This window comes from Vibrio sp. MED222 (genome assembly GCF_000153005.1).
Lineage (GTDB): Bacteria > Pseudomonadota > Gammaproteobacteria > Enterobacterales > Vibrionaceae > Vibrio > Vibrio tasmaniensis_A.
Genome location: NZ_CH902607.1, coordinates 125,771 through 183,441, shown reverse-complemented (window position 1 = coordinate 183,441; position 57,671 = coordinate 125,771). Strand labels below are relative to the sequence as shown.

Below are 57,671 nucleotides of genomic sequence, written 5' to 3'. Positions count from 1 at the left end.
ACCTTCCCATAATTCTCGGCTCGTTGGCATTCAACTTTGCTTTAGGAAGTCATCTAATCAAGAAAGATAAAGGCATTAAAAAGTCGTCTCTTTTGGCTTTTGGAGTGATAACAAACATAGCTTTACTTGGCTACTTTAAGTACACCAACTTTATTATTGGGAATGTGAATTTATTATTATCCCAGCCATTGGAAAATACTAACATCGCTCTTCCACTCGCTATTAGTTTTTTCACATTTCAGCAAATAGCGTACTTAGTTGACAGCTACAGAAAAGAAACTAAAGAATATGACCTCTTGAACTACTCGCTATTTGTGACTTTTTTCCCACAATTAATTGCGGGTCCGATAGTTCATCATAAAGAAATGATGCCGCAATTTAATTCAAAATGGAATCTTGCTCCTAGAAGAAAAAACATCTCGCTTGGTTTATTTATATTTTCTATCGGCTTATTTAAGAAAATTGCCATAGCTGATACATTTTCTATATGGGCTGATGCAGGGTTCTATAACTCCGCGACATTATCATTCTACGAAGCTTGGCTAACGAGCTTGAGCTACTCTTTTCAGTTGTACTTTGACTTCAGTGGTTACTGCGATATGGCGATGGGTGCTGCGTTGCTATTTAATATAAAGCTACCAATCAACTTTAACTCGCCTTATAAATCATTAGATATCCAAGACTTTTGGCGTAGATGGCACATAACATTAGGAAGGTTCCTTAAGGATTACATTTACATCCCTCTTGGTGGGAGTAAGAAAAAAGAACTAACGACTTACAGCAACCTTTTCATTACATTTCTAATTGGTGGGTTATGGCATGGTGCTAGCTGGATGTTTGTTATCTGGGGAGCGTTACATGGCATGGCTCTCGTATTGCACAGAATATGGAAATCTGTTGGCGGAAACATGCCAACATGGTTAGCTTGGCTGACAACGTTTATATTCATCAATATGACATGGGTCTTTTTTAGGGCGGAAAACCTTACAACCGCCGTAAACCTATTATCTAGTATGATCGGGCTCAATCTAATCGACAAACCAATAGAGGGAATACCTTCTAACAAATTGTCATGGATTGGCACTAATTTTGACCTTCTATTTGGTATTCTTCCTAATATGGTAGCCGTAAATGCAATCCCATTCTCTACCATCTCTTTTTCTTTTTATCTATTGTCTAAAACTAATTCATATGAATTGATACAAAGAGGTGTTGGGATCGGAAAAATGATTTCAGCGGCCTTTTTGTTTGCAGCATCCATTTACATTATCAGAAGCTCATCTTCAAGTGTGTTTCTATATTTCAACTTTTAATAAGGAAAATCTCATTGAACAATAGAGTCAACATTAAAATATTTTTCTTATTAATCAGTGTTATTTTATCAATACTGCCGATTGTAAATATTTTTTCAGGTGGATTTACAAAGGAAAATCTAACTAATACAAAGTTCCTTTATTCACTTGATGTTATTGAAGGGAAAATAAACCCATATTTAGTTCCTCTAGGGGTAAGCATCAAACCTAACTCCGTTGTTGTTGGGAAAGATGGGTGGTTCTTTTTAGGCGATGACCACCAAAAAACAATTTCAGCTTACCGTACAGGCTTTCAAACTGTAGAAGTTCAGGAACGCTCATCAGTAATCATAGAATCACAGACACTCTGGAAAAAGTACTTTCAAAAGAACGGTGTTACAGACTATAAAATATTAGTCGGGCCAAATAAGAGTACAATTTACAACGAATATCTACCTCTATGGGCAAAAACCAGTAGCGAATCGATATCGCATACGCTGTATGACAATGATATCTACATCGACATCAGGCATACAATATCTGACGTTATAAATACTCAAGATTTATACTACAAGACTGATACGCATTGGAATTATTACGGTGCGGGAGTTGCTTTCAATGAGTTTATGTTACGAATCAATAATGAAGGCCTAGTTTTACCTCCTCTTAATTGGAGTAATGTCATACGGAATGATTCATATATCCATGGTGACCTTACAAGATTTCTCCGAGTTGGCAGTCTATATTCTGATCCTAATCCAATAACAGAAGCAAACAATTTACAGTTAAGTCATATCATAAGTGATTACAACAAAGATTCGGTGGTATACAAAGGCACAGCACCATTATATGGGCATAGGGATGACCTGTACTTAATCACAACACCAAAGGCACTCAATAACAAAAAAGTATTATGGTTAAGTGATTCATACGGGAACGCTTTAGCTCCTTATATGACAGCTACCTTTAGCCATATCTTGAAGCAAAACTGGAGTAAACTTTTAGGTACACAAGCGCTCGAACAGTTAATTCAAGAATGGAAACCGGATTACGTTTTTGTCACAGTTGTTGAACGCTATTCACTTGATGATTTATTCCAAGCACCTCCACCAATACAACCGTAACCAATATTGACTGGTACTTTCACAAGCCCCACTTGTGGAAGTACCAGTCAAATCAACTTGAAGGTGATGGTTTGAGCACTTCATAAGCCTCAATAAATGCTTTCTGTTTATTTTCATCAAGCTTATGAGGCACGCCTTTCGGCATTTTGTAACTGATACCATTTATTCATCCCGACAACACTATATTGCACGCGATAAGCAGTTAAAACATGAGCAATAATCTTCTACGTATGATGATATGTACCCACGGTTAGGTGTCAAATCAAGCTTTGGGGTTGTTGCTCAGATAAGTAACTTCTTGAACCACCATTTTTAGGCTTGAGCTTCTTCGATAGTGAATTGTCTTTGAGATGCTGTCTAACCGTTGTTTCATGGGTAAGCAGTGCATCGGCAATTCCTTCAGGACTCTAACCGTTACTAGCATTGAATACAGCTTTGATACCATCGCGAGTTGTATCGTGTTGGTTAATCAACATAATTTTTTATTCATTGGATAGAGTTATTTTCATGTCACCGAGCATGATCTTGATTTTGGCTAAAATCAAGCAACTTCAGTGGTCACGGCTATATCTGTAGTGGCCCACTAATATTGACTACGATCTTAGAATTTAACCAGAACAATCTTCTGACTCATTGGGTGTCAAACCACCGTTGTATTGGTGCGAGCAGAGCTGACAATAATAAACTATAACGATTAATTACACTTCAGCCCTTGTTTAACCTTTTATTGCCTCCATATTTTCCATACAATCCTAAGCGATTATAAATAAAAACAATTTCAATTTCGGAGTCCTCATGAGCGACGTAAAGCACTGTAATTTATTGATTCTTGGTTCTGGCCCTGCTGGCTATACAGCTGCAGTTTACGCTGCTCGTGCAAACCTAAACCCAGTACTGGTTACCGGTATGCAGCAAGGTGGTCAGCTTACAACCACAACAGAAGTGGAAAACTGGCCGGGTGATGCTGAAGGTTTAACGGGTCCAGCACTGATGGATCGCATGAAAGAGCACGCAGAGCGCTTTGAAACAGAGATCCTGTTCGACCACATTAACGAAGTCGATCTATCAAACCGCCCTTTCCGCCTTAAAGGCGATTCTGGCGAGTACACGTGTGATGCATTGATCATCTCAACGGGTGCATCGGCTAAGTACCTAGGTTTAGATTCTGAAGAAGCATTCAAAGGCCGTGGCGTTTCTGCTTGTGCAACGTGTGATGGTTTCTTCTACCGCAACCAGAAAGTTGCAGTTGTGGGTGGTGGTAACACCGCTGTTGAAGAAGCACTTTACCTGTCTAACATCGCGTCTGAAGTTCACTTAGTTCACCGTCGTGACACGTTCCGCGCTGAAAAGATCCTAGTGAAACGTTTAATGGACAAAGTAGAGAACGGCAACATTGTTCTTCACACTGATCGCACGCTAGACGAAGTTCTAGGCGACGATATGGGCGTAACTGGCGTTCGCATTAAAGATACTCAGTCTGACAAAACGGAAGATATCGAAGTAATGGGCGCATTCATTGCTATCGGTCACCAACCAAACACTGAAATTTTCAAAGGCCAAGTCGACATGAAAGATGATTACATCATCGTACAGTCTGGTCTTGAAGGTAACGCAACACAAACCAGCATCCCAGGCGTGTTCGCTGCAGGTGATGTAATGGACCACAACTACCGCCAAGCAATCACTTCTGCTGGTACAGGTTGTATGGCTGCACTGGATGCTGAGCGCTTCCTAGATGGCCTTAACGATAAGTAAATCTGAGATTGCAGATTTGATTATCGGTGCTCTCGCCTCAGTAGATGCAGGGCGTCATCACATTTTGTTGTAAATCCCTAGAGCCCAGTGGTATATCCACTGGGCTTTCTTTTGTATACTAGCCGCCCTCAACAAATAATAATTATCATTAAGCCTTCATAATGGATAAGAAAAAACAACGCAGCTTGAACAAGTGGCTTAAGCAACAGAGTAAGTTAGCGAAACGCTGGCTTATGATTGCGATTAGCCTTGGCGTACTTTCAAGCGTGTTTTTAATTGCTCAAGCAGCTCTTCTCGCCTCTATTCTTCACCAGCTGATCATCGAGAATGTCGATAAATCTGAACTGGTTGGTCATTTCGCAGGCTTGGCATTATCGGTCGTTGGCCGTGCTGGCTGTACATGGGGACGTGAAATCGCAGGTTATCGCTGTGGTGAACAAATCCGCGTCTACATCAGGCAACTCATCCTAGATAAATTACGTGAGTTAGGCCCTGCTTACATTAAAGGTAAACCTGCCGGTACGTGGGCAACGCTGTTGTTAGAACAAGTAGAAGACATGCAAGACTTCTTCTCTCGTTACCTGCCTCAGATGTCTTTATCGGTAATGATTCCATTCATTATTTTGGTTGTGGTGTTCCCAATAAACTGGGCAGCAGGACTGATCTTCTTGATTACGGCTCCACTGGTGCCGATGTTCATGGCACTTGTTGGTATGAAAGCGGCCGATGCAAACCGTAAAAACTTCAAAGCGCTGCAGCGTCTTTCAGGTCACTTTTACGACCGTTTGCAGTCAATGACAACCATTCGTCTATTTGATCGCACCAACGCTGAAACAGAAGTACTTAAAGGTGCATCTGAAGTGTTCAGAACGCGCACCATGGATGTGTTGAAAATCGCTTTCTTGTCTTCTGCGGTACTTGAGTTCTTCACGTCGATCTCTATCGCGATGACCGCGGTTTACTTTGGTTTCACTTACATCGGTGAACTGAACTTCGGTCACTACGGTGTTGGCATTACTCTATTCGCAGGTTTGTTCATCCTTATCTTGGCGCCAGAGTTTTACCAACCTCTGCGTGACTTAGGTACTTTCTACCACGCGAAGCAACAAGCGGTTGGCGCAGCCGAAAGTATTGTCGAGTTCTTAGAAACCGACATCACTAAGGTTAAATCAGGCGACACTCAGCTCGATCCGGCTCAAGGCATCAATATTGAAGCTAGCGACCTAAAAGTGTTAAGCCCTGAAGGCGTTCAATTGGTTGGTCCTATCTCGTTCGCACTTAACACTCGCCAATCGACTGCGTTAGTTGGCCCAAGTGGTGCGGGTAAAACAAGTTTGATCAATGCCATCCTTGGTTTCATGCCTTATGAAGGAAGCTTGAAAATCAATGGCATTGAACTGCGTGACTTAGACTTAGCCTCTTGGCGTAAAACCATTAGCTGGGTGGGTCAAAACCCATTGTTGTTGCACGGCAGCATTCGTGACAACGTCACCCTGGGTAAGCACGATATTGCTGACCAAGTTGTCGAGAATGCACTTGAGCAATCATTTGCTAGCGATTTCGTTAACGAACACGGCTTGGATTACATGATTTCTGATCGCTCTGGCGGCCTGTCTGTTGGTCAATCTCAGCGTTTGGCACTAGCTCGCGCAATGATTCAAGATGGCCAGTTCTGGTTGTTAGATGAACCCACTGCCAGCCTAGATACTCGTAGCGAACAGTTAGTGATGAAAGGCATCAATAGCAATATTGAAAGCCGCACTGCCCTGCTTGTAACGCACCAACTCGCACCTCTTAAATCAGTCGATAATATTCTGGTGATGCGTGATGGCGGTCTGGTTGAACAAGGTCATTACTCTCAGCTTTCGACTGCGGGTGGTTTGTTTGAAGAGATGCTGAACGCGAACTTAGCTCAACAAGATAATAAGGGTAATTTAGATGCGTGATTTACTGCCTTACCTGAAACTCTATAAAAAGCATTGGTTTGGCCTATCGCTAGGCATGCTATTGGCTTTTGCTACTCTGTCGGCTTCTATCGGCTTGTTAACGCTATCAGGCTGGTTCATTTCAGCTTCTGCGGTTGCAGGCCTTACGATTGCACGTGAAACCTTCAACTACATGCTACCGGGTGGTGGTGTACGTGGTTTGGCAATGAGCCGTACTGCGGGTCGTTGGGGTGAACGTGTTGTCAGCCACAATGCAACATTCAAACTGTTAACTGATTTACGTATCTTTTTCTTCAAGAAGCTGGCTCCGCTGATCCCAGGTCGTATCTCAAACCTTCGTGACGCCGATCTACTGAACCGTTTGGTTGCTGATGTCGACGCGATGGATCACGTGTACTTACGTTTAGTAAGCCCTGTGACGGTGGGTGTGTTTGGGATTTTCTTCCTGACTCTATTCTTAATGTGGTTCGATAGTTCGCTTGGTTTGATCTTAGGTTCTATCCTTCTGATCATGCTGTTGGTTTGGCCAATCTTGTTCTACAAGCTGGGCAAGCGTAACGGCGGTGAGCTGACACAGAACAAAGCTGACCTTCGTGTGACTACGCTAGATTGGGTTGAAGGCTACAGCGAACTGACTCTGTTCGGTGCTGAAGAGCGGTACCGTAATGCGATTCTAGAAACGCAACACAAGCTGATGGCGAATCAGTTTGTGAATGCTAACCTAACTGGTATGGCGTCAGCTGCACTAATGCTGTTCAACGGTTTGACGTTGGTTCTTATGCTTTGGCTTGCGGCTGACGGCGTGGGTGGCAATGCACCAGACCCGTTCATCGCGCTAATGGCGTTCGCTACTATGGCAAGTTTTGAACTGCTGATGCCTATCACAGGCGCGTTCCAGCATTTAGGTCAAACTCTGTCTTCTGCTCGTCGCTTGAACGAAGTGATTCTGTCGGAGCCTGAAGTTCAGTTTGCTGAAGAGAAGCTCGACATCAATAAGCCACTTGATATTACGTTCTCAAACGTGACGTTCAACTACCCTGATTCTGAGCGCAGTGTTCTGAACGCTGTTGAGCTAACAATTCCGGCAACGAACAAGGTTGCGATTGTGGGTCAAACGGGTTCAGGTAAATCGACTCTGATTCAGCTTCTGACTCGCTACTGGGATCCTAAAAAGGGCTACATCTCAATCGCGGGTATTGAACTGACGCAGTGGAATGAATCACAGCTTCGTGAATCAATCAGTGTGGTAAGCCAGCGTGTCGACATCTTGAATGGCAGCCTACGCGACAACTTGTTGATTGCGAAACCAGATGCCAACGATGAGCACCTAGCTAACATCCTTAAAGACGTTGGTCTAGAAAAGCTGCTTGAGAATGATGGTCTTGATAGCTGGTTGGGTGACGGTGGTCGTCAACTGTCTGGTGGTGAGAAGCGCCGTATTGGTATCGCACGTGCCATTCTTCATGATGCCCCTATCCTGCTTCTAGATGAGCCAACAGAAGGCTTAGATAAGCAAACAGAACACAGTATCATGGCACTGTTCGAGAAGCACTTTGAAGGCAAGACGGTTATCTTCATTACGCACCGTTTGATTGGTCTGGAAGCGATGGATTCTATCGTTCTAATTGAACAAGGCGAGATTGTAGAACACGGCTCTCATGAATCGCTGTTAAACGAAGAAGGACGTTACTTCCAACTTCGTCAGGCAATCTAGCTCCTCATAAGTTATAAAGAAAACCATTCAAAGCCCGAGTTTATACTCGGGCTTTTTAGTGTCTTTATGTTTTTGTATCTTCACTCTTGAGCAATCTATTAGGCAAGTTTGGTTTTAAGCCTCTTTACTAAATCACTAACTTATCGAATTGGTTTTAAACAAAGTTCTGTTTGAGCTTCTCTTCTAACGCTTGAACGCACAGTTTGATGGCAATCGGTGTGTTTGAGGCGAATGAGTTCAACGCATAAACCGTGTTAGTGGGTAGTTGAAAACTTGGTAAGAGATCGACCACTTCATTTGATAGTTGATGAAGATAGAAGTCTGGGATCACACCAATGCCAACGCCAAATTTGATCAACGCGAGACAACTATGAAAGGAGTTCGTAGTGCAGCTTGCTTGTTGTTGGTAAATAAAGTCTTGATCTGTTTGAGAAGTAAAGCGATGAGAGACTTGCTTACCTTGCCATGAGTTAGCAATGTAAGGGATAGATTCAAGCTCACGAGAACGCATGCTTTCAACGCCACACAACACGTCTTTAAACTCGCCCAAGCGTTTCTGCTTTAGGTTGCTGTCACGAGAACTGCCCACTCGTACTGCGAGATCAATATCGTGTTCCATGAAATCTAAGTGCTGATCATCGCTGATCAGCTCTGGTTTTAACTTCGGGTATTGCTTCATCAAGTCTGCAATAACAGGCGCGACCAATAAATCCATCAACGCATTCGGTGCAGTAATACGAATCCGACCTTGTGGCTCTTCTAGCTCAGCTTTGGCCATATCCCAAGCCGAGTCAGCAATCACGTTGATGTCTTTGCAGCTTAAATAAAAACGCTCACCCATACTGGTCAGAGATTGCCTCCGTGTTGTGCGTTTGAGAAGTGAAGCACCTAGTTCTTGTTCCAGAATTTTGAGGTGCTGACTGACGACGGACTTGGATAACTCAAGCTTTTCAGCCGCAGCTGATACTGAGCCCTGCTCTACGATGTGAGCGAAAATCGACATCTGCTTTAGCTTACTCATCTTATTGTTCTCTTTTTACACACAGTATTTTCTATTATCTCTGTTTTTCAATTTAATTTCCAAGGCTAAACTGAATCCAACTTATCGAGATAACCAAATCAAAGACACAGTGTTTGAAAGAAGACTGATATGGAGAAAGACAATGTTAAACAACCAAATTTTAGAAGCATGTAAGCAAGGCATTAACGCATGGCAGAAAGCATTCAACAGCCAAGATGCGAAAGGTTGTGCAGATCAATATGCTGAAAGCTGTGTAATGGAAGCGCGTCCATTTGGTACTTTTGAAGGTCGTGAAGCGATTCAAGCATTTTGGCAAAACATCATCGACCAAGGTTTCAAAGACGTTGATTACACAGACGTTACGTGGGAAGAGCACCCAGAAGGCGGCTACATTTTGACGGCTAGTTGGACAATGAACAAAGCGTTTGGTGTTGTGCATCGTGAGCACTGGGCACTAGAAGCCGATGGTTGCGCTCGTTTAATCAGCGATGACTTTGAGGTTCAAGGCGAACGCTAGCCTACTCGCTTTTAAAAGAACAAGCCGCTTTAAAAAATAATGCGATAACAGTAGTTATGTCGCTAAAAAATAGTTATGTCGCTAGAAAAACAAAGGCCGGTAGTCTGAATCAGACTACCGGCCTTCTCTTTTTATTCCAGCCTGTTATCGACTGCTTACGAAAAACAACCGTTATAGTGCCGCTTTCTTCGCTTCTGTAATCCAAGCATCAAACGTATTTCGGTTCGCTTTGATCCAACCGTTTACGTGCGCTTCGATATCAGCCGAGCTGTTCTTACCTTTACTCATCATCATGTTCTGAGCACTTACATCATTGATGTTAAGTTTGATGATTTCAAAAAGCTTCGCCGCAGATGGGTTGTTCTTAGCAAACTCTTTGTTCGCAATAATACGCATCGAGTTCATTTCGAAGCCGTAGTTCTTACCGTTAGACAAAGTAGTATCAACATTCGCACGATCACCCGGAAGTGAAGAGAATGGAACTTCTAACCAAACTACGTCTTCGTTAGGAACCAATACACCACTTACCCAATAAGGTGTCCACGTGTAGTAAAGAACTGACTCGCCCTTTTGGTAACGTGAAATCGTATCTGCGATGATCGCTGCATAGTTACCTTGGTTGTGAGTAACGGTATCGTCCAATTTGAATGCAGAGATTTGGTGTTCGATGACCATCTCACAACCCCAACCAGGGTTACAGCCCGTCAGGTCTGCTTTGCCATCACCATCAGCATCAAACAGCTTAGCGATTTTTGGATCAGTCAATTGACCAATGTTAGTGATGTTGTACTTTTCAGCGGTTTTCTTATCAATAAGGTAACCTTGAGCGGCACCACTTACATACTGGCCTTCACGGTAGAATTTGTCATCGCCACCCGCCATTTTGTATTTGTCAGCGTGTAGTGGGAACCAACCTACTGTTAGGAACGTTGCGTCACCTTTTGCGATAGAAGTGTAAGCTACGTTATAGTCCACTTCTTGCGTTGATTTCACATCGTAACCAAGCTCTTCTAAAGCACGGTTAACAATCAGTGTTTGGAACGTTTCTTCAGCAACTGAAGATTGAACGGGCTGAACTGATACACCTTCACCCGGTAAGCTTGCAGCCCACACGTTCGTTGATACAGCCAGTGTCGAAACGATGCTAACGGCTAGCTTACTCTTCCATGAATTATTCATTGGTGTTTTTCCTTAGTTGTAGTTCTGATTGTTTACCGCGATTTAAAGCTTTTAGCACAAGGGAAACAGGCCCCATGTGATACCAGCGTAATTTTGTATTACCTGCATTTACCCCAAGAACTTGGGTAATGCGGTCAAGTAGGATTGCAAGAATAACAATGCCTAGGCCACCAACAGCGGCCAATCCCATATCCAGTCGGCCAATACCTCTCAGTACCATTTGACCTAATCCACCTACTGCGATCATTGATGCGATAACCACCATCGATAGCGACAGCATCAGTGTTTGGTTCACGCCCGCCATGATGGTTGGCAGTGCAAGTGGTAGTTGAATTCGGTAAAGCATCTGCTTTTTGCTGGCGCCGAATGAGTGACCCGCTTCGATCAACTCTTCCGGTACTTGCTGAATACCCAAGATAGTCAAACGTACAACAGGAGGAAGTGCGAATATGATCGTCACCACCACACCCGGAACGTTACCGATACCAAACAACATTACGATGGGTACAAGATAAACGAAGGCTGGCGTCGTTTGCATGGCGTCGAGAATTGGGCGTACGAATTTAGCCGCGGTATTGCTGCGGGCGAGCCATATCCCCATGGGTAAGCCGATCAGCAGACAGAAGAATACCGATGTCATGACCAGTGAAAGCGTGGTCATCGCTTCAGACCAAGCGCCAATCAAACCAATAAAAGTCAAAGAAACGGCTGTAGCCAAACCAAGCTTCAGGTTTGAAAACTGCCATGCAACTAAAAACAAGATGATCAACATGAATGGTGCAGGTGTCGACACCAACGCCGTTTCAAATGAACTTAGAATAAAATCGATAGGCACACGGATTGCTTGAAACAATGGACGTCCGTGCTCAACTAACCAATTCAGTCCAGACTCTACCCAAGTGTCGACGGGCAAAACTGCTTCTGCAAAAGGGTTAAGTGGATCAAAAGGTGTCGTTTCGACTGTTTCGCTGCTTAACCAATCTGCTGATGGTGAGGTATCAGCTGCTTGACCCCAAGGATCACTTGATGGCTGAGCTGCTGGAGCTGATTGAGACCATGGGTCATTATTTGTTTGTTCAGACGACATGATCTACCCCTTATCCAATGTTTGTAACAGTCGTGACTTAGTTACCACGCCAAAGTAATTACCTTGCTCATCCACAACAGGAACGGAGTAAGGCACACCGCCAACAAGGCCAAGCACATCGTTGATTGGTAAATCAGGGTTCAGCGTTAGGCCATCATCGAGCTGCGCACTGACGAGTGATTTGTTCTCTTTGTGTGCTTTACGAAGGGAATCAACAGAGACAATGCCGGAGTAACGACTGCTTTTCTCAACAACAATGCCGTATTCACGGTCGTTATCCATCAAGATTTGTAGAGCGGACGCTGGGCCGTCATGTTCTGATTTTTTAAATACCGCAGCTGGCTTCTTACGTGCAATGTCTTTCACCGTAAGAACACTTGCTACATTCACACCGCGGAAGAAAGCTTCGACATAATCGTTCGCTGGGTTGTTAAGAATTTCGTCTGGGGTACCCACTTGAACCACCTCACCGTTTTGCATAATGGCAATACGGTCACCGATTCGCATCGCTTCATCCAAATCATGGGAGATGAAAACAATGGTTCGTTTATCGTCATTTTGAAGGCGAATAAGCTCATCTTGCATTTCAGTACGAATCAAAGGATCGAGTGCAGAAAACGCTTCGTCCATTAACAGAATATCAGGGTCACATGCTAGAGCACGAGCCAAACCAACACGCTGCTTCATACCGCCAGACAATTCATCAGGGTAAGATTCTGAATACGGCCCGAGACCGACTCGTTCCAACGCTTCAAATGCTGACTGTTTTCTCTTATCGACTTCAACACCCGCTAGTTCAAGACCAAACGCGGCGTTTTCAATCACTGTCATGTGAGGCATCAATGCGAAGTTTTGGAAAACCATGGAGATGTTGTTGCGACGGACTTCGCGGAGCTCATCTTCTGAGGTGTGGGCAATGTCTTTGCCTCGAAGAAGCACATTACCTTTGGTAGGTTCAATCAAGCGGTTAAGAAGGCGTACTAGGGTTGATTTGCCAGATCCTGACAGTCCCATTATGACGAAAATCTCGCCTTCTTGAATGCTAAGAGAAACATCGTTAACGCCGATCGTTAACCCTGTTTCTTCGAAAACTTTATCTTTGTTCGCGCCTTCATTAATCATTGTAAAAGCACGGTCGGTATCTTCACCAAACACCTTGTACAGTCCCTTAACTTCCAGTATGGGATCCATGTAATCTAATCCTTTCTTAGTTATCTAAACTAATAGTTATTTAAACTCAAAACCGATTATTTAAACTTAAAAACGGTTATTTAAACCCGAAAAACGATTAGCACTCTAAGCAATTAACCCATGCAAATCAAGGGGCATCGTTCTGTAAAGCCGATGAAAAACCGTTAAAACCCCAGCCCAAACAAAGGTCAAATATCAAGCCCATACAAAGCAAAATATTGATAATAAAGAAGTTTAAATCACACTCAACACCTGCGGCATTATGTATTACTTACAGATAGATTATTGAATATTTATTTCACATCAGAACAATTAATAGGCTAAATAGACCAAGAATATGCACAAATAGTTCGTGTACAAATAATTCGAATACAAACCAATTAAGAGAGTTTAAACGCCACCAAGACTGGTAAATTAACACCATTACGAGGCGCGCACTCCCAATGACTTTTACACACATATGAAGGGCAATCTGGATAGAGTCCGTCCAATTAGGCACAGATCGGATTGATACCTTCATCTCCGATATAGAAGACATAACACCAACTGTGATACTTGCTGCAAACTGTCAAAAGTCGATTACCCAGGCCGAAAGACAACTTGTAGAGTACACATTGCTGTTCCATTCTTTATCTAAAGGTTGGGCACTCTTTCGGACGGATAAAAGGACAGGTATTAGAATGATAAAAATGCTGGTGTGTGACTTTGATGGCACGCTTGATGGCGGCTCGTCTCATGGGGTTGATCAGTTGTTTAACTACTTAACAAAGCAACCGGCTATCCGCTTTATCATCGCGACAGGTAGAACACTGCCCTCAATTCGTGTGGGTTTAGCTTCTGACAACTACCCGAAACCACACACGATTATCAGCGACGTAGGCACGAGAATTCATCACGAGCACTCCCAAACGCCGGATCACACCTGGCACAATCAATTAGAAGCATCTTGGAACAAGTCAAAGGTTGAGTCTGCACTTGCATCGCTCGATTTCATGGGAGAGCGCTTAGAGAGCCATCAAGGGGACTACAAGATCACTTTCGAAGGAAAACTCTCAGAGCCTCAACATGAGCTGATCGTATCTCGTCTGGAATCACACGGTTTAGATGTACACCTTACTTATTCCCACGATTGGTACTTAGATATCACGCCTAAGGGGGTCAACAAGGCCACAGCGATTCATCATCTACTTAAACAACATCAGTTAAGCATTGAAGAGGTATGCGTGGCTGGCGACTCAGCGAACGACACCTCGATGCTAACCATAGATGGCGTAAATTCAATATTGGTCGCGAATCATTACCCTGAGATCGCTCACCTGTCCGATCGAGATAATGTATACACCAGCAGAGCAACACATGCAGAGGGTGTGTTAGAAGGCCTTAAATACTGGCAAGGGCTTGCTGCGTCGGGTAATTAATACAAGTGTATCAAGCAGATCGCCTCGACTTGATACACTTATTTCCAACCAGGAAGCCAATGATCCTTATCGGTTAGATCGCGCCAGTTAATGTCTTCTTCTCGTTTCGTCATCACCGCTTCTATTAAGCAACGAATGACCTCCCCTTCTTCGAATTCGACCTCAGTGATCATAAAGTGCTTTTCTTTCTTTACTGGGCTAACGGCCGTCCATTTACTGCGAAGTAGTTTCTTTGGATTGATTCGATTCATTGATTCCTCTATCTGGTTGGGTAGTTGTCACTGTTCGTTAGTACTTTATCTATAATCCTCAAAGAGTTAAAAAGATCACTTCATGTTAAGAAAGCCTACGGTTCAACCCCTGGTAAGTCATAACTAAAATCAATAAAATAAATCGTGAACTCGGTACAATAGTTGCCACCAGTTCACAAACAAACTCCCCATGAGCCAAACAGAGTTCCAACAAAAAATAGCGAGCTTTACTTCGATTGAACAAGCGCTTGATTACTTCGAAATAGGCTTTGATAGCAAGTTCATCCACCAAAATAGAACCGAGCTTGTGAAGCGCTTCAATGGTTATCTGATCCTGTCAAAGCCGGATGATTGGTTTGCTGGAAGAAGAGCGCTGAAAAATGCGTACTGTAAGGTGCAACGCAGTAAACTCGATCGCTATACACGCTCTGCCTGTCGTGGTTGCACGACTTGCCAACGTCGATAGCTCAAAGTTAACCGTTAAATAGCTGTCGATTTAAAAGTAGGCAGCTAAAAAACAGATAGCTGAAATAACATCTCATTACGATTTAGTTAGTGGTTTGCTCGAAAAAAAGTGTGCTAATCTTACGGCAACTCAACTACGAGATAAAAACTACAATGAAAATTTTCAGCAACTTCGAAAGCGGCAACATTCACGTCGTTTCAGCAGATTCACCACAAAACATTCAACTAACTATTCCAGCGGATAATCAAACTGAAATCGCACAATGGTTTCATTTCCGCTTAGAAAGTGAAGCTCAACAAGCTCACCACTTTGAAATCGGCCAATTGGCAACATCTGCCTACCCTGAAGGCTGGAAAGATTATGATGTGGTTGCATCGTATGACCGTGAAGAGTGGTTCCGCATTCCATCTCAATTCGATGGCGACACTTTAAGCTTTGATATCATTCCTGAACACGATTCAATGTACTTCGCGTACTTCGCACCGTATTCATACGATCGTCATCAAGATCTCTTGCACAGTGCTCAAACGCACCCTGCTTGTAAGCTAGAAACTCTGGGCCATACGTTAGATAACAACGACATCACTTTGCTAACCATCGGTGAGCCAAGTCCAGAGAAGAAAAACATCTGGGTTATTGGTCGCCAACATCCGGGCGAGACCATGGCTGAATGGCTGATCGAAGGTCTGCTACAACGCTTGCTTGATGAAACAGACACAGTTGGTCGTTCACTTCTAGACAGCGTTGTATTCCGCGTTGTACCTAACATGAACCCAGACGGCAGCATCCGTGGTCACCTACGCACTAACGGTATTGGCGTCAACCTAAACCGTGAATGGCAGTCACCTTCTATGGAACGCAGCCCTGAGGTTTTCCTTGTTCGCGAGCGCATGCTAGAAACTGGCGTTGACCTTTGTCTAGACATTCACGGCGACGAAGCAATCCCATATAACTTTGTTGCTGGTAGCGAAGGCACACCTTCATACAACGAGCGCATTGCAAAACTAGAGAATCACTTCAAGCAAGCTCTTCTGACTATCACGCCAGAGTTCCAAGATGAATTTGGTTACGATAAAGACGAACCGGGCAAAGCAAATATGACCGTCGGCACAAACTGGATCGGCGAACAGTTCAAGTGTTTGGCATACACTGTCGAGATGCCATTTAAAGATCACATCAGCCACGCTGACGAACTGTACGGTTGGTCTCCAGAGCGCAGTGTTGCATTTGGTCACGACATGCTAGCAGCGGTTTGGGCAACAGTCGACGAGCTATAAGACGAAGCAAACTTGTTAGTTTGTCCTTAGAGACAGTTTGTCTTTAGAAGTAGTTTGTTCATTTTGTTCATATAGATGACAAAGCCCAGCACTCGTCAAAGTGCTGGGCTTTTTATATCAGATAACCATGAGTTACTTGGGGTTTAGGCGTTTAGATGCTTTGCTTATGCCACTCTAAGGTTCGCGAAGAAAACCGGGTACCTTTGCCTAATGTATCGTTGTTCAGCCACCATATCTTTGAAACTCGGGCCTTGTGATAACAGAACGATCACTTCATCGCCTTCTTGTCTCAATACAGAACCACGAATATCAATGCTGTTATTACCATGCAACCATAAAGTGCCTGCCATGGAGTAGCCTCGATAGACCGGGATGATGTTACTCATCATCAAGCGCACGCCTTTTTCAGAAACTTCACTGACATGAAAAAGTTCATCTTTGATTCGTATCACCGGGCGCGCCTTTTTGGGATACTTCAGGCGGTAATACTCACGTTTCTGGGTGAATGACTCTTCACTCATTGATGACTCCCTGTCTCTATTTTTATTTATAAAAAACAAGCTATTAAAACAACTTAAAAATACCCGTCCCCGTTGGCTTAAATCATCCTTAAACTTCAAACCTAGATTCAAAACACATATGCCAACCAAAAGGATAACTAATAATTATATCGTCTTTGCGTTCAATTGCTTTAGGTTTTTACGCCAAAATATCCATGGTTCTTAGGATTCGATAGAAAATGGGATGTAAGTCGTCTATCTCAGGTTCTATTCCCCCAAATATTAAGACTGAAGGCCAAGCTGAAGTTTACCGATAAACTGATTCTCTAACTTTTGACGTCCTGTTAAACTCCACCTCCCTTTTGATACTTGGTTCATTTATGTCATTTGATAGCCTAACCCTTAACCCAAAAACCGTCTCCGCGATCCCATCTCAATTCAATAAGCCGACAGAGATACAGCAAGCAGTAATTCCTACAATTATTGCGGAGAAAGACGTGCTGGCGTTGGCTCAAACGGGTAGCGGAAAAACGTTGGCATTTGGCTTACCTTTGCTGAACAGCATCAAGCATGATGTAAATGAACTACAAGCGATAATCATTGTTCCAACCCGTGAACTTGCCTCTCAAGTAGCCAAAGCACTAGAACCCATCGCAACCACACTTGATATCAAAACGGTGACACTGACTGGTGGAGTTGATATCGAGATCCAGCAACAGCAATTGTTAGAAAAGCCACAACTCGTGATCGCAACTCCTGGCCGCCTACATGCCGTTATTCAAGAGAACAAGCTCGAGCTAACCCAATGCAAGTCTTTAATTCTTGATGAGGCAGACCGTTTACTCGACATGGGATTTTGGCCAGATGTTCAAACCATTATTTCTGCTCTTCCTAAAAAGCATCAAACACTGCTGTTTTCGGCTACGCTGCCAAAAGAGCTGATCAGTCAGACTGAGGCGCTTCTTGTTAATCCAGTAAAGGTCACGACGCATCAAGAAAACAGTGTGGTCGCGGCTATTGAAGAAACTCTGTACTTAGTGAACAAAGGCAGTAAAGCTCAAGCGCTGATCGCCCTACTCAATCAGCACGCATGGTCGCAGGTATTGGTATTTATTGGCGCAAAAGACAATGCAGATGCATTAACCAAGCGATTGAGTAAAGCCAAAATAAGTGTGAATGCGCTACACGGAAATAAGAGCCAAGAAGAGCGAGAGCAAGCATTAGAGAGTTTCAAAAATGGCAAGACTCGTGTGCTTATCGCCACCGACGTTATGGCTAGAGGCATCCATATTGATCAACTACCTGTCGTAATTAACTTTGATTTGCCATCGCATTCGGCGACTTACGTCCACCGAGTTGGTCGCACAGCAAGAGCAGGAAGTACTGGCAGCGCGATCTCTCTGGTTAGCCACAGCGAAACTGACTACCTGAATGCAATTCGTACTCTGACCAATAAACCTCTTATGCTACAAGCGTTGGAAGGTTTCCCTGTTACAGACAAACCTGCATCTGAAGCGACAGCTCGCAAACGTCCGCCTAAAGACAAGATGGCTAACCGAAGAACCGCAAAAAAGAAGAGTGTTAAGCAATTTAAGAGCAAACCAAGTTCTTCGAAATAACCTGTTATTCAAAGTAACCACAGAAAATCGAATAGCCCAGTTTGCACTGGGCTTTTTTATGGTTGATCTCATATTAGCAGGACCAAAATACAAACTTATGCCCTCAAACCTCCATAAAGATGCCAACCTAAATGACACTTTTATGAATTATGATGCCAAGGTATTGATTCTTGGTTGCTCAAAAAAAATACTCTAGAATCACGTTGACGCCCCTATATCTGACAACTAGATTTTTCTATTAGTGTCTAAAAACCGGGAGGTCATTGAAATGAAACGTGCAAGCTCTACATATCGATTACAACTGATTAAGGAAGTGGCTACTCGCCGAGATCGTCAGCGTTCTAATGACCCGATGGCAAACTACATACAAAACCTAATAGACAACAAAGATGACTGTGATACCTCGGTGGAACGTAACCAGAGATTCAGTGGCAGTCATTTTGATGAGCATATTGGTGGTTGGGTTAGCGACCATTGGGGTAGCAAGTAAGCCTATATCTCTAGTCACTGATATAGTCGATAGAACAGCATCGTTAGCTGTAGAATTAATATCCGTATTAACCTATCATCTGCAACAATTCCCTATCCAAGAGTAAGCAGAAAGTGCCTGAGTTAAAAAGAGAAAAAGAAGTGATGGTTGCCTTCCAAGTGATCCCTCGCGTTAAAGAAGGCAACAACTTCGAAGTGGTTGATAAAGCAATTGAAGTTGTGAAAGCTGCCGATGTGCCTTTCCAAGTCGGAGCTATGGAAACCACGATGAAAGGTGAACTCAACCTACTGCTAGATATCGTTAAAAAAGCAGAACAAGCTTGCTACGATGCAGGGGCTGTAGAAGTGATCACAAACATTAAAATTCACAGTAAAACCACGGAAGCCGATGATACATTTTGCACGTATCATCGTGGTGTAACGAAAGCGAATCACATGTTTGTTTAATAACATTTTTATTTTAGAAAGCTGTTTATTTAAGAAAACAGGGCCTTTAAGAAAGACTCTGAAGAACCAGCGGTATTATTGAAAAGGCATGTCTGAAAGGTGAGAAAGGATTTCCATTCGCTCTTCTTCTGACATCGAATGCCAATCACGCGGAGTCTCTTCAGGGTCATCTTTCGCCCCGATCGGTTTACGATCCAGTGCTTTGACTGGCTCTTTTTTGAGTTTTACGTTCTTTTTATTCATACCGACACCACTCCTTCAGGTACAAAGGTACCTACCTTAATATTACACCCCAACCATTATGTAAAGTAATAGTTACCTCGAGGTTAAATGAAATCTCAATACTTCCTCTTTAGCCGAAAAGATCTCTTTGGGGGCTTGTACTTCCCTCTTCGTCGACCGAGTTACCAACCAAGTTTTTTTGCTTCATTATTTTTCTTCTATAGCGTTGACGACACAGCTTTATGACGTGTAACTGTTCTGACGGCGTCATCGACATCCAATTAAAGCGCTCCTCCCTTTTACGCATACAGCCATTGCAATAGCCTTTGTCATCGCTTGAGCAAACCCCAACGCAAGGGCTTGGAACTTGGAAAAACTCTAACTGCTCCACCGCGCCTCCTTACATATTCAAAATTACGCTTACTATCTCAAAAATAAGCGATTAATTTGTCGCCTAGCTCATGAAATCCATACTAAACTATGACCTTATACTGACACATATAGTGTTTTGTAAACTATACTTTGAACCCATCAAGTTACACTTATTCGGTAACTTCGTTCTTTCCTTTGGAGCCTTATAATATGAAGTTTAGTTCAAAAAAATTACTAGCAGTAGCCGCTTTACCTATGATGCTAGCAGCATGCACAACAACAGGTGATAACGCGATGCAAGTAACACCAACCGATCTACAGCACCATAATTGGGAACTTGCGCAAATTGATGGCAAGAACATTGAGAAAAGCGAACACCAAGCGACACCTCGTCTAGAGATCGGCGAAAAGATGACAGCAAACGGCATGGCTGGTTGTAACAACTTCTTCGGTCAAGGCGAACTAAAAGACGGTCAATTCCGCATTAAGCAAATGGGCATGACAATGAAAATGTGTCACGGGTCTGCGATGGAAATCGAACAATCGGTTTCAGCGACTCTAAGCGAGTGGAGCGACGTAACACTAACAAACGATACGCTAGTATTGAAAAACGATGTACACACGCTAACGTACACAATTCGTGACTGGGTAAACTAATCCGTCAGAGAAACCAAATAATTGATTAAAGGAGCCCTAGTGGCTCCTTTTTTTATTGCTTTCTTACACTCATGATTCCTTAAAAACTGACACTCATCGCTTACTTTTCGTACCAAACCCCAATAAACCTAAAAAATCTATCATTTGAGTGCAATAAATTCATCAGTTCAACGGTCTGTTGCTAGGATGGTAAGAGCCCTTAAGTAATTGATTGAATTTACTGTTGAATTAGAAATTATTTCAGAAACAGATAGAATAACTGTAGGGAGTTCGAAATAACAATGCTCTTGCCCGTTCACTACCAAATGGAAAAGTTTATGAACAAGATAGTAAGTACGTTAGGAATCATGGCAACCGTTGCATACAGCGCAGCCATTTACGCTGATGAAGCAACATCAACCAATAGCTGGAACCAAATAGAACAGCAGGCAGAGGGACAAACTGTCTACTTTCACGCTTGGGGCGGAAGCCAAGAAATCAATCGTTACCTACAATGGGCAGGCAAGGAGTTACAAAGTGACTACGGTGTGACCTTAAAGCATGTAAAAGTAACCGACATTGCTGAAACGACTACTCGACTACTTGCAGAAAAAGCCGCAGGCAAGAACAGCGAAGGCAGTGTCGATATCGTTTGGATTAATGGTGAGAACTTTCGCTCGATGAAAGACAATGCGCTGTTATTTGGACCATTCACAGAATCACTTCCAAACTGGCAGTACGTTGATAAATCTTTACCAATTGATGTCGATTTCTCGGAGCCAACCGAAGGCTTAGAAGCACCTTGGGGCGTCGGACAACTGGTGTTCATTCACGACCAAGAGACGCTAAACAATCCGCCACAATCTTTTTCAGAGATGTTGAGCTACGCTCAAGCTTTCCCGAACCGCTTAAGCTACCCTCGCCCACCTGAATTTCATGGCACCAGCTTCATCAAGTCTCTACTGATTGAGCTAACAGACAACAACCCTGCACTGGCACAACCTGTTTCGGAAGACAACTTCCAAGAAGTTACAGCACCACTGTGGGCTTACTTAGATAAATTCCATAAAGTGGCATGGCGAGGCGGAAAGCAATTTCCTGCAGGTACATCTGAAAGCATTCAACTTCTGGATGACGGACAGCTCGACCTCGCGATTACGTTCAATCCAAACTCTGTTTATTCAGCACAATCAAGTGGCCGCCTAGCTGAAACTACCAAGGCCTATGCTCTAGAAAGTGGCGCTCTGTCTAACATTCACTTCCTTGCGATTCCTTGGAATGCTAATGCAAGTGCTGGCGCTCAGGTAACCATCAACTTCTTGTTGAGCCCAGAAGCACAATCGCGCAAAGGCGACCTCAATGTTTGGGGTGATCCTTCTGTATTAAGCAGCAAGTACCTGACTGGTAGCGCTAAGAATACTCAACAATTTAAATCGATTGATGAACCACACCCAAGCTGGCAAAACGCGCTCGAGAAAGAGTGGCTTAAGCGATACGGTAACTAAAATTCATGCTACGCGCTCTATATTTTGTTGTTATAGCTGTGTGCATTGTCCCTACGAGTCCTGGGGTAGCGGGAGTAGTGGCCTCGTCACTGAGTTTCATCCCGCCCCTAGGTTTAGAGGAACCAACACTCAACGGTTTTAACCAAGTCTTTCAATGGGAAGGGGCTTGGCACTCTATTGGTTTGAGCCTAGGGTCAGCAATTGCAAGCAGCTATATCGCCTGCTTCCTGACCTTTTGCATTCTTCAAGCCTCTTGGGGAAACAAGTTTTGGAGAAAGATTGAGTTAACGCTATCGCCAATGCTTGCCATTCCACATGTGGCTTTCGCTATCGGCTTTGCTTTTCTGTTTAGTCCAACGGGGCTTGGCGCAAGAGCCGTACATCACTTGCTCGGCGAATCAGCTACAAGCTCTGAATTGGCTTTGCTGATAAAAGATCCTTACGCGTTTGGCCTAATCATTATGCTCGCACTCAAAGAAGTGCCCTTCTTATTGCTGATGAGCATTTCGATACTTCAACAAATCGATGTTGAACGCATCACTAAGGTCAGTGCCTCTCTGGGTTATTGCCGTGCTCAGATCTGGTGGAAGTGTATTTTCCCACAATGGTTTACCAAGCTTCGCTTCCCTATGTTGGCGGTGCTTGCTTACAGCGTATCGGTTGTCGACATCGCTCTGATCATTGGCCCAACCAACCCACCTACCTTTGCCGTTTTGGTATGGCAATGGTTTAACGACCCAGACCTTAATCTATTACCACGAGCAGCAGCCGGAGCCATTGTTCTATTTGGCTTGGCTTCGTTGATCATCGCCCTCGCTCGTTTAATAGAATGGGCGGTTCTTAAGTACTTTCGAACTTGGCAGTATTCAGGAAGAACTGGGGCTAACTTGCCGGGGAAAACCGTATTTACAGTTCTTGCTAGCCTTTCATTGCTGATCATTCCTTTGATGGTGATTTGGAGTGTAGCTCAGCGTTGGCGCTTCCCTGATTTACTTCCAAGTCGCTACAGCATGCGTTTCTGGGAGTTTGAGTGGGATGGCATCATGAGCACCGTCGGGCAAAGCTTGTGGATTGGCCTTATTGCCGCTTCCGTTGCTTTATTACTCGCGCTGGTAGCTCATGAGTACCGAATCAAATACAAGTGGCAAGTTCCGGGCTTTATTATCGCGATTCCCATGTTGATACCTCAACTTTCGGTATTGTTCGGCATGCAAGTAACCACGCTTTATATCGGCAGCAGCGCCTATGAATTTTGGGTAATTTGGGCGCATGTTTTCTTTGCTTTCCCGTTTGTGTATCTGTCTTTGGATGGCCCTTGGAAAAGCTTCAATGACGGCCTGATAAAAGCCTCGTTGAGCTTGGGTAAATCGCCATTTCAGAGCTGGTACTCCATCAAGCTGCCTATCTTGTTACCCGCTATTGCCTTTGCTTGGGCGGTCGGGATCAGCGTAAGTTTGGCTCAGTACTTACCCACCTTGATGCTCGGCGCGGGCCGTATTAGCACAATCACCACAGAAGCCGTTGCCCTTACCAGTGGTTTCGACCGCAGAGTGACTGCAATTTATGCTATCTGGCAAGCCTTATTGCCTCTGTTCTTTTTCTCTTTAGCGATATTAGTCAGCCGACTTCAACTCAGATATCGCCGTCTTACTTTTAAAGGTTTTCTAACGAATGAGTCTGCACCTCAACGACCTCGCCATCCGTAAAAACGATGGAGATTCGCTGTTCTCAGCGCTAAATGTAACATTAGAATCTGGCCAAATACTGGCTTTGATGGGACCGAGTGGCTGCGGAAAGTCGACCTTACTGGATGCGATTGCTGGTCACTTAAGTGAAGAGTTTTCGTATTCTGGCACCGTTATTTTGAACGACATTCAGCTGGATGACCTGCCTTCACATCAGCGTGAAGTCGGTATTCTTTTTCAAGATGACTTGTTGTTCCCTCACCTCAAGGTATGGGAAAACTTGGCGTTCTCTCTGCCTAATTCAATTAAGGGCTCCGCTCGTCAACAGCAAGCGATGGCTGCACTAAAAGACATAGAGCTAACTCACTTGGCAGAGTCTTTCCCGGATCAAATATCTGGCGGTCAACGTGCAAGAATCAGCTTAACTCGTATGTTATTGGCGAAGCCGAAGCTCGCCCTACTCGACGAACCGTTTAGTAAGTTAGACCAAGAGTTAAGAGCACAATTTCGCGATTGGGTCTTCGAACAGCTGACAAAAGCAAATATCCCAACATTAATGGTCACGCACGACGAAGCTGACGTACCTCAAGGGGCGCAAGTGCTGTCTTGGCCATGGAGAAGTCATCATGCTGGATAAGTACTCCATCAAGGTCATTAAGTGGCCATTAAACCAATCAGCTAAGTTGCTGAGTCAATTCGGTATCACGGCAAATCAAACCACCTTATTTGGCTTTCTGGTCGGGTGTTTAGCGTTTCCGGCGTTGGCATTTCAACATTACGAATGGGCGCTAGGCTTCATTGTGTTCAACCGAGTATGTGATGGGCTTGATGGGGCCTTGGCTCGAATCCAAGGCATTAGTGACGCTGGCGGTTTTCTCGACATCAGCCTCGATTTCCTTTTCTATTCGTTAATTCCTTTTGGCTTTGTTATTGCGAACCCAGAACACAACGCCATTGCCGGTGCGTTTTTGATCTTCTCTTTTATCGGTACTGGCAGCAGCTTTTTGGCGTTTGCCGTGATGGCAGGCAAACGAGGCATCGAAAACCCAGTCTATAAGCATAAGTCTCTCTACTACATGTCAGGGCTAACCGAAGGCACTGAAACCATCGCTTGTTTCATCGCGTTCTGTATTTGGCCTCAACACTTTGCGGTTATCGCTTACACCTTTGGTGCAGCTTGTTGGCTAACTACATTCATGCGAATTTACTTTGGGTTCCAGACACTCAAAAATCAAACTGAGTAGCCTATTGCTTATGTGTTAACAGTCCCGACTAGAGGCTGTATTCCTCATAAAAAAGCGCCACTCAAATGAGCGGCGCTTTTTTTCATAACGTATTTCTAAGAATTAGCTATTAAAACCCAAAACACAACTTATGAAGAATCATTTAGTAAGCAATTACTTAATAAGCAGTTATTTAATAAGCAGTTATCTAATAAGCAAAGCGAGTCTCTTCTTTAAATAAGCTAGCTATAACCTCTTGGTATTGCATAAGGTTAAACGTAGAGTTGTCATTGTTATATTTTTGTTGCTTGTTTGCTAAATATGGTTGAGACACTAACGACGTAACCAGCATCTGGTAATAATGAAAGTTTGACTCGTTACAGCCATCAACTAAATAAAGAAGATTTTCAAGAGTCTTATTGTAGGTGTAACCAAACTTAGACTCTTTAAGGCGTTGAACATTTTCGTAATTGTATGAACTTCCGCCAAAAGTGAATAGTAAAAAGATGTTAGGCGAAGCTTCCCAAAACTCGATAAGTTCAGAAAGTAAGTGTTGTAGTTGTATTCCATCCACTCTCTGATACTTTGAGAACTGCTCTTGAAAACGACTTGTATGCTCTTCGATGAGCTGATCAAACAATTGCTCTTTGTTATTAAAGTAATAAAGAATTAACGCGGGGCTTACACCCGCAGACTTAGCAATAGACCGAATTGAAACTTTACTATAAGGCTGAGAAATAAATAGCTTTTCTGCTGAGCTCAAGATTTTTGTTCTTTTGTCATTTAGCATCAGATTGTATCCTCACCTATTTGTTTATATTACCCGCGCATTCTATAACTCAACCAAATAATCTCAACATGCCCATTTTTATATCAAACAAACTAAATGAATAAAAATATAAAAAATTTGGATTTTTTAGAGAATAGAACAAAAAACAACCAGCAAGATTGCCTTATGAAACAATAAGATAGGGAATTGACAAGCGAGTGTAAGCGGTAAGTAAGAGAGTTCGAGCAGTATGTAAGCCAATGTAAGAGTGGCGCCCTATTAGAGCGCCACACGAAAAGCCTTTACTTTACAGCTCAAGCTTTTATTTTATAGCTCAAACTTAAAGCTTTAGAAGAACCTTAACTGAGCTATCAACTAAAGAGTCATCGATATAAGCAATTTTGTTTGAAGAGCTAGCTACCATGTCTTTCGCTAAGCTTTCTTGACCTACAGCTTTAGGTGGTTGACCTTTACCCGTAAATACTCGCTTTGCCCAGTAAGCTTGAAGCTGTGCTTCTGTCTTCTTTGTAATTGCTTGGTGAAAAGTACCCTTAAGTGGGTGACCGTCTTCCAAGTCTACCGCTTCAATCTGTAGAGACTTTGCTTTACCTAGATACAGTTTTTTAACTGTTGAAGCGTCAAGCTCATTCATTGATGGGTTGCCAACAACAACCAAACCAGCGAAAGCGTTCATGCTGCTAAGAAGAGCAGCGGCTACCAATGCTTTTTTAAACATAATTCTCTTCCTTAAAATACCGCGTCAACTTTAACTGTGTACAAGATGTTGTCTTCGTTCTTGTAAGATGCGTTAACTCCACCATTAGTTGAACCGAAGTTGGTTAGGTAGCTAACATCACCTTTCAGCGCGATATTAGGCATAAAGTCCCAACGAGTACCGATGCTGTAAGTTGTGCGTTGGATATTCATGTTGCTAGAGATAGCGGCTGCAGAGCCGAAAGCATATTTAGTAGCAGCACTTGGGTTCTTAACCATGTTTACGTATTGACGTTTAACCTGGTTGTTACGTTCTGCATCGTCTGTCGATTCCATGTGCGCTACAGTTACGTAAGGCGTGAATTCGTTCACACGGTAAGCCGTTGTCAGGTAAGCAGAATCTACATCGTGATAGAAACCTTCAACCGTTGTACGAGTAACTTCTGAAACTAGCGATAGGTTACCGTTGTCGTATCGACCACCAACACCGTAGAACTTCGCTTTCTCATCGTTAAACGTTGTGTTTAAAATAGGTGGCTTATTCTTAACGTTCCAGTTTGTTGTTGAGCTTACCACTGCTTGAGCGTAAACCGTACGTAAAGTCCAAGTGTCGTCTGTCCAGTTGATCACACCACCAGCGATGTCATCAAACTGCGTATCAGCATTGTAGCTATGCTTAGACGCTGAAAGCTTTTGTGAACCTACGAAACCTTGGAATGATACTGTGCTGTCGTCTAACTCAACGTCATAGATGAAATCACCACCAGTAAGTGACGTAAGAACCACAGAACCATAAACTTCACTAGGAACGCGAACGCTTGTTTGAGCGTAACCCACTTCTAGGTAGTCAGAGTACATGAACAGAGGAAGACGTAGCTTACCGCCACGGACTGTCAAATTTGGTGTTACTTTATGGCTTAGAAATGCCCACTCAACATCCGGTGTCCAGTTTTCTTTCTTGTTACCGCGAGCAACCATTTGCACTACAGCTGAAGTAGAGTCGTTAACTTCAAACTCACCTTGCAAACCAATTAGAGAACCTTCATCAAAGCGTACTTTGTTTTGTGACTTCATGAAACCATGGCTATTGTTACCAAGTTGCATGTTCAAAGACGCAAAACCATTGAAGCTAAATTTATCAGCGACTGAATTTAGTTCTTTTGCTTCAAGAATAGCGACCTTGTTCTCAAGCTCAGCCAATTTTTGCTCATCTGTAGCGTGTACAGCGAATGAAGTCGCAAGTGCTACCGCTAACGGCAATAAGCGAAAAGAGGAGTTAGTCATTGTTGTTCTCCGTTATACTTTAAATTGTGATGTTGATTTACTCAGCTCTGTAACGATGCCACTCAGTTGGTGACTTAGAGCTTCGAGTTGATCTGTCGACTGAGACACTTGATGAGAGCACTGTCTAAAATCATCCATATGGGTGTGGATTTGTTTTGAAGCACGAGCTTGATGCTCTGTAGTACTTGCAATTTGTTTGTTGAGCTCGGTAATTTCTTCTACCTGGCCACTAATTTCTAATAGATAGTCACCAGCGTTTTGCGCGTCTCCAACCGCCTGTGACGAGCTCGCTAAGCCTTGGTCCATAGCGCCAACAGCAGCGTTAGAGCCGGACTTAAGGTCGACCAACAGGGCATTAATTTCTGTTGCTGATTGTTGAGTATTGTTCGCTAACACGCGCACTTCGTCGGACACAACAGCAAAGCCTCGGCCATGTTCACCAGCTCGCGCAGCTTCAATTGCAGCATTTAGTGCTAATAAATTCGTTTGCTCAGCGACACTTTGTATTGTGTTTAGTATTGAGCCAACATTGCTTGCATTCTGATCGAGTTCTTTCAACTTACAGGCCGTATCACGGATGTTTGTCGCAAGCTCTTCAATTTCTTTACTCGTTTTAAGAACCACTTGTGTTCCTGTTTGAGCACTAGAATTGGCTTTTTGAGCTTGAGAATCTGCATGCGATGCAAAGTTAACAACTTGTTCTATGAGGTCGATGATGTTATTGACCGCCTCGGTAACCTCTTCGATGTGATCACGTTGAGTGCTATTTAGAGCCAAGGTTTGATTCGACTCGCTACGAATCTTGTCGCTGACAACCTCAAGCTCGTGTCCAATGCTTAACGTACTCGCGATAATGCCTTGTAGCTTTTCAATGAATTGATTGAAACTCTCAACAAGCGTTGATATCTCATCTTTTCCTGCGTAGTCGATGCGTACCGTTAAGTCACCATCCCCAGTCGCAATCGCCTTCATCTTTTCTGTCACAAGCAATATTGAGCTAATAACCGATTTGAATATTGCGTAACCAACCGAAATCACAGAGATCAAAAAGAACACACCTAACCAAATAGATTGATTCGCAGCGTCGTTTGCGGCTTTTTCAGAGTGCAAGATAGTGTCTACGACCTTCTGACTCGCGGATGCACGTAACGTCTCGCTTAACGCAACTAATGAATCATATTCAGTGCTAAGTTGGTTCGCTCTGGAGGTCAGGCTCTCGAAAGAGTCATTGAGATTAATAAAATCTTCGCTCAGCGCGTACGCAGAATCCGTGTACCTTGCTAGTTGTTGTGACAGTTTATTAAAAGCTGTCGCTTGTGAAGGTAAAACATCGGCACCACGACTCGCTTCAACTTGCAGTTCAGAAGAAATTTGACGTGCAAAATCGAGAGCTTGCTCATCTTCCATCACGACAGCAGCTTCGAACTGTTGCTTCACGTTAGGTAAAAGAGAATATATTTTCGTCGCATGCTCAAGTGCAGGGTAGTAACTTGACTCTAACTGCTTTAGGCGCTGACTATTATCATTATGAATAAAGACATTTATTGAGATAATGGCAGCTAGGCTAAGAGATATTATTGAGAGCAGTACAATAAACTGTACTTTAATGTTGATATAGCGAGACAATAGCATAAGGTTTTTTCATTAGCGCTGGTTGTGGCTGATGGTAACGTTTGTTCATATTTAATAGCGAACACATTCACTAAACAAATTTACCGTTATGTTCAAAGCCCGCTTATTTAATTTCTTTAATTAAGTTCAGCTCTTTAATTTTGCTGTCCCAGTCTTCTTTCCACTCTAATAGTTTACGAGCAGGCATTGGACGAGCGATAAAATAGCCCTGAACCAATGTGTCGACATTACTGATTTCACGAATGTCCATCCAAAGAGAATGATCCTCAACCCCTTCAGCAACCGTACTCAGTTCTAATAAGTGAGCCAAGTAGAGAGTAGCGCGAACAATGGCATGGCTTGAACGACTGCTCTGAATGTTTTTCACAAAGTCGATATCCAGTTTCAGTGCTGAAAATGGCAGGTCATCTAATTGCTTGAGTGAAGAGTAACCTGTTCCAAAGTCGTCAATCGCCAGGGGAATACCACGCATGCATATCCTCGTGGTGGACGCTAAAGCAAGAGCGACACTTTCAACTAAATCAGATTCTGTTAATTCCAATTTTATCTGCTCTGTCTCAAGTTCACCTTGGTCGATCAAAGCGAAGATATAATCAACAATATCACCGTCAATAATATCTTTAGCTGTCAGGTTTATTGCAAATCTCCGCTCTCCGAGAAGTGACTTCTCATTGATCGCTTGATTGATTAAATACTTCATCACCTCTCCCATTTTTCCTGACTCAAGTAACCGAGACAAAAAGAAAAAAGGGCTGAGTACGCCATAACGAGGGTGCTGCCATCGAATTAGCGATTCACTTTCTCGCCATTCACCACTATGGATACACACTATCGGTTGGTAATAGAACATAAACTCTTGGTTGCTTACCGCTTTTGCTATGTCTTCATCCGTAATAACGATGTCGCTATTAGAATTAGAAGCAGCCGCTTCTTTTGTAGAGTTAAGGTTAATTAACTTTGACAGCGACTCTTTTGCTATTGGCTTCTCAAGAACACCAAGCAAATTCAGGTTAAACGCTTTACACATCTTCCTTGCGGCATCGAGCACTGTTTTGCTTTCCGCACTTGTGATGATGATATTGCCTTGAAAATCGGCCTCAGCAAGGCGTTTTAGGAGTTCGATACCATCGATCATCGGCATATTCAGATCACATAAGATCAAATCGACAGAAGAGGCTTCAATAAACTCTAGAGCCTTATATCCACATTCAAAAGGTTGGACATTTTCCATACCCAAACTCTTTAAAACCATCCCCATTACATTCAATTGAAAAGGGTGATCTTCTATCACTACAACATGCTGGTTCATGGTAGCTCCTTAAATGGTTTGATTGATTCTGAACAATAAGTCTTCAATTGGTTCGTCAGCTGTTCGAGGTTATCGTAATGTGCTTGAATACCATCTAAGTCACTTAAGGAGACCAATTCCATTGTTTGCAATTGATTGGCAATGTCCTCTGTGCCTACCATTTTTGCAGCTCCCTTCATCTTATGAGCTACCTGTTTAATGGCTTCGAGATCTCGCTGTTTGCACGCAGCTTGAAGCAGAGGCATGTCAGCTTGATGGCTCTTGATAAAGTCAGTGATGATCTGCATGACGAGATCTTGGTCACCAAACAATTCGGTTAAGTTGGCGAGATCAATCGGAGCAGAGCTCGGCTCACTTTTAGGCTCCGAGGAACTAATACAAGGCTTATCGACAACAGATTGCACCTTATCAAGATGTTTGATTATGGTGTCGCCAATCACCCTTAATTTGGTTGGTTTTGATAAGAAGTCATCCATACCAATCTCAAAGCACTTATCATTTTCCCCTTGTACAGCGTTTGCGGTTAACGCAATGATCGGAAGACGAGGTTGGTTTTGGCTCTGCTCTTTTACTCGGATCTGCCTTGTTAACTCATACCCATCCATCTCAGGCATGTGGCAATCGGTAATTAGCAGCCCATAATCTTCATTATCTAAGGCAACAAGTGCTTCCTTGCCGTTATCTACCATGTCGGCATGGAAACCTAATTGCTCAATTTGTTGAAGAATTATCTGTTGATTGATTGGGTGATCTTCCGCTATTAAGATAAGTCTTTGATTCTGTTTGGCAGACTCACGCGACTCAGTACTCAATTTCAGATTATTATCATCTTGGACAATATCTTCCACAAACGCAGGACAGTTGTGCAAACAGTGCATCAACTGCGAAGGCAACAATGGGTTTGCTGACAGATTCCAGCCCAATTTGCATGGCGCAGGCGAAAGCATTCCTTGTTCACTGACACAAATAAACTGCACGCTTTCGGCGAACGTATCAATGCTCTGATCTAGCTCATGAGGAATAAACACAAAATCAGGCTCAATGGTATCGACCCAGTGTGCGAGCTCTTTAGTCACCTGAACATTCTTTGAGATAACCTTAATACCCCAAGATGTTAGATAGTTCTCTAATTCAGATTGCTGCATGAACGTTTTGGTAAGTAGCGCCACCTTGCCATTCATGTCCGCCCTGTTATTTTCAGCGAGCGTTTTAAGCGGCAGCGTAATAGAGAACGTTGAACCAATGTTGATCTTACTCGTTACGTTAAGACTCCCACCCATTTGTTCAATAAGTTGCTTCGAGATAGTCAAACCAAGGCCTGAACCACCATATTTCCTCGTGGTTCCTTCATCGGCTTGAACAAAAGGTTGGAATAGGTTTCGAATGTGTTCTTCACTGATACCGATGCCACTGTCAAACACCTCGAAACAAATTTGTTGCTGTTCACCATCCAGGTCGAGTAACTTTGCCGCTAAACCTACGGTTCCATATTCTGTAAATTTAATGGCATTGCTCAACAAATTATTCAGAACTTGCCCAATACGAATGTCATCCATTAAGACTAAATCATTCAACTCAGGGTCTAACCAAAATTTGAACTGTAACCCTTTGGCGTGAGCTTGCCTCGCCTGCAACTGAGTCACTCTAAGAGTCAATGTATCTAGACTTGCAGGCTGATAATCTAGGGTCAGTTTACCGGCTTCAATTTTCGAGAAATCGAGTATATCGTTAACAATATGCAGTAGGTTATTCGCCGACTGACTCAGCGTTGTATGGATTTTCTGAACTTCATAACCAACTTCATATTGCTCAGACAATTCCAACAAGCTAACAATCCCTCCCAATGGAGTGCGGATTTCATGACTCATGTTTGCCAAAAATCGAGACTTGGCCTCAGTTGCGGCGATAGCACTTTGTCTTGCTTGTGTTAGCTCTTCTTGCTGTTGTTTAAGCTCTGTTATATCAGTAAGAACAGAGTCCCATTCATAATAATCGCCAAGATCAGAAATCTTGCTCTGCAAATTGAGCCATCGGTTTTGGTTATCAATATTCACTCCAATATCGAGGCTTAGTTTTCCCTCTTTATTTCCACTACGTACCTTCTTAATTAAGGTTCGACGATCCTGAGCATTAAGCGGTGCGAAAAAACTAATTGGAGAGCGGCGCAATTGAGCAGGAGTAAGCCCTAAAAGCTCCTCTACCCCATTACTAATAAAGACGAATTCAATATCGTGAAGACTTCGTTTGGGCTGAATATGCTGTATAACCGCGCCATGCAAATTGTTCGCCAGTTTCTGTACTCGGTCATCGGCACTTTTTGCAATTTTTTTCGCTTCGTAAAGCTCAGTAAGATCATCAAGAATGGTCACTGAGCCTTCGATATTCCCGTTGGAGATATAAGGGCACTTCCAATACGCGTAGTGTTTACTGCCTTGCGGCGAAACGACTTCTTTTTCTAAGCGAGGCAAAACAACCCCGTGATGGATCATTGTGTCTTCATCGGAGTTATTAACGATAGTTCCTTCGATTAACTCAAAACCAGTAAGCTGCTGCGCGGCACTGTTCAGACTGATTATCTGGTTATCCAAGTTACGCACAACAATAGGAAACGGCATTGCGTCCAACAATGAACGCTCGAACTCCACTTGATGTTTGAGAGCGGATTCAGTTCGCTTTCGATCTTCAACTTCACGTCTTAGTTTCCAACTCCATGCCATTACAAGCATAATGAGCACCGATGCTACAGAGATTAAAATGGCAGCACCCAAGATAACATCTGCCGTATCCACGCCTGATTCATAAGACACATCCAACCAATGCTTCTTGATCTGCTGATACTTGTGATGAGGTATGGCGAACAGCGCTTTGTTAATAATATTGTTCAGCACTTCTTGGTCGGCTTCGACACTGTAGGCGACTGGAATATCGTTGTCTTTAGATAGCAGGCTTGTTACGCGTAAGTACCCTGAATACTGGCCCTGTAATAGAGGAGACGCTAAATAGAGCGAAAGCATCGCTGAGTCTACCTCTCCTGTATCCACGGCATCGAGCAAAAGCAACTCAGAGCTATAGGTCTTAATTGGGCAAGCCTCACAATAGCGTTTCACAAGCTCTATTCCGACACTGTCGTTTATAGTTCCAATAACGGAGCTCTTCGTTAACTCACCGAATACCGCCAATTTACTCGTATCACTTTTACCAACCAGTGCCCACGGCTCAACCATGAAAGGCTTAGAATAGAGGTGATGCTCATCGTCACCAGTAGAAGGTGTCGCCTTAGTATGAATTACTGGAAGAGAAACTGGATGAGCTTGGTTGCCCTGTAAATCGAGGTCGTTGTCGTAAATAAAGTTTAACCCCGTAAGTCGGGATATTTCACTCAATATATCAATCGAAATACCATCAGGCTTACCTTCACTATTCATGAAAGATATAGGCTTAGAGTCTGCCGTCGATGATACATATATGTTCGGATTAAGAAGAAGGAACTGCTGTTCTTTTTCAGTTAATAGCAGCTTGTTTTTACTAACGACTAACAGAAGACGCCTTTGTATTTCGTTCAACCACTTTTTGCGAATATTAACAAGCTTGCTTGAGTTATCTTGGTTTATAGCGTTATTGATAATACCCAGCAACTTCCTATTTTCAGGCGTATCCAGCAAGGCAATAACATAATTATTTAAGGGTAAACCATCATGTAAGTTGACCGACAAAAATAACTCATAGGGGCTATTCATTAACTTGTTGTGCAGTAACACTCCATCATCAACAATGGCTAACGCATTCTCTCGAGCTACAGCAGCAATCGCGGTTTGATAGGATGAATATGACTTAAAAGAAGAAAATGGGAGAAGCGATTTCACAGAAGACGCGTTACTCGAGTCTTCAAAATAAGCCAGGTTTCGTCCCTTCATTAATAAGTGGCTTTCAATAGGCTCACTACTTAGGCTAACCATTCGACTAGATAAGATAGGTTTAGAGTAAATAACACCGCTACTAGAAACATTTTGTTCAGCCGTAATAATGGCATCAACTTGTTCAGTTTTAAGTACGTTATTTAGATCCGACGGAGAATGAAAACCGACAAACTCCAAGCCATTCAACTCACGCTCTGCATAGAAACCGATCAATTCAGGCAATAATCCCGAAACCTCCCCCTCTTGGACAACAACGTACGGAGAAAATCCTGAGGTTTGAACTCCGATGGTAATCGAACCACTAGCCTTAACGTAAAAAGATACGGAAGAAGCCAGGATAATTAGAGAAAGTAGATTAAAAGCGCGGAACATGAATAACCTAGAGTTTTATTAATTAGTGCACCTTATATCTTATTCACAGTCTCGACTCACCAATTTGCACTGAACAATATGGAACTTCTGTTTAACGCAATCGGTTGCTCCGTTTTGGCAGTATGACTTATAAAATGAATTGTAAGCAGTTGATACAAAGCTTAATAACCCAATCAGCTACTAGGTTGGTCTCCCCGATGTTATATGAGGTCCCATAACAATGATTAAATTTCTACATATCAGTGCAATTATATTACCTATAGCTTTGATCGGCTGCGGGGGAGATAGTTCAAAAAAATCAACCACCACTTCAAAGCCTAAAACCCAGCAAGTTACCGCGACTAAATCTACTCTAAACCAAAAACTGAACAAGGTAGATTTGCAATCAAAAAAACTGAGCTCAGAAGGCGTTAATACGATTATGAACTTGCCTGTCGGAAAGACGAGCCTATCTATCTCTACACCGACCAAATTCAGTCAAGTTAAACAATAGATATTGAAGGATTAGTATTATGAAAAAAACCGTTTTAGCTTCAACCATTTGTATAAGCCTATTCTCTTCGTCTATCGTTAACGCCCACTACAATGGTGCTCATGAAGTCGGTGAGAACATGCGTAGTAGCATTGATGAAATGATTACAACTAAGCTTAAAGCGTCATTTTTTGACTCTGCTGCGCTTTATATGGACGCAACAAATGTTAAGCAATTAAAAACCTCCCCAACTGGATTGCTAACATCTTTGACTACGGGTTCGCAGAACACGGAACTTCCGTTGGAAACTAGACAGGAGTTGATCGACGCATCTCAAGAAGTCGGCTTTGTCGTTGACTACTTGAAGAAAAACCCTAAGACACAAGGTGTCGATAAAGAGGTGATGGATTTCTGTATTGCAGAAAACGTAGAAGCGAAGAATTGGCCGGGTATTGATTATGTTGTCGATCAATACGGCACAAAAAATGGTATCACTACGCTCCCCGTCTCTATTATCTATTTCGCATCCAAAGGCGAATGCCAAGATCCAAATGATTGGGCACCCAAGTTAAATCAGAGCACCGCAAAATCAGAATTTGAATCCTCAATTCCCCAAGAGATCATTGCTTACAGCTCAAACGTAGGTAACACTGGCGGTGAACTCGTCTTCATTCTTGAAAACAGTTATAACTTCAGTGACGAGCCCGAAGAGCAATTTGAGTCTTTTACTTTCTATCAAACATCAAGCGATGACACTCCTGGAACAGGTCTGTTTAGACGTACTCAAGTTAATAAAAACTCCTCAGATCCTACGCAAGCGTATTCAAAGTTTATCAACGTGGCATGTCAGGACTGTAATAGTGACAACGAGAAGTTTAAAGTTGAGAGCCGCGCCGAGTCTGGCTACGGTACAGTGTCAGTCGCTTCAAGTGCTGTCGAATCTGGAGGCAAATTAATTCCTGGTTTCGTAAGTGAAGATTCAACCGAAACCGAATACTTTGTTCAAGTAAACTATGAGACAAAGGCCCCTAACAAGGCTACATCTCTATTCGTTGATGCATTCAAATTCGAAGATTCCCTGATTCATGGCCGTTACTATTACGATGGTTTTAAAGGTGTGAAGTTCAGTGCTGAAGAGTTACAAACCGCGAATTTAATTGCTGAGTATTCCCTAGCTCATCCCCTAAGCTTAAACGGGCTATCGGTAGTGGAAACCAACGGTGTTCTAACGAATAACTCTTACTCACTACAGGTAAAATCAAATAACTCGGTCATTGTTGCTCCAGTAACCGTGACGGACGCAGAAGATATTCAATTATTAAATGAGATATCTAAGGTTACAGCAGAAGCTATCAATTACGACAATAGCGATGTGACGATTGCTGATTGGAATAAAATATACTAATCAGATCATTAGTTACGATTGTTCGCAAGGCACTGCCTACTTTCCTTGCACTAAGCCACTCAGTCGAGTGGCTTTTTTTGTACGTCTCTTCTCCCCTTCCCAACTACACACTTAAACACTTAAACACTTAAACAATGGTCTTTTGGAGCCAATAAAAATCCGAGAGCCTCACAGCCTTCGGATGTTTTTGGTGTTCTACTTTCAGATGCTAGGCGAATTACAAATCAGCGCCATAGATATCAAATGTGAAGTACTTCGCTGCGATCTTATCATAGGTGCCATTTGCTCTAATCTCTTCAATCGCGGCATTGAATTGTTTCGCCAGTTTTGAATCCTGCTTTCTTAGTGCTAAAGCCGTACCTTCGCCAATGTAGGCTTTGTCGGTAACTGCTTTGCCTTTGAACTCAAAACCCTCACCTTCTTTCTTGTCTAAGAAAGCCAATGACAGTTGGTCTGAGTTGCCGAAGGTTAGATCTAAACGGCCGTTTTGCAGATCCAGATACACTTCATCTTGCCCTGTGTAACGCTTAATGTTGGCAACACTGCCAAACTTATCCGTTACGTAGCGATCGTGAATCGTACCTTGCTGAACACCGATGGTTTTGCCCGTTAAGCCAGCCTCATCAACGCTGAACTCCGCGCTTTTAGCAGCAACAAACACGGCTGGTGTTTGGTAGTACTTATCAGTAAATAAGATTTTACGCTTACGCTCTTCAGTAATGCGCATCGAAGCCATAATCACATCTGACTTTCTTGCCAATAAGCTTGGAATTAGCGAGTCCCAGCTTTGTGAAACCCAAGTACAATCGAGTTTGGCTTGCTCACACAGTGCATCAGCTATCTCAATATCAAACCCGACAGGCACACCGTCACTGTTTTTATAGTTGAATGGCGGATACGTAAAGTCTGACGCCAAACGGATTTCTTTCGCCTGTACCGTTGTACCAAGTAAAGCGGCCGCACAAGCGAGTCCTAGTATTATCTTTTTCATCATTGCCATCCTAGATATGATCTTTATCGAGTTGAGTTTGAGTTTCTATATATTGTTCTTGTTGCTCCTGTCGCTTCTGCTGATCTTGTTGATTCTGTTGCAGCTCGGTTTGGTAGCGTGTTAGTGACGTTATCACTTCTAGCATGCTCTCTTGGCTACCAATACTGATTCGTACACAGTTACGCAAAGCAGGTTCGTGGTTTTGGTTCCTTGTCACAATGCCATCCTTCGCCAATACGCTAAACACATGGTGCCCCGGTTTTTGACGTAGCAAAACGAAATTGGTCGATGACGGATAAACCTGTTCTATAAATTCAAACCGCGTTAGCTCACAAGCAAACCGATTACGCAATTCGACCAACTTTAACGTCGCGCTTTCCATCAACGCAATTCGTTCATCAGACAATGCGTCTAGTACAATTTGAGATGAGCAATCTGGCATCGGATACGGTGGAATTAATTTAGCTACATACTGCATCACATTTTGACTCGCTAAGATAAAGCCACAACGTACGGCTGCGAGTCCAAACGCCTTAGACAAGGTGCGAATCACAACCAAATGCGGATAACGCTCAATAAGACTCACCGCTGATGTTTGCGGTTCAAACTCAATATACGCCTCATCCACCACAACCAGAGATTTACCCTGAGTTCCCTCAAGAACCTGAATCAAATCCAATTTAGGGATCACATTGCCCGTAGGGTTGTTTGGTGAGCAAAGAAACACGATATTAGCCAATTCCGCTTTATTCACTATATCAGCGACGTTAAGGCTGAAGTCTTCCTGCAATGGGGAGTCCAAGGTATTTATCGCCAATGCATCGGCGCAAAACTCATACATAGCATACGTTGGAGAACAGATAAGTATGTTGTCGCTCGCCGGCTTACAGAATGTTCTAATCAGCAAATCAATCGCTTCATCTGCACCACGGACAGCAACCGTCGCGGCATCAGTGCCACAGTAACCTTGGTAAGCCTTAGCAATATCTTGTGGTAAGAAGTCTGGGTATCGATTGTGACTCGCTTCTCCTTGAAACAACGAGCTTTCCAATTCATTGGCGTTTAGCCAGACACGTCCATCACCACCAATTCTTCTTGCCGATTGATAAGGTATTAATTTTTTTACAGCCTGAGGTACTAAGCTATCAATAAAAGATGTCAAGAAGCTATCCCTTTCACAAAATCACAACGTCTTCATCATTGCCTTCATATTCAATAAATGCGACCTATACACATATTAAATCACAAATGATGATTAAGTACTTACATTCAAACAGAACACTATTGATAAATGAATCGAAATAATCACATAATAGCCATGATAAAAAATCATAGGTAAAGATATGAATCGCACACTTCCTTCAACTAAAACCTTGCTCGCGTTCTTGTCGACGGCAAGGCACCTCAATTTTACGCGAGCGGCACATGAGCTGAATGTTACGCAAGGTGCAGTGAGTCGTCAGGTATTGTCGTTTGAAGAAAGTCTCGGGTGCGATCTTTTCTACCGACATGCTCGCGGGTTGTCATTAACACCTAAGGGAGAAGAACTGGTTCCGCTGATTCAAGATACCATCCAACAACTGCAATCGGCGTTAAATCAAGTTGCCAGCTCTCCATCGAAGATCAAGCTCAACGCACCAAGTTGTATTACCTCTTGGCTGCTACCCAAGTTGATGTCTTTTCAGCAAGCCTATCCTGAAATTGATGTCGAACTCACGTCGACCATCAAGCACGTTTTTGAACCAAGCTTTGACCCGTTTGACGCCGTAATCACCTATGGTAAGAAGCCAAGCCAACAATCGATAGTGAGCCAGTTATTGTTCAACGAGCAACTGGCTCCGGTCTGCCAAGCTCAAAGCATTACGCAAAGCCATCTTGTAAGTAGCGCTTCTACTATCATCAAGCCACACAAGCTCGCTCAATACACTTGGTTACACGCCAACAATGAGCAGAGTGATTGGCGACTTTGGTTAGAGCACATAGGAAGTCATGACCTTTCAAGTAAGAACAACCAACAATTCGCGACACTTGATCAAGCGATGAACGCAGCCATTCAAGGGTTTGGTATTGCCATAGGCGACATCACGCTGGCCAAGCAAGATATTGATTTGGGTAGATTGGTGAAAGTGAGTGAAGGCAGTGTCTTCTCTGGAAATGGTTACTTCTTACTGCAACCCAAGAATCGACAAAATACATCCTTATCTACGCTGGTTGATTGGCTCGTCGATTAGCGGCAATCATCTTGGGTAAGCCCCCACTGTAGCTTTAATAGATCGTCATAATGAGAATTTTACCATTCTCAAAATGAAACTATTTTACGCTCGCTGCGTATTGGTATCTATAGAATAGAACGAACGTTTCTTTAACTAGTTGAAAAGAAAATTAATTCAACTTTTTACGTCAGAAATTCTACCCCAATGGATTAAATGGCATTCGAATTGCTTTGTCATAGATAACCCAACTAATATACAGCAGGTTGCACCAATAACATTGCAGCTTGTCACGGAGGATAGGCTATGACCTTACAACGACATACATATTACGGCTTAATTCACCATGGAATTAAAACTCTATTAATGGACAGAATTGGCCACTTCACAGAGCGTGAATATCACGAGTATCTCGACTTAACGACCGGTAAATCGACGTGTTTTACCATGAGCGAACAAGAACTCGAAAACACATTAGACAGTTTGAAAAGTGAAGGTTACCTTGAAGACATCAAGAAGCTAATACCTCGCTATCAAACCTCGTCAATGCGTTAACCTGTTAGAGTTCGCTAAACACGATAATCGGTTAGATTGAATTAATTAGCACCCAATTGTCTCGAGCTATTTAGCATCGAGACAGTTTTGGTTAGACTGTCTGCAACTCAACTAACTGGATAGTCAGTGCCACATGAAGCAAATTCTTGATTTCATTCCTCTCATTATTTTCTTTGCGCTTTACAAGATGTACGACATCTACACGGCTACAGGTGCATTGATTGTTGCTTCCGCAGTACAAATCATTTTGACGTACATCATCTACAAGAAAGTAGAAAAAATGCAGATCATCACCTTTCTAATGGTTGCCGTATTTGGTGGCATGACCATCTTTTTGCATGATGACAACTTCATAAAATGGAAAGTGACCATCGTTTATGCGCTATTTGCTATCGGCCTTACAGTCAGTCACCTAATGGGCAAATCAGCGATTAAAGGCATGTTGGGTAAAGAGATCTCTCTTCCTGAAGCAGTGTGGGGCAAGATCAACTGGGCTTGGACTCTGTTCTTCACATTGTGTGCGATCCTCAATGTTTACGTTGCTTTCAACCTGCCATTGGATGTGTGGGTCAACTTCAAAGTGTTTGGCTTACTGATCGCTACTTTTGCATTTACCTTACTAACGGGCGTTTATATCTATAAACATTTACCAAAAGACCAACATTTGCCAAAAGATAAGCATCAGCAAAGAGACCAAGAAACACAAAACGATACGCAACAAGAGCTCTCAGGTAAAAATACCGAGGAGAAATAACCCTTAGGGATGAGTCCTCACCCCCTTTTTGATACAATTATTATCAATATGCGATTTAACAGTGGCCAATGATACTCGTGATCATTGGCCACTGATTGTTTGTGTTCGGTGAATACGTTAAAAATACGACCACCGCGAACCCCGCAAACACATCTATTTAAATTTAAAACAATCAATACCATTAAGAGTACAACAATGACTATTCAATCAACTTTGAACCCGATTGGTTCTTTACTTCTTCGCACTTTGGCGATGCCTTCTGATACCAATGCAGCAGGCCAGATTTTCGGTGGTTGGATAATGTCTCAGCTCGACCTTGCTGGCGGGATACTGGCGAAAGAGATCTCTAACGGCAAGATAGTCACCGTGTCAGTATCAAGCATCGAATTCAAACAGCCAGTGTCGGTTGGCGATGTGGTCTGTGTTTATGGCGACTGCACCAAGATTGGCCGTAGCTCGATGAATATCGACCTAGAAGTCTGGGTGAAGCCTGTACTTGATCACGGTATTGGCGATCGTTACAAGGTATGTGGCGCGACATTCAACTACGTTGCCGTGGACGAAAGTGGTAAACCTCGCTCAATTAATAAATAGTACTTTCGACGACCCTATCGCACTTTAAGGTCTTTAGTCGTTTCGATTAAAAATGCTAAAGACCTTCTCACTCTCCCGCACCATTTCACAATTTCTTATCATTAACTCTTCCAATACCGATTAGTTCGCGTAAATTAGCCAGATAACTAATTTAATCGCTCTAATTCAGTGAAGTAACATAAGGATATCTCAACATGTGGTACGTGATTTTTTCTCAAGACGTCGAAAACTCATTAGAAAAACGCCTAAGTGTTCGCCCACAACATCTAGAACGCCTACAAACACTTCACAATGAAGGCCGACTGTTAACAGCAGGTCCAATGCCAGCAATTGACTCCGATAACCCTGGCGAAGCAGGCTTCACTGGTTCTACTGTGATTGCTGAATTCAACTCTTTGGAAGACGCACAAGCATGGGCTGATGCAGACCCGTACATCGCTGCTGGTGTCTACCAGAATGTGATTGTTAAACCATTCAAGAAAGTATTTTAACGTGAAAAAATGGATTATTGGGTCACTGGCTATTGCCCTACTCGCAGGCTGTAGCTCATCAAGTGAACAAGACAAACAAAGACAGTTAGAGATGATGGCTCACCATCGTGCGGGTGTTTTATCTGCCGGCCTACCTATTGAGTATGGTCCACTCTCTATCATGCGTGTGCTAGCAAAAAATACTGTCGTCGAAATCATGATGATCTACAACCAAGATGCGAAAGGCGCTAAGCCTTTAAACCAAGTTGTAGACATGAGTGTGAATAGCTACTGCACCAACTCTGAAGTAAGAGCTAACCTCGACATGGGCTTAGCTTACAACATCAAAATTCGCAATACACGCGGACAACTGATGGTTGAAAAGCTGATCAGCAAAGAGACGTGTCAGAGCAGCCGCTAGATTCGAGATTCGAACAAGTATAAAACCAGAAGGCCTCGCAAATGCGAGGCCTTTTTTGTGGGTCATCGTGGAGTAGAGGGTCAATCAAATCTTAGACTGAATTATGCCTCAGCTGATTCCCACTCTTTACGCAGTGTCTTCGTCGCCGAAACTAAGTTAGTGAGTGCCGCTTCTGTCTCTGCCCAATTACGTGTCTTCAGCCCACAATCAGGGTTTGCCCATAAACGTTCTGCAGGTATTTTTTCTGCCGCTTTCTTAAGTAAATCAACAATCCACTCTTCTGAAGGGATGTTTGGCGAGTGAATATCATAAACGCCAGGTCCAATCGCATTCGGATAGTTAAACTCTTCAAACGCTTTCAGTAGTTCCATGTTCGAACGAGAAGTCTCAATGGTAATCACATCGGCATCTAGCGCGGCCACTGAATCAATGATCTCGTTGAACTCGCTGTAACACATGTGGGTATGAATCTGAGTTTCTGGTTTAGCACTCGCCGCTGAGATCTTAAAGGCATCCACTGCCCATTCTAAGTACTCTGCATGGTCGCGCTTTTTCAAAGGCAAACCTTCGCGAATAGCAGGCTCATCGATTTGAATAATGTTGATTCCTGCGTCTTGCAGATCAGACACCTCATCACGCAGCGCAAATGCCAATTGATTAGTGATCTCTTTACGCGAGATATCTTCACGTGGGAATGTCCAACATAAGATAGTCACTGGCCCTGTGAGCATGCCTTTCATCTGCTTTGAAGTTAGAGATTGAGCATAAGTCGACCACTCGACCGTCATTGGTTTTTCACGCTCAATATCCGCAACCACAATCGCCGGTTTCACGCAACGAGAGCCATAACTTTGTACCCAACCAAACTTAGTGGTTTGGAAGCCTGCTAGGTTTTCTGCAAAGTACTCCACCATGTCATTGCGTTCCGCCTCACCATGCACAAGCACATCCAAATCTAAGGCTTCTTGGCGCTTAACAGCATCAGCAATATGACCTTTCAATGCGGTTGTGTATTCCGCTTCATTCAGTTTGCCAGTTCGGTAAGCACTACGCTGAAGACGAATCTCTCCTGTCTGTGGGAACGAACCAATGGTTGTGGTTGGTAACAGCGGTAACCCGAGAACTTCAGACTGATGCGCTGCGCGCTCTGCGTATGGAGCACTGCGTTCTGCCAGTGCTTTGGTAATGGTATTGATACGAGCCTGAACTTGTGGCTTGTTCACATGAGTCGCGTTCTTACGGGCAACAATTGGTTGGCTGTAAGTCTCACACGCCAAAATGGCATTTTGATCGCCGTCTAACGCCGCACCCAACAAGCTCACCTCGGTGACTTTCTGTTTTGCGAAGGCAAACCAACTCTTCACTTCTTCGCTAAGCGTTTCTTCTAACTCCAAATCAACAGGACTATGCAGCAATGAACATGAACTTGCGATCCAAAGCTTATCTCCTAGTTTGTCTTTCACAGGTTGCAGTAACTCAAGCTGCGCGGCTAAGTCAGCTCGCCACACATTGCGTCCATTGATTGCACCCGCAGAAAGTACCCAATCTTCCGGTAACTTATTAACCACTTCATCGAGTTGCTGCGGTGCTGCTACTAAGTCGATATGTAAGCCGTTTATAGGCAGATCTACGATTTTATCTAATGTATCTGTGACCGAATCAAAGTAAGTGGTAAGTAGTAGTTTTACATCGCCTTGAATCACTTGGTAAGCCAGCTTGAATGAATCTACCCACTGATTATCAAGCTCCAAAGCCAGGATTGGCTCATCAATTTGGACCCACTCTACGCCAAGCTTTGAGAGCTTTGCCAAAATGGCTTGATACGCGGTAAGAAGGCGAGGAAGTAGAGATAAGCGGTCAAACCCTTCTTCCACTTCTTTGCCTAGGTATAAGTAAGAGAGTGGCCCAAGGAGTACAGGCTTAACTTTGTGTCCTGCTTTAATCGCTTCATTCACTTCATCAAGCAGTTGAGGCCAACTTACTTCAAAAGAGTCATCTTTGCTGAACTCAGGAACAATGTAGTGGTAGTTAGTGTTGAACCACTTGGTCATGTCAGAAGCAGCTGAACTGTCTTTAGTGACATCATTCGACGTATGCGAACCACCGCAGCAAGTAGATTGAACTTGAGACTGACCGCGACCTACACGGAACAAGGTATCTAAATCTGGGAAGGATTTTTCATCTTCTGATCCACCAGCATGGCGCTTGGGAACGTGACCTAGAAGTAGAGTCGTAGTTAGTACATGGTCATACCATGCGAAGTCACCCGCAGTTGCAAAGCTTAGATTCGCGTCAGCTTGTACATTCCAGTTACGATTTCTTAATTCACTGCCGATCTGCTTAAGCTCAGATTGATCGATCTCACCGCGCCAGTACTTCTCGAGAGTGAATTTGAGTTCGCGTTTTTCACCGATACGTGGGTAGCCAAGAATATGCGTTGTTGTCGTCATGTGTGTGTTCCTTATTCGATAATTTTAATTTCCGGTCAGACTGCCTGTAATGATTGCATTTTTAACAAAGGCGTCTGGATGGCTAAACTATCTCCCTAATCTGAACGATGAACAAGGTCCAAATATTCATCTTGTTTATTAATAATTTTCATCTTTAATAATCTAACCGCTAATTTATTAAATCCATCTGGACATCCAGACGTTTACAAATGAAAGAAAACACCGTAGGGTGATTATTAAGAAATATTGAATTAGCTTAGGGAATATGAGGAATACTCATGATAGAGCTTAAACACCTTCGAACATTGACCACCTTGAGAGACAGCGGCTCGCTAACCGCGACTGCAACTTCTCTTCATCTGACTCAGTCGGCACTTTCTCACCAGTTGAAAGACCTTGAGGCTCGAATTGGCGGTCAGCTTTTTTTGCGTAAAACAAGGCCGGTTAAATTTACCTCGGAAGGCGAAATCTTGTTAAAACTGGCTGATGAGATACAGCCACAAATCGCCAAAGCTGAAAACGAACTCGCAAGCCTAAAAGAAGATGTGAATGGTCGATTGCACATGGCGATCGAGTGTCACTCATGCTTCCAATGGTTAATGCCCGCTTTGAAGGAGTACCAAGTTGCTTGGCCAAGTGTAACCCTTGATTTCTCGTCAGGGTTTGGCTTTGAACCCTTACCCGCACTAATGGCAGGCGAACTCGACTTGGTGATCACATCAGACATTCAGCCTCGCTCTGAGGTTCACTACGAACCTCTCTTTGATTTTGAGATGCGTTTGATCACTGCAATCAACTCACCTTTGGCAGAAAAACAGAGCATAGAACCGCAAGATCTTAGCGATATAACCATGCTCTCTTATCCGGTTCAAAAACAGCGTCTCGATGTAGTGAAACACTTTTTGCAACCAGCAGGCGTTGAACCAAAGAAATGGAAACAAGCAGACAACACATTGATGTTAGTGCAAATGGTATCGGCAGGCTTAGGGGTTGCTGCGTTGCCAAATTGGGCAATCAGTGAATTTTCGAGACAAGGGTTAATCGCCAGTAAACCATTGGGTAACGGGCTTTCAAGAAGGTTGTTCGCAGCGGTAAGAAACTCAGAAAAAGACAAACGTTACCTACAAGCTTTCTTTAGCACGGCAAGACAGCAAAGTAAGAGTCACCTAGATGGCATTGAGGTCGTTTAAGAGACTCGTTGTTGGGTTAGTTTATGCCTGCGTTGAACCTGATAGATATGCGCCAGAAACAAAAAAGTCACAGATTATCTGTGACTTTTTTATTGCCAATACCGACAACAGGTAATGAGTGTTAATCCACGATAGAAGAAACTCTCATTGTGAGCTTATCTTGAGTAAGACTTGAATTGATTAGTCAGTGGGTCGTATTGATAGCCCAACATATCAAGCTTGCCCACGACACTTTCTATATCCATTTCATACATACTGATCAGCTCTTCAAAGCTATCGCATTCTAAGCGAAGTTTTTCATTCACGATTCCCAGCAAAATAATGCTATCGAAACCTTTGACGTTGCTTAAATCCATCCCGTACTCCTAACGAACACACCGACTAGATTTAAGTTTAGAACGCTTACCAACACCCCGCTAAAAAACAGATCACACTTTTTTCGATTCAACACCGAAAGGCTTGTGAGATCAGTAACCGCCTACATCGCCCAAACTGGCGTTAAACCAACAGCCGCCGCCAATAACATCAACAATGAAATAGTCAGCTGAAGCTTTTCAGGGGTTTTAACGAACAATAAATGCCAACACCACACCACGATAGCAGAGATTAGCAAAGCAAAGCTAAACAGCAGAGTTGAAATCATTGGCTCTAATTGAGCTTCAGACAGAGAGTAAACATTTATGACCGTCGCCAAAACCACCAACATCCCCGTCAGCACACCAACAACGGGCAGAACACGGTGAAAAGCCTGTAAGCGTGTTCTTGCAATCGTCAGCAGTAAATGACCAAACGCTGCCCCCAATAAAACCACGAGTAATAAAGTGCTAATAATACCGACTGTGGTTGCTTGCTCCGTCGCTTGTATAGCAACGTATGACAGTGCTAAACCACAAGCTAAATACATCACCCAAATAGGGCCAGAATCTCGAGTCTTCTTGGTTTGAACTTGAGAATAGAAATAAAAGATCGCGAACACGACAAGAAATGCTTCAATTCTTAATGAGGCAACGGCAAGCCAAAGCACGCCAATTGCAGGCAACATCTTGTGAATGCGGCCACGTTGTCCCGGGCAAATATCCCCTTTCACTAAGATGAGGGTTAAGATCAGTTGGGCTCCTAATAGCATCGGAGCAAATTGTACTAATAACGTTTCGACCATTGTGGATCTACTTCTTCAAACTTATTTTCGCGAATAATATCAAAAACTGGTGCGAACACTAATCAAAATCATAAATTAGAGACGAGATTCAAGGCTTCAACTATGCTGATGTATGGCTCTTCTGTCGCCATTTACCGTAAAAATACGAAAGACATCAAAACTAACAGGGACATGTTCTACTGGCTAGTCTAGGCTCATGCCGCTATAATTCCCGCCTCAAAAATCAGAGGTTGAAATATGTACAGCGATATCACTCCTATTCACGAACACAAAAAATACTGGGCCGAGTGCTACGGAACTGCACCCTTTTTGCCTACCAGTAGAAAGGAGATGGATGCTCTTGGATGGGATAGCTGTGACATTATTATTGTAACTGGTGACGCTTATGTCGATCACCCGAGCTTTGGCATGGCTATCATTGGCCGTTTGCTTGAAGCTCAAGGATTCCGCGTGGGCATTATTGCGCAACCAAAGTGGGACAATAAAGACGCCTTCATGAAGCTAGGTAAACCTAACCTATTCTTCGGCATTACAGCGGGTAACATGGACTCCATGATCAACCGCTACACCTCTGATCGCAAATTACGTCACGATGATGCTTATACGCCAAACAACGAAGGTGGCAAGCGTCCTGACCGTGCAACTCTAGTTTATTCCCAACGTTGTCGCGAAGCCTACAAAGGCACGCCAATCGTTCTTGGTGGTATCGAAGCAAGTTTGCGCCGTGTGGCTCACTACGACTACTGGTCAGATAAAGTTCGTCGCTCTGTATTGTTTGACGCAAAAGCAGATATTCTTCTTTTTGGTAACGCTGAGCGTGCACTGGTTGAAGTGGCACACCGCATTGCCGATGGCGAAGACATGTCTACGCTGACCAATATCCGCGGTACTGCTATCAACTTGCCTGCAGCGCCTGAAGGTTACAAAATTATTGATTCTTCTCGTATCGAAAAACCGAACAAAGCCTACGTTCCGGTTAACCCGTACGAAGTAGAAACGCAATGTGATACCAAGAAAGATGAAAAAGAAGAAGTAAAGGCGCAGCCAATTACTATTCGTCCTTCTCGTCACGATGCAAAAACAACCGCGGTTCGTATCCCTGGTTTCGAAAAGCTCAATAACGACCGTATTCTTTACGCTCACGCTAGCCGTATTCTGCACCTAGAGACTAACCCGTATTCAGGTCGTGCTCTTATTCAACGTCACGGTGACCGCGAACTATGGGTAAACCAAGCGCCAATTCCTCTTGCAACTGAAGAGATGGATTACGTGTTTGGCCTTGCGTACAAGCGTGTTCCGCACCCTATGTATGGCAAAGCAAAGATCCCTGCATACGACATGATTAAAACTTCGGTTAACATCATGCGTGGTTGTTTTGGTGGTTGTTCTTTCTGTTCAATCACAGAGCACGAAGGTCGTATCATTCAGAACCGTTCGAAAGAATCGATCTTGGATGAAATCGAAGACATTAAAGATAAAGTACCTGGCTTTACCGGTACGATTTCTGATTTGGGCGGCCCAACGGCGAACATGTACCGTTTAGGTTGTTCAGATCCAAAAGCTGAAATTAACTGTCGTCGTCCATCATGTGTGTTCCCGAAAATCTGTGAAAAGCTAAACACAGACCATCAACACACCATTGACCTGTACCGCTCTGCGAGAAAAGTACCGGGCGTTAAGAAGATCATGATCGCTTCTGGAGTACGTTACGACCTAGCGATTGAATCTCCAGAATACGTACGTGAGCTTGTGACTCACCACGTTGGTGGCTACTTGAAGATTGCTCCAGAGCATACTGAAAAAGGCCCTCTGGATCTGATGATGAAGCCAGGCATGGGCACGTACGATCGTTTCAAAGAGATGTTCGAGAAATACAGCGCTGAAGCCGGTAAGAAACAGTACCTAATTCCTTACTTCATCTCTGCTCACCCGGGCACAGAAGATGAAGACATGCTTAACCTTGCAATGTGGCTGAAAAAGCACAACTACGAGTGTGACCAAGTACAGAACTTCTATCCATCGCCAATGTGTAATGCAACGTCGATGTACTACTCAGAGACCAACCCTCTGAAACGCGTGAAATATAAGAAGCGTGAAGATGTTCCTGTACCGAAAGGTGATCGTCAACGTCGTCTGCATAAAGCGCTGCTTCGTTACCACGATCCTGAAAACTGGAAGATCATCCGTGAAGCGCTGATCAGCATGGGTAAAAAGCACCTAATTGGTGACAAAGCAAACTGTCTAGTACCAGAAGAAGATTTTGAAGCTCAGACACCGGCGCAGCGTCGTAAGTCTGGTCGTCACGGCTCACAGCGCTTTGCGACTAAGCACAGTAAGTCTCAACCAGGTCTTGGTGGCGAAAGCCCACGTAGCCATTCTAAGCCTGGCGGCAATAAGCCTAAACCGGGTGGTAAGAAGCCAACAGGTAGCCAAAGCAACGGCAATCAGGGCAACGGGAAGCAGAACGGTAATGGTAATAAACCAGCGACTGGCTTCATCAAAAAAGCCCCTGCTAGTCAGCAATCTCAAGGCAATGGCGGCGGGAATGGCAAGTCAAACCGTAACAAAGCGGGTAATGGTCAAGGTGGTAAACCTGTGAGTAACGGCAAGAATCGCCAACGCGCAGCACAACGTTAAGACAGCAACCCATTGACTTCGCTATGGTAAAAACACAAAGCGCAGCTTTTTAGCTGCGCTTTTTTGTGCCCGTTGCCAATGGCTAGCTCCTTAGCCACGTAAATACTTAGATACCAAGGGGGGTTACCTACTTATCTAACGCGTAAACACCCAATACTGGCTAAATAGGTAATTGGTGACCATTCCGACAAGAGTCCCCACTGCCATTGCGATAAAAACAGCTCCGATAAAGGTAGGAAGCAATTCCGTCATCAGCTTAAAGCACAGCAAATTAGGTACCGCTGATATTGATGCGGTAAACATGAACTTTTGCCACTGAATCAGCTTCTCAGACCAATGACCTCGCCCTTTATATTCAAAAGTCAGTATACGATTACCCAACCATGTCGTCGTTGCAGCAGCAATAAAGGAGCTAATTCGCGCCATCATTAAAGGCAGCCCAACAACATAATGCAGCAATGCAAAAACCAAACAATCAACAACAAACCCACCAACACCAACCACAGCAAATCGAACCATCTTGTGGTGGGACTGTAGTCTTTGGCTATGTGATTGAAGCTTGTCATTGAACATTCGTAGCCTTGAGTTAACGCTGAACATCATTTTCACTTTCAATATGATTCAACGAAAAATTTGGTGTGTTGCTCTGGTGATGGCAGCTGAACAGAGCACGCTTAATCTTGACCGTCGGTTCCAAAATACACGTTAATGCGTTCTCTTTGATCTTAATTTCCACTTCCGCTTTATGGCCGATCAAATAGAATTTATCGATGCCATTTAGTTGCTCGATATCAAGAAGCTTTTTCGCTTGCCCATGACTGTAAAATTGCCCTGAGAATGGTCTTTTACCCACATAAAAACTTGGCGCAGAATCCGTAATCTGTTCAAAAATAATACGGTCACTTTTCTCGTTCGCCTTCCCTAAGTTCAGGTAAACCATCGCAATCATTAACAGCACAGGTAGCACCAAAGCCACACTCGAAAACCACTTCTTATCTTTTTCCACCACAAGTATAGCAACCAGCATCCCAAGGGCTGGAATCCCCGGCAGTACGTACGCAGGGAGAATATTGCCCGCCATAGTGAAAAGAATCAGTGGCGAAATCAACCAACAGACAAGGAATGAAAACAACCCACTATTCTCAGCGTTAATTTCCGCAATTTTCTTGCGACGAGCGAAAGTTAAAATAGGTAATACAATCGACCACGGCGCAGCGGCCTGAATCCAAAACACCCAGATCATGCCTCTGGTTTCATCATGAGCAGAACCGTATAAATCGCCCTCCCAACCACTCACAACAAAACGCTTAAAGTGTTCGCCAACAATAAAATAATCAATAAAGCCCGGAGTAGCCATTTCAGCCATAATGTACCAAGGCAAGGCAATCGCCAGCATGACACCTAAACCAGACAACAGTGGAAAGCGTTGCCACAACACTTTAAAAGCCCCAAAGATACCATGTTGTAATAGCAACCAAGGGAATACTGCGATACCCATGATCACAATCGCAACAGGACCTTTTGCAAGCAAGCCCAACGCCAAGCCTACAAATCCAACGTAACCCCAGGTTTTGTTGGTTCTCTCACTTCCTTCGCCTTTACAGTCTTCTCCACCGAGCCAACATAAGTAAAAGCCCAGCATCGCGATGGTCATGGCTAACGTTAACGCCATGTCGGTCATCACAGCACCCGCGGCGATAGAGAAAATCCCACATGTTGCCAATACAACAGCCGCCACTAAGGCACTTTGTCCCGTACGCTTCGCCAGATACGCGACCAATAGAATCGTCGCGAAACCTGCTAACCAATGCGGAGCACGCACAGCAAACTCACTCAAGCCGAACAACTCAATACCAGCAGCACTCATCCATGTTAACAACGGTGGCTTACCCCAAAAAGGAATACCGTAATCAAACTGAGGGGTTAACCAATTGCCAGTTTCTACCATCAAGCGAGCCATTTCTCCATAGCGCGCTTCAGTGGTGTCCATTAACGGATAAGTCGCCAAAGATAAAAGCCTTAGAACCAGTGCAAAAGCCAACAAATACCATAGATGCGTTCTGTTCAGACTCATGCTGATTCCTCTAATTTAAAATGTGCTTTCAATGCGGGTGTATCAACGACCGATTGGATCAGATAAAGAGGGCGATTCTTGGTTTCGATGAAAATACGACCTATGTACTCCCCCATTAAACCAATACTCAACAGTTGGATTCCGCCAAGTGCAAGTTGCACGACCATCATTGACGGATAACCCGTAATTGGCTCACCAAACATCATGGTTTTGAACACGATGAAGACGCCATACACGAAAGCAGTAAGCGCCACTAATCCACCAACTGCCGTCGCAATACGCAGTGGGCGGATAGAGAATGATGTGATGCCATCCATCGCCAATCCGATGAGTTTCAAATAGTTCCACTTGGTCTCGCCACAGAAGCGAGCATCACGCTTAAATTGGAGTGTCGCTTGTCGGAAACCCGGCCATGAAAAAATGCCTTTCATGTAGCGGTTACGTTCTGGAAGCTGATTGATATGGTCGACAACCTCGCGGCTTAACAGTCGAAAATCACCCACATTCTCAGGAACATCAATCTTCGCAGCCACGTTCATGACTTTGTAAAAGCTCGCTGCTGAAAACTTCTTAAACCATGTTTCACCATCACGCTGGCTGCGCTGCATATTGACGACGTCATAACCTTCGCGCCACTTGGCAATCATTTGCGGGATAAGCTCAGGTGGATCTTGTAAGTCAGCGTCTAGCAAAATCACCGCTTGTCCACGACAGTGCTCAAGGCCTGCGCTCATCGCTGATTCTTTGCCAAAATTACGGCTTAAACCGATAACAGAAATTGAGCTATTGATTGAAGTGAATGAACTCACCAACTCCAAGCTGCTGTCTTTGCTACCGTCGTCGACATAAACGATTTCACTCTTGATGGGCAAGCTATCAAGCACCTTGGTAAGGCGAGAGTGGAACTCTTCCAATACCTCTTGTTCATCGTAAAAAGGCACAATGATAGACAGAGAAACCGCAGGGTTGATCTGCGATGTAGATATCTTAGGGCGGCTTATATGAAGTTCAGACATAATACGTTCTTCTATTTTTTAATCTGAATCCAATCTACCCTCCCATAAGTGAAAGTTATGTTATTGACATATTTTTCACGCTCACTCAGGATAATGTTACCGTCTATTTCTGTATGAGAATCAAAATGAAACGAGTTCTATTAGTCGAAGATAACCGTGAAATCGCAGGTGTCTTGTTTGATTATTTTGAGTGTATTGGTATGGAACTCGATTATGCGGACAACGGCGAACTCGGCCTGCAACTCGCGTTGGAAAACTCATTTGATATCATCATATTGGATCTGATGTTGCCAAGAATGGACGGCCTCACGGTTTGTAATAAACTGCGAGACCAAGGCAACGCGACACCTATTTTGATGCTGACCGCGCTAGATAGCCGCGATGATATGTTGAAAGGGTTTGAGCATGGTGCCGATGACTATCTAACCAAGCCTTTTGATTTGGATATTTTAGAAGCAAGAATGAACGCACTAGTTCGTCGTTACCGCGGAAAAGTAGCCTCTTCAAAACTTCAGTTCGGTGAACTCACCATCGACCAAAAAACCCGTAAAGCTTACCGCCAAGATAAGCTTCTTGCGCTAAACCCAACCACTTACACCATACTTGAGATGCTCTGCCAAAACGCACCGGAAGTGGTGACTCGTGAAGATATCTCCTACAAATTATGGGAAGAAGATGAACCCAATAATGATGTGCTGCGCAGTCACATCTATCAATTACGAAATCAACTCGACAAGCCTTTTGACAGTCAAATGTTGATTACGGTTCCTAAAATAGGATTCCGCTTGGAGTCATCTAATTGATTTCCAACTTTCTGACAAGCACTAAAACCCTCACCGGCCGCTTAGCTGTTTTCTTTGGGCTAATGGCCGTGATTGTGTCTGCGTTCGTCTATGTCGTTTTTATTGTCGCGCTCTACATGTCTGAAGACCGGGTCGGTGAAAGACGCATCTTGATTGACCGCAATTACGCCGTCGAGCTATTTCAAGCCGGAGAAAGTGGTGAGTTAAGAATTGATGATCTGACCGTCGCCTATAACGACCCGTCATTCGTACCTCCCGAATATTATAAGCTCATTGCAAATAAAGAGAGCTTTCTCGGAGAGATCGGCGAAGAGCCAGAGTCAAGAATGGTCTATGTTGGCGAGTATTCTGACAAAGGAAAAACCCACCCAATAATCCTACTTTCCGAAATAGACCGTGTTGAATTTGCTATTTCTGAACTTGTGTACGCGACCGCCTTTGTGCTCACGTTACTTTCTATCTTAATTTTTAGTTTTGGTGCTCTGCTCTATCGACTGTCAAAACGACTGATTGAACCATTCAACTCTCTGTCTGAGCAACTTGAGTCGAATAAACTCAATCTCAACGAAGAGTTCGGTGTGAGTGATGATGCGGCAGTTGAATTTCGTCAGCTAACCGATCAACTGAATCAGTATCGTCGAGAAATCAATTCCTTGGTCAAGCGTGAACAAGCCTTTGCTCGATACTCAAGCCATGAGTTAAGAACACCACTAACCGTTGCTCGTGGTGCGAATAAATTGCTATTGAGAAGCGAAACAACCGAGTTTCAATCTCGGCAGGTTGAACGCATTGATGAAGCCATTGTTCAGATGTCTGAGATGGTCGATGCCCTGCTTGGCCTAGTTCGTTACGAAAGAAATAGTGACGATGCACCGCTGCGCTTGTTTAGCCAGCAAGAATTAGAGACCATCGTTTCCAAAAATACGTTACAAGCAAATGAGAAAGCAGTCGAAATATCCCTACTCGTTCAATCTGAGCCTATAATTCAAGCCACCAGTGCGATCATGAACATGTTGGTTGGCAACTTGTTGAGAAATGCGATTGCAGCGACCAATAGTGGCACAGTGAGCATCACTCTCTCACAAGACAACCTGGTAATTGAAGACCAAGGAGAAGGCCTTCAGGAACAGTACAATCCGAATGGTCATGGATTAGGTTTATTGATTGTCGACGACTTGTGCCAGCGATTCCATTGGGACTTTGAGTTGGTCAATCGCAACTCTGGAGGGTGTACTGCAAGAATCGCCTTTCAGACAGATTCCTCCTTATCCACATTAAAGCAAGCAAACTCGTAATACGAAGCTCAATACCCTATGAAAACTTGATTTAGTTGGTTTACAGCGCTCGCTAGCTACTAGATACTCAGTAGTCCTTTTTGATTTAAAAATGCTGGCTCTTGAGTCAGCATTTTGTCTAAGTGCGATGAAACTAAATAATAGCCCTGTAACTCAGCATCAATACAACGATCACACCTTTTTCTTAAAGCGAGACGATAAGCTTCACTCCCACTTTTGCGGCAACAAAGCCAGAAAGTTCATGAAGCTACTGGAAGACGATCACCCAAACACCACCACTCTAATAAGCTATGGGTCCGCTCAAGCTAACTCCTTGTTCTCGCTAGCCGCACTTGCAAAAATCAGAGGCTGGACGCTTGAGTTTTACGTCGACCACCTTCCTCAATGGCTACAAGAACGCCCACTCGGCAACTACCGTGGCGCTATCGATCTTGGGGCTAAGGTTATTTCAGTCAAAGAAACAGGCTCTGAGCTTCATCCACAAGCGTATATTGGACAAATAAGGCAACCAGGTTCCGATTGTATTGTGTTACCTGAAGGTGGACGTTCTCAGCTTTCTGAATATGGCGTGAAGCAACTGGCGATGGAAATACTCAGCTGGACGCGCTTCGAAAACAAACACGATTTTGTGGTGGCACTACCCGCTGGTACAGGCAGTACGGCTCTGTATCTACATAAGCATTTAAAAGTACACAATATCCCGGTGTTAACCTGTGCGTGTGTAGGTGGTAATGACTATTTAACTCAGCAATTCGATGAACTTGGCGAATCCGATCACCCACAGATTTTACCGCTCAAAACCAAACACCATTTTGGTAAGTTGTATCAGCAGGATTATCAAACTTGGTTAGACCTGCAAGAGCAAACTGACATTGAGTTTGACCTGCTCTATGACCCTTTGATGTGGCAATGCTTAGTACAGTGGCAACAAGACAACCCAACTAAGACCATCATCTATATTCATCAAGGCGGCATCTTAGGCAATGAATCGATGTTGCCGCGCTATCAGCGGAAGTATCCGGAGATGAGCATTAGCAAAACCAACACATCTTGGTAATTTTTTTCCTTTATTCTCCAGTTTAGCTATTCAAGTTATAAACTGAAATCTGGCGAGAATCATCGCGTTATCTATACTTTCGATTGGAACATCAATTGTCATCGAAAGGAATCACGCATGCGAACAATCACTACGCTCGGCCTGTTTTCAGTTTTACTGCCCTTCTCTGCGATTTCAGGAGAAAACATCACTTACCAAGTCGATGGTATGGATTACGAAGGTTATTGGAGTGAAGCCAGTGACCAAGCGCCTTTGGTGCTGCTAATTCACGATTGGGATGGCTTAACTGATTACGAAAAGAAACGTTCTGAGATGCTCAACGAACTCGGTTACAACGTGTTCGCCATCGACCTATTTGGTAAAGGCATTCGCCCTACCGAAGTGAAAGACAAAAAACAACACACAGGCGAGTTGTATAAAGACAGAGAAAAAATGCGGGCACTACTTAATGCGGGAGCGATGGAAGCGAAAAGGCTTGGTGGTAACTTAGATAACAACGTGATAATGGGTTACTGTTTTGGTGGCGCAGCCGTTTTAGAAGCCGCTCGTGCTGGCATCCCATCGAAAGCTTATGTCACCTTCCATGGCGGTTTATCGACACCTAAAGGACAAGACTACTCTGAGACAAAAGCTCCAGTTGTCGTGTTCCATGGTACAGCAGACGCCATGATCTCAATGCACGACTTTGGAAGCCTCGCAGCTCAACTTGAATCAAGCAAGGTTCCGCATGAAATGATCACCTACAGTGGTGCGCCACATGCCTTTACCGTATTCGGCTCAAACAACTATCAACAAGAAGCTGACCAGAAATCGTGGGATAGATTTACCCATGTACTAGAAACCACCACCAGATAACTTTCGATACCCACCCAGAAAAAACAACCCCATTCTAAAACTTAGAATGGGGTTACTTTCACCATCACTACATCATGTTGTTACAAATAACGATGGATACTTAAGTCATCAGATTTAATATCACAGGCAGAGCCACTGACTATGCTTGCTAAGATCTTTCCTGAGCCACATGCCATTGTCCAACCTAATGTTCCATGACCTGTATTGGTAAATAAATTTTTGATAGGCGTCTTGCCGATGATAGGCGTGCCATCTGGCGTCATTGGTCTTAGCCCAGTCCAGTATTCAGCCTTAGAAAAGTCCCCCGCTTGTGGGAAAAGATCTTTTATC

Annotated in this window: 55 protein-coding genes (1 of these 55 cut by a window edge); 31 read left to right on the top strand and 24 right to left on the bottom strand. The window is 43.5% G+C overall.

Annotation, left to right across the window (positions count from 1 at the left end; genetic code table 11):
* Together MED222_RS13920 and MED222_RS13925 are read left to right on the top strand one after the other, a co-directional pair.
* A protein-coding gene (locus MED222_RS13920; protein ID WP_009846464.1) for an MBOAT family O-acyltransferase crosses the window boundary here: on the top strand, positions 1-1,313 show its 3' portion. 52 nt of this gene lie to the left of the window's left edge; only the last 1,313 of its 1,365 coding nucleotides appear in the window; its start codon lies off the left edge, out of view; the stop codon is at positions 1,311-1,313.
* Between the two features lie 14 nt (positions 1,314-1,327).
* Positions 1,328-2,416 (top strand): alginate O-acetyltransferase AlgX-related protein, encoded by a 1,089-nt coding sequence (locus tag MED222_RS13925; RefSeq protein WP_009846463.1) that lies wholly within the window; start codon positions 1,328-1,330, stop codon positions 2,414-2,416.
* Between the two features lie 52 nt (positions 2,417-2,468).
* Here the strand turns inward: MED222_RS13925 and MED222_RS22610 are convergent, their stop codons facing one another.
* The gene (locus MED222_RS22610) at positions 2,469-2,561 is read right to left on the bottom strand and encodes a winged helix-turn-helix domain-containing protein (RefSeq protein ID WP_232281805.1); all 93 of its coding nucleotides are present in this window, start codon (positions 2,559-2,561) and stop codon (positions 2,469-2,471) included.
* 650 nt (positions 2,562-3,211) lie between these two features.
* Here MED222_RS22610 and trxB point away from each other — a divergent pair.
* The 3 genes from trxB to cydC all read left to right on the top strand — a co-directional run bounded on the left by trxB (position 3,212) and on the right by cydC (position 7,831).
* Positions 3,212-4,171 carry a thioredoxin-disulfide reductase gene (gene trxB, locus MED222_RS13930; protein ID WP_004733400.1) on the top strand — a complete coding sequence of 320 codons (960 nt, stop codon included), beginning with the start codon at positions 3,212-3,214 and terminating at the stop codon, positions 4,169-4,171.
* A gap of 161 nt (positions 4,172-4,332) precedes the next feature.
* A complete protein-coding gene (cydD, locus tag MED222_RS13935; protein ID WP_009846461.1) occupies positions 4,333-6,117 on the top strand; it encodes a heme ABC transporter permease/ATP-binding protein CydD in 1,785 nt (594 codons plus the stop codon).
* The gene (gene cydC, locus MED222_RS13940; protein WP_009846460.1) at positions 6,110-7,831 is read left to right on the top strand and encodes a heme ABC transporter ATP-binding protein/permease CydC; all 1,722 of its coding nucleotides are present in this window, start codon (positions 6,110-6,112) and stop codon (positions 7,829-7,831) included. Before cydD ends, cydC begins: the two co-directional genes overlap by 8 nt.
* Positions 7,832-7,985: 154 nt before the next feature.
* Here cydC and MED222_RS13945 read toward each other — a convergent pair whose 3' ends face one another.
* Entirely contained in the window at positions 7,986-8,852 is an 867-nt protein-coding gene (locus MED222_RS13945; RefSeq protein ID WP_009846459.1) for a LysR family transcriptional regulator, read from the bottom strand.
* 142 nt (positions 8,853-8,994) lie between these two features.
* On the opposite strand from MED222_RS13945, the gene MED222_RS13950 reads away from it, so the two are divergent.
* Positions 8,995-9,369 carry a YybH family protein gene (locus MED222_RS13950; protein ID WP_009846458.1) on the top strand — a complete coding sequence of 125 codons (375 nt, stop codon included), beginning with the start codon at positions 8,995-8,997 and terminating at the stop codon, positions 9,367-9,369.
* Between the two features lie 171 nt (positions 9,370-9,540).
* Here MED222_RS13950 and proX read toward each other — a convergent pair whose 3' ends face one another.
* The 3 genes from proX to proV are packed head-to-tail and all read right to left on the bottom strand — an operon-like array spanning position 9,541 to position 12,826.
* Complete coding sequence (gene proX, locus MED222_RS13955) at positions 9,541-10,548, bottom strand: glycine betaine/L-proline ABC transporter substrate-binding protein ProX (protein ID WP_009846457.1); 1,008 nt, start codon at positions 10,546-10,548, stop codon at positions 9,541-9,543.
* Entirely contained in the window at positions 10,541-11,635 is a 1,095-nt protein-coding gene (proW, locus tag MED222_RS13960) for a glycine betaine/L-proline ABC transporter permease ProW (RefSeq protein WP_009846456.1), read from the bottom strand. Before proW ends, proX begins: the two co-directional genes overlap by 8 nt.
* Positions 11,636-11,638: 3 nt before the next feature.
* A complete protein-coding gene (gene proV, locus MED222_RS13965) occupies positions 11,639-12,826 on the bottom strand; it encodes a glycine betaine/L-proline ABC transporter ATP-binding protein ProV (protein WP_009846455.1) in 1,188 nt (395 codons plus the stop codon).
* A gap of 680 nt (positions 12,827-13,506) precedes the next feature.
* Here proV and MED222_RS13970 point away from each other — a divergent pair.
* The gene (locus MED222_RS13970) at positions 13,507-14,244 is read left to right on the top strand and encodes an HAD-IIB family hydrolase (RefSeq protein ID WP_009846454.1); all 738 of its coding nucleotides are present in this window, start codon (positions 13,507-13,509) and stop codon (positions 14,242-14,244) included.
* A gap of 38 nt (positions 14,245-14,282) precedes the next feature.
* On the opposite strand, the gene MED222_RS13975 is transcribed toward MED222_RS13970, so the two are convergent.
* Positions 14,283-14,495 carry a TIGR02450 family Trp-rich protein gene (locus MED222_RS13975; protein ID WP_009846453.1) on the bottom strand — a complete coding sequence of 71 codons (213 nt, stop codon included), beginning with the start codon at positions 14,493-14,495 and terminating at the stop codon, positions 14,283-14,285.
* 190 nt (positions 14,496-14,685) lie between these two features.
* Between MED222_RS13975 and MED222_RS13980 the strand changes: the two genes are divergently transcribed.
* On the top strand, positions 14,686-14,961 hold the full coding sequence (locus tag MED222_RS13980; protein ID WP_009846452.1) for a nitrogenase-stabilizing/protective protein NifW: 276 nt from the start codon (positions 14,686-14,688) through the stop codon (positions 14,959-14,961).
* 152 nt (positions 14,962-15,113) lie between these two features.
* A complete protein-coding gene (locus MED222_RS13985) occupies positions 15,114-16,238 on the top strand; it encodes a M14 family metallopeptidase (protein ID WP_009846451.1) in 1,125 nt (374 codons plus the stop codon).
* A gap of 164 nt (positions 16,239-16,402) precedes the next feature.
* Here the strand turns inward: MED222_RS13985 and MED222_RS13990 are convergent, their stop codons facing one another.
* On the bottom strand, positions 16,403-16,759 hold the full coding sequence (locus MED222_RS13990) for a hypothetical protein (protein WP_009846450.1): 357 nt from the start codon (positions 16,757-16,759) through the stop codon (positions 16,403-16,405).
* A 359-nt stretch (positions 16,760-17,118) separates the two neighbouring features.
* Here MED222_RS13990 and MED222_RS13995 point away from each other — a divergent pair, with 359 nt between their 5' ends.
* From MED222_RS13995 to MED222_RS14005, 3 genes are all read left to right on the top strand, one after another.
* Positions 17,119-18,357 carry a DEAD/DEAH box helicase gene (locus tag MED222_RS13995; protein ID WP_009846449.1) on the top strand — a complete coding sequence of 413 codons (1,239 nt, stop codon included), beginning with the start codon at positions 17,119-17,121 and terminating at the stop codon, positions 18,355-18,357.
* A gap of 268 nt (positions 18,358-18,625) precedes the next feature.
* On the top strand, positions 18,626-18,847 hold the full coding sequence (locus MED222_RS14000; RefSeq protein WP_009846448.1) for a hypothetical protein: 222 nt from the start codon (positions 18,626-18,628) through the stop codon (positions 18,845-18,847).
* A 143-nt stretch (positions 18,848-18,990) separates the two neighbouring features.
* Positions 18,991-19,293 (top strand): thiamine-binding protein, encoded by a 303-nt coding sequence (locus MED222_RS14005; protein ID WP_032555230.1) that lies wholly within the window; start codon positions 18,991-18,993, stop codon positions 19,291-19,293.
* 75 nt (positions 19,294-19,368) lie between these two features.
* Here the strand turns inward: MED222_RS14005 and MED222_RS22455 are convergent, their stop codons facing one another.
* Both MED222_RS22455 and MED222_RS14010 read right to left on the bottom strand, forming a co-directional pair.
* A complete protein-coding gene (locus tag MED222_RS22455; protein WP_009846446.1) occupies positions 19,369-19,536 on the bottom strand; it encodes a hypothetical protein in 168 nt (55 codons plus the stop codon).
* Between the two features lie 109 nt (positions 19,537-19,645).
* A complete protein-coding gene (locus MED222_RS14010) occupies positions 19,646-19,906 on the bottom strand; it encodes a DUF1289 domain-containing protein (protein WP_009846445.1) in 261 nt (86 codons plus the stop codon).
* A 191-nt stretch (positions 19,907-20,097) separates the two neighbouring features.
* Here MED222_RS14010 and MED222_RS14015 point away from each other — a divergent pair, with 191 nt between their 5' ends.
* From MED222_RS14015 to MED222_RS14035, 5 genes are all read left to right on the top strand, one after another.
* Positions 20,098-20,544 (top strand): META domain-containing protein, encoded by a 447-nt coding sequence (locus MED222_RS14015; RefSeq protein ID WP_009846444.1) that lies wholly within the window; start codon positions 20,098-20,100, stop codon positions 20,542-20,544.
* A gap of 317 nt (positions 20,545-20,861) precedes the next feature.
* Positions 20,862-22,028 (top strand): ABC transporter substrate-binding protein, encoded by a 1,167-nt coding sequence (locus MED222_RS14020; protein WP_032555185.1) that lies wholly within the window; start codon positions 20,862-20,864, stop codon positions 22,026-22,028.
* 5 nt (positions 22,029-22,033) lie between these two features.
* Entirely contained in the window at positions 22,034-23,734 is a 1,701-nt protein-coding gene (locus MED222_RS14025; RefSeq protein WP_032555184.1) for an ABC transporter permease, read from the top strand.
* Positions 23,700-24,350 carry an ATP-binding cassette domain-containing protein gene (locus MED222_RS14030; RefSeq protein WP_009846441.1) on the top strand — a complete coding sequence of 217 codons (651 nt, stop codon included), beginning with the start codon at positions 23,700-23,702 and terminating at the stop codon, positions 24,348-24,350. Before MED222_RS14025 ends, MED222_RS14030 begins: the two co-directional genes overlap by 35 nt.
* The gene (locus tag MED222_RS14035) at positions 24,340-24,957 is read left to right on the top strand and encodes a CDP-alcohol phosphatidyltransferase family protein (protein WP_009846440.1); all 618 of its coding nucleotides are present in this window, start codon (positions 24,340-24,342) and stop codon (positions 24,955-24,957) included. The genes MED222_RS14030 and MED222_RS14035 overlap by 11 nt, the downstream gene beginning before the upstream one ends.
* 187 nt (positions 24,958-25,144) lie before the next feature.
* Here the strand turns inward: MED222_RS14035 and MED222_RS14040 are convergent, their stop codons facing one another.
* The 6 genes from MED222_RS14040 to MED222_RS14065 form a co-directional block, all read right to left on the bottom strand.
* Positions 25,145-25,726: a TetR/AcrR family transcriptional regulator gene (locus tag MED222_RS14040; RefSeq protein ID WP_009846439.1), complete on the bottom strand. Its 582-nt coding sequence runs from the start codon at positions 25,724-25,726 to the stop codon at positions 25,145-25,147.
* Positions 25,727-26,045: 319 nt separating this feature from the next.
* Positions 26,046-26,441, bottom strand: a complete 396-nt coding sequence (locus MED222_RS14045) for a phosphate ABC transporter substrate-binding protein (RefSeq protein WP_009846438.1) — start codon at positions 26,439-26,441, stop codon at positions 26,046-26,048.
* An 11-nt stretch (positions 26,442-26,452) separates the two neighbouring features.
* Positions 26,453-27,703: a hypothetical protein gene (locus MED222_RS14050; RefSeq protein WP_009846437.1), complete on the bottom strand. Its 1,251-nt coding sequence runs from the start codon at positions 27,701-27,703 to the stop codon at positions 26,453-26,455.
* Between the two features lie 12 nt (positions 27,704-27,715).
* Entirely contained in the window at positions 27,716-29,335 is a 1,620-nt protein-coding gene (locus MED222_RS14055; RefSeq protein WP_009846436.1) for a methyl-accepting chemotaxis protein, read from the bottom strand.
* A 103-nt stretch (positions 29,336-29,438) separates the two neighbouring features.
* The gene (locus MED222_RS14060) at positions 29,439-30,644 is read right to left on the bottom strand and encodes an EAL domain-containing response regulator (RefSeq protein ID WP_009846435.1); all 1,206 of its coding nucleotides are present in this window, start codon (positions 30,642-30,644) and stop codon (positions 29,439-29,441) included.
* Positions 30,641-34,933, bottom strand: coding sequence for an ATP-binding protein (locus MED222_RS14065; RefSeq protein ID WP_009846434.1), 4,293 nt, complete (start codon positions 34,931-34,933; stop codon positions 30,641-30,643). Before MED222_RS14065 ends, MED222_RS14060 begins: the two co-directional genes overlap by 4 nt.
* 220 nt (positions 34,934-35,153) lie before the next feature.
* On the opposite strand from MED222_RS14065, the gene MED222_RS14070 reads away from it, so the two are divergent.
* Together MED222_RS14070 and MED222_RS14075 are read left to right on the top strand one after the other, a co-directional pair.
* Positions 35,154-35,426, top strand: a complete 273-nt coding sequence (locus tag MED222_RS14070; RefSeq protein ID WP_009846433.1) for a hypothetical protein — start codon at positions 35,154-35,156, stop codon at positions 35,424-35,426.
* Between the two features lie 19 nt (positions 35,427-35,445).
* Positions 35,446-36,810, top strand: coding sequence for a hypothetical protein (locus tag MED222_RS14075; RefSeq protein ID WP_009846432.1), 1,365 nt, complete (start codon positions 35,446-35,448; stop codon positions 36,808-36,810).
* A 217-nt stretch (positions 36,811-37,027) separates the two neighbouring features.
* Here the strand turns inward: MED222_RS14075 and MED222_RS14080 are convergent, their stop codons facing one another.
* Together MED222_RS14080 and hisC are read right to left on the bottom strand one after the other, a co-directional pair.
* Complete coding sequence (locus MED222_RS14080) at positions 37,028-37,801, bottom strand: ABC transporter substrate-binding protein (RefSeq protein ID WP_032555229.1); 774 nt, start codon at positions 37,799-37,801, stop codon at positions 37,028-37,030.
* 10 nt (positions 37,802-37,811) lie between these two features.
* Positions 37,812-38,963 carry a histidinol-phosphate transaminase gene (gene hisC / locus MED222_RS14085; RefSeq protein WP_009846430.1) on the bottom strand — a complete coding sequence of 384 codons (1,152 nt, stop codon included), beginning with the start codon at positions 38,961-38,963 and terminating at the stop codon, positions 37,812-37,814.
* Between the two features lie 181 nt (positions 38,964-39,144).
* Here hisC and MED222_RS14090 point away from each other — a divergent pair, with 181 nt between their 5' ends.
* The 6 genes from MED222_RS14090 (at position 39,145) to MED222_RS14110 (ending at position 42,805) form a co-directional block, all read left to right on the top strand.
* Positions 39,145-40,032, top strand: a complete 888-nt coding sequence (locus MED222_RS14090) for a LysR substrate-binding domain-containing protein (RefSeq protein WP_009846429.1) — start codon at positions 39,145-39,147, stop codon at positions 40,030-40,032.
* Between the two features lie 285 nt (positions 40,033-40,317).
* Positions 40,318-40,566, top strand: a complete 249-nt coding sequence (locus MED222_RS21460; protein ID WP_032555183.1) for a hypothetical protein — start codon at positions 40,318-40,320, stop codon at positions 40,564-40,566.
* 133 nt (positions 40,567-40,699) lie between these two features.
* Complete coding sequence (locus MED222_RS14095; RefSeq protein WP_009846427.1) at positions 40,700-41,320, top strand: septation protein A; 621 nt, start codon at positions 40,700-40,702, stop codon at positions 41,318-41,320.
* A gap of 195 nt (positions 41,321-41,515) precedes the next feature.
* A complete protein-coding gene (gene yciA / locus MED222_RS14100) occupies positions 41,516-41,914 on the top strand; it encodes an acyl-CoA thioester hydrolase YciA (RefSeq protein WP_009846426.1) in 399 nt (132 codons plus the stop codon).
* A gap of 194 nt (positions 41,915-42,108) precedes the next feature.
* The gene (locus tag MED222_RS14105; protein WP_009846425.1) at positions 42,109-42,405 is read left to right on the top strand and encodes a YciI family protein; all 297 of its coding nucleotides are present in this window, start codon (positions 42,109-42,111) and stop codon (positions 42,403-42,405) included.
* 1 nt (position 42,406) lies between these two features.
* A complete protein-coding gene (locus tag MED222_RS14110; protein ID WP_009846424.1) occupies positions 42,407-42,805 on the top strand; it encodes a GspS/AspS pilotin family protein in 399 nt (132 codons plus the stop codon).
* Positions 42,806-42,906: 101 nt separating this feature from the next.
* Here the strand turns inward: MED222_RS14110 and metE are convergent, their stop codons facing one another.
* Positions 42,907-45,255: a 5-methyltetrahydropteroyltriglutamate--homocysteine S-methyltransferase gene (metE, locus tag MED222_RS14115; RefSeq protein ID WP_009846423.1), complete on the bottom strand. Its 2,349-nt coding sequence runs from the start codon at positions 45,253-45,255 to the stop codon at positions 42,907-42,909.
* A 278-nt stretch (positions 45,256-45,533) separates the two neighbouring features.
* On the opposite strand from metE, the gene MED222_RS14120 reads away from it, so the two are divergent.
* On the top strand, positions 45,534-46,445 hold the full coding sequence (locus MED222_RS14120; protein ID WP_009846422.1) for a LysR substrate-binding domain-containing protein: 912 nt from the start codon (positions 45,534-45,536) through the stop codon (positions 46,443-46,445).
* A gap of 155 nt (positions 46,446-46,600) precedes the next feature.
* Here MED222_RS14120 and MED222_RS14125 read toward each other — a convergent pair whose 3' ends face one another.
* Both MED222_RS14125 and MED222_RS14130 read right to left on the bottom strand, forming a co-directional pair.
* Positions 46,601-46,801, bottom strand: a complete 201-nt coding sequence (locus MED222_RS14125) for a DUF4250 domain-containing protein (protein WP_009846421.1) — start codon at positions 46,799-46,801, stop codon at positions 46,601-46,603.
* 122 nt (positions 46,802-46,923) lie between these two features.
* Complete coding sequence (locus tag MED222_RS14130; protein WP_009846420.1) at positions 46,924-47,604, bottom strand: hypothetical protein; 681 nt, start codon at positions 47,602-47,604, stop codon at positions 46,924-46,926.
* A gap of 330 nt (positions 47,605-47,934) precedes the next feature.
* On the opposite strand from MED222_RS14130, the gene MED222_RS14135 reads away from it, so the two are divergent.
* The gene (locus MED222_RS14135; RefSeq protein WP_009846419.1) at positions 47,935-50,241 is read left to right on the top strand and encodes a YgiQ family radical SAM protein; all 2,307 of its coding nucleotides are present in this window, start codon (positions 47,935-47,937) and stop codon (positions 50,239-50,241) included.
* Between the two features lie 135 nt (positions 50,242-50,376).
* Here the strand turns inward: MED222_RS14135 and MED222_RS14140 are convergent, their stop codons facing one another.
* From MED222_RS14140 to MED222_RS14150, 3 genes are read right to left on the bottom strand one after another with little or no spacing between them, the layout of a single operon-like run.
* Positions 50,377-50,841 carry a GtrA family protein gene (locus tag MED222_RS14140; RefSeq protein WP_012603650.1) on the bottom strand — a complete coding sequence of 155 codons (465 nt, stop codon included), beginning with the start codon at positions 50,839-50,841 and terminating at the stop codon, positions 50,377-50,379.
* On the bottom strand, positions 50,828-52,315 hold the full coding sequence (locus tag MED222_RS14145) for an ArnT family glycosyltransferase (protein ID WP_009846417.1): 1,488 nt from the start codon (positions 52,313-52,315) through the stop codon (positions 50,828-50,830). Before MED222_RS14145 ends, MED222_RS14140 begins: the two co-directional genes overlap by 14 nt.
* A complete protein-coding gene (locus MED222_RS14150; RefSeq protein ID WP_009846416.1) occupies positions 52,312-53,331 on the bottom strand; it encodes a glycosyltransferase family 2 protein in 1,020 nt (339 codons plus the stop codon). The genes MED222_RS14145 and MED222_RS14150 overlap by 4 nt, the downstream gene beginning before the upstream one ends.
* Before the next feature lie 125 nt (positions 53,332-53,456).
* Between MED222_RS14150 and MED222_RS14155 the strand changes: the two genes are divergently transcribed.
* The 4 genes from MED222_RS14155 to MED222_RS14170 all read left to right on the top strand — a co-directional run bounded on the left by MED222_RS14155 (position 53,457) and on the right by MED222_RS14170 (position 57,341).
* Positions 53,457-54,134 (top strand): response regulator transcription factor, encoded by a 678-nt coding sequence (locus MED222_RS14155; RefSeq protein WP_009846415.1) that lies wholly within the window; start codon positions 53,457-53,459, stop codon positions 54,132-54,134.
* Positions 54,131-55,429: a sensor histidine kinase gene (locus MED222_RS14160; protein ID WP_009846414.1), complete on the top strand. Its 1,299-nt coding sequence runs from the start codon at positions 54,131-54,133 to the stop codon at positions 55,427-55,429. The genes MED222_RS14155 and MED222_RS14160 overlap by 4 nt, the downstream gene beginning before the upstream one ends.
* 127 nt (positions 55,430-55,556) lie before the next feature.
* Entirely contained in the window at positions 55,557-56,486 is a 930-nt protein-coding gene (locus MED222_RS14165; RefSeq protein ID WP_032555228.1) for a pyridoxal-phosphate dependent enzyme, read from the top strand.
* Positions 56,487-56,603: 117 nt separating this feature from the next.
* The gene (locus MED222_RS14170) at positions 56,604-57,341 is read left to right on the top strand and encodes a dienelactone hydrolase family protein (protein WP_009846412.1); all 738 of its coding nucleotides are present in this window, start codon (positions 56,604-56,606) and stop codon (positions 57,339-57,341) included.
* An 80-nt stretch (positions 57,342-57,421) separates the two neighbouring features.
* Here the strand turns inward: MED222_RS14170 and MED222_RS21840 are convergent.
* Positions 57,422-57,671, bottom strand: a 250-nt coding sequence (locus tag MED222_RS21840; RefSeq protein ID WP_009846411.1) for an FAD-dependent oxidoreductase, incomplete at its 5' end; no start/stop codon positions are given.

What these genes read in the sequence shown, in the direction of transcription:
- MED222_RS14145 (WP_009846417.1), bottom strand. Translation starts at nt 52,315, where the DNA reads ATGAGTCTGAACAGAACGCATCTATGGTATTTGTTGGCTTTTGCACTG.
- MED222_RS14135 (WP_009846419.1), top strand. Translation starts at nt 47,935, where the DNA reads ATGGATGCTCTTGGATGGGATAGCTGTGACATTATTATTGTAACTGGT.
- MED222_RS22455 (WP_009846446.1), bottom strand. Translation starts at nt 19,536, where the DNA reads ATGAATAAAAAGAACGTAAAACTCAAAAAAGAGCCAGTCAAAGCACTG.
- MED222_RS14050 (WP_009846437.1), bottom strand. Translation starts at nt 27,703, where the DNA reads ATGACTAACTCCTCTTTTCGCTTATTGCCGTTAGCGGTAGCACTTGCG.
- MED222_RS14000 (WP_009846448.1), top strand. Translation starts at nt 18,626, where the DNA reads ATGAAACGTGCAAGCTCTACATATCGATTACAACTGATTAAGGAAGTG.
- MED222_RS14130 (WP_009846420.1), bottom strand. Translation starts at nt 47,604, where the DNA reads ATGGTCGAAACGTTATTAGTACAATTTGCTCCGATGCTATTAGGAGCC.
- MED222_RS13945 (WP_009846459.1), bottom strand. Translation starts at nt 8,852, where the DNA reads ATGAGTAAGCTAAAGCAGATGTCGATTTTCGCTCACATCGTAGAGCAG.
- MED222_RS14105 (WP_009846425.1), top strand. Translation starts at nt 42,109, where the DNA reads ATGTGGTACGTGATTTTTTCTCAAGACGTCGAAAACTCATTAGAAAAA.
- MED222_RS14055 (WP_009846436.1), bottom strand. Translation starts at nt 29,335, where the DNA reads ATGCTATTGTCTCGCTATATCAACATTAAAGTACAGTTTATTGTACTG.
- MED222_RS14005 (WP_032555230.1), top strand. Translation starts at nt 18,991, where the DNA reads ATGGTTGCCTTCCAAGTGATCCCTCGCGTTAAAGAAGGCAACAACTTC.
- MED222_RS14120 (WP_009846422.1), top strand. Translation starts at nt 45,534, where the DNA reads ATGATAGAGCTTAAACACCTTCGAACATTGACCACCTTGAGAGACAGC.
- MED222_RS14070 (WP_009846433.1), top strand. Translation starts at nt 35,154, where the DNA reads ATGATTAAATTTCTACATATCAGTGCAATTATATTACCTATAGCTTTG.
- MED222_RS13985 (WP_009846451.1), top strand. Translation starts at nt 15,114, where the DNA reads ATGAAAATTTTCAGCAACTTCGAAAGCGGCAACATTCACGTCGTTTCA.
- MED222_RS14150 (WP_009846416.1), bottom strand. Translation starts at nt 53,331, where the DNA reads ATGTCTGAACTTCATATAAGCCGCCCTAAGATATCTACATCGCAGATC.
- MED222_RS14045 (WP_009846438.1), bottom strand. Translation starts at nt 26,441, where the DNA reads ATGTTTAAAAAAGCATTGGTAGCCGCTGCTCTTCTTAGCAGCATGAAC.
- proV (WP_009846455.1), bottom strand. Translation starts at nt 12,826, where the DNA reads ATGGATCCCATACTGGAAGTTAAGGGACTGTACAAGGTGTTTGGTGAA.
- MED222_RS13980 (WP_009846452.1), top strand. Translation starts at nt 14,686, where the DNA reads ATGAGCCAAACAGAGTTCCAACAAAAAATAGCGAGCTTTACTTCGATT.
- cydD (WP_009846461.1), top strand. Translation starts at nt 4,333, where the DNA reads ATGGATAAGAAAAAACAACGCAGCTTGAACAAGTGGCTTAAGCAACAG.
- proX (WP_009846457.1), bottom strand. Translation starts at nt 10,548, where the DNA reads ATGAATAATTCATGGAAGAGTAAGCTAGCCGTTAGCATCGTTTCGACA.
- MED222_RS14165 (WP_032555228.1), top strand. Translation starts at nt 55,557, where the DNA reads ATGAAACTAAATAATAGCCCTGTAACTCAGCATCAATACAACGATCAC.
- MED222_RS22610 (WP_232281805.1), bottom strand. Translation starts at nt 2,561, where the DNA reads ATGCCGAAAGGCGTGCCTCATAAGCTTGATGAAAATAAACAGAAAGCA.
- trxB (WP_004733400.1), top strand. Translation starts at nt 3,212, where the DNA reads ATGAGCGACGTAAAGCACTGTAATTTATTGATTCTTGGTTCTGGCCCT.
- MED222_RS14035 (WP_009846440.1), top strand. Translation starts at nt 24,340, where the DNA reads ATGCTGGATAAGTACTCCATCAAGGTCATTAAGTGGCCATTAAACCAA.
- MED222_RS13990 (WP_009846450.1), bottom strand. Translation starts at nt 16,759, where the DNA reads ATGAGTGAAGAGTCATTCACCCAGAAACGTGAGTATTACCGCCTGAAG.
- MED222_RS14015 (WP_009846444.1), top strand. Translation starts at nt 20,098, where the DNA reads ATGAAGTTTAGTTCAAAAAAATTACTAGCAGTAGCCGCTTTACCTATG.
- MED222_RS14025 (WP_032555184.1), top strand. Translation starts at nt 22,034, where the DNA reads ATGCTACGCGCTCTATATTTTGTTGTTATAGCTGTGTGCATTGTCCCT.
- MED222_RS14170 (WP_009846412.1), top strand. Translation starts at nt 56,604, where the DNA reads ATGCGAACAATCACTACGCTCGGCCTGTTTTCAGTTTTACTGCCCTTC.
- MED222_RS13950 (WP_009846458.1), top strand. Translation starts at nt 8,995, where the DNA reads ATGTTAAACAACCAAATTTTAGAAGCATGTAAGCAAGGCATTAACGCA.
- yciA (WP_009846426.1), top strand. Translation starts at nt 41,516, where the DNA reads ATGACTATTCAATCAACTTTGAACCCGATTGGTTCTTTACTTCTTCGC.
- MED222_RS14060 (WP_009846435.1), bottom strand. Translation starts at nt 30,644, where the DNA reads ATGAACCAGCATGTTGTAGTGATAGAAGATCACCCTTTTCAATTGAAT.
- MED222_RS14125 (WP_009846421.1), bottom strand. Translation starts at nt 46,801, where the DNA reads ATGGATTTAAGCAACGTCAAAGGTTTCGATAGCATTATTTTGCTGGGA.
- MED222_RS14080 (WP_032555229.1), bottom strand. Translation starts at nt 37,801, where the DNA reads ATGAAAAAGATAATACTAGGACTCGCTTGTGCGGCCGCTTTACTTGGT.
- MED222_RS14040 (WP_009846439.1), bottom strand. Translation starts at nt 25,726, where the DNA reads ATGCTAAATGACAAAAGAACAAAAATCTTGAGCTCAGCAGAAAAGCTA.
- MED222_RS14075 (WP_009846432.1), top strand. Translation starts at nt 35,446, where the DNA reads ATGAAAAAAACCGTTTTAGCTTCAACCATTTGTATAAGCCTATTCTCT.
- MED222_RS14090 (WP_009846429.1), top strand. Translation starts at nt 39,145, where the DNA reads ATGAATCGCACACTTCCTTCAACTAAAACCTTGCTCGCGTTCTTGTCG.
- metE (WP_009846423.1), bottom strand. Translation starts at nt 45,255, where the DNA reads ATGACGACAACAACGCATATTCTTGGCTACCCACGTATCGGTGAAAAA.
- MED222_RS13975 (WP_009846453.1), bottom strand. Translation starts at nt 14,495, where the DNA reads ATGAATCGAATCAATCCAAAGAAACTACTTCGCAGTAAATGGACGGCC.
- MED222_RS14065 (WP_009846434.1), bottom strand. Translation starts at nt 34,933, where the DNA reads ATGTTCCGCGCTTTTAATCTACTTTCTCTAATTATCCTGGCTTCTTCC.
- MED222_RS21460 (WP_032555183.1), top strand. Translation starts at nt 40,318, where the DNA reads ATGACCTTACAACGACATACATATTACGGCTTAATTCACCATGGAATT.
- cydC (WP_009846460.1), top strand. Translation starts at nt 6,110, where the DNA reads ATGCGTGATTTACTGCCTTACCTGAAACTCTATAAAAAGCATTGGTTT.
- MED222_RS14155 (WP_009846415.1), top strand. Translation starts at nt 53,457, where the DNA reads ATGAAACGAGTTCTATTAGTCGAAGATAACCGTGAAATCGCAGGTGTC.
- MED222_RS13995 (WP_009846449.1), top strand. Translation starts at nt 17,119, where the DNA reads ATGTCATTTGATAGCCTAACCCTTAACCCAAAAACCGTCTCCGCGATC.
- MED222_RS14030 (WP_009846441.1), top strand. Translation starts at nt 23,700, where the DNA reads ATGAGTCTGCACCTCAACGACCTCGCCATCCGTAAAAACGATGGAGAT.
- proW (WP_009846456.1), bottom strand. Translation starts at nt 11,635, where the DNA reads ATGTCGTCTGAACAAACAAATAATGACCCATGGTCTCAATCAGCTCCA.
- MED222_RS14020 (WP_032555185.1), top strand. Translation starts at nt 20,862, where the DNA reads ATGAACAAGATAGTAAGTACGTTAGGAATCATGGCAACCGTTGCATAC.
- MED222_RS14140 (WP_012603650.1), bottom strand. Translation starts at nt 50,841, where the DNA reads ATGTTCAGCGTTAACTCAAGGCTACGAATGTTCAATGACAAGCTTCAA.
- MED222_RS14095 (WP_009846427.1), top strand. Translation starts at nt 40,700, where the DNA reads ATGAAGCAAATTCTTGATTTCATTCCTCTCATTATTTTCTTTGCGCTT.
- MED222_RS13970 (WP_009846454.1), top strand. Translation starts at nt 13,507, where the DNA reads ATGATAAAAATGCTGGTGTGTGACTTTGATGGCACGCTTGATGGCGGC.